This window comes from Demequina sp. TMPB413 (assembly GCF_020447105.2).
In the GTDB taxonomy this organism is placed as follows: domain Bacteria; phylum Actinomycetota; class Actinomycetes; order Actinomycetales; family Demequinaceae; genus Demequina.
Genome location: NZ_CP096184.1, coordinates 453912 through 509653 on the forward strand (window position 1 = coordinate 453912; position 55742 = coordinate 509653).

A 55742-nucleotide genomic window follows, 5' to 3' on the forward strand; every position below is an offset into this window, starting at 1 on the left:
GCTGCGAAGGGTTGACCTCGACCCCGACAACGTCATTGACCGGGAGCCGGCCGCGCCGTCACCGAAGAAGGCCGACGCCCTCGCCTGACATCTTGGAGAACGACGCCGGGTCCCGCAGCAGCGGGAGGAAGGCGAGTTCTGCGGCGCCAACGAGGTGCACGCGGCCGCCCAGTTGGGCCCGCTCGATCCGAGTTCCCGCCCAGATCTGCGCGAAGGAGTCCTTGGCCACGGCGTTGTCGAGCAGCGTCGGAGCCGTCGCGTAGAGGGAGCCAAGGAAGCCAGCTAGCACCACGAGCTCTGGGTTGAAGATCGAGATGACGTTTCCGATGGTGCCGGCAAGCACGCCGAGCTGACGCTGGATCTCTGCGCGGATCGTGGGGTCGGCGCCAGCCCTCGCCAGCTCGTCATCGAGGTCGACGAGGTCGACACTGTCGCGCCCGAGCGCGGCGAGAAGCCGTGCGAGGCTGACCTCTGTCTCGAGGCATCCCTTCCGTCCGCAGTGGCACTGCTCGCGGCCGCCTGCGACGGTGGTGTGGCCCATCTCGCCGCCAAAGCCGGCGTGGCCCCTCAGGGTGATGCCATCGACCACCGCTCCGCCACCGATACCGGAGGGCGAGCCGTTGATGTAGACCACGTCTCGCACTCCGCGGCCGGCGCCGAACACCGATTCGGCGATCGTGGCCACCCTTGCGTCGTTGCGAATCACCACCGGCACTCGAAGCGCTTCTGCGAACAGATCCCCGAGTGGCACATCGGTCCAATCGAGGTGAGGCGCACGCACCACGAACGAGCCTTCTGAGCGGATGAGGCCAGGGACGGCCACCCCGGCTCCGAGGACGACAGTGTTGGGGTCCGCCTCTGCTAACAACTCGCGGAACGTGCGTGAGACCACCTCGACGGTGTCATCGACGGTAGGGGCGTGCTTCCATTCGTGGCGCACGCGACGATGCAGAGTGCCACCCAAGCCGACGAGCCCGATGGTCACGGCGTCGAGGTCGGGGTTGACCGCAAGGACCGTGACCTCGGTGCGTGGGTAGACGTGTGGGCTGGGCCGTCCCCGCGAGGAGTGCTCTGCGGGGGCGACCTCCCTGACGAGGCCAAGGTCGGCCAGTTCGGCAACCAGCACGCCGACGGTCGACCGGTTGAGCCCCGTCTGCCGCGTCAACTCCGCCCTGGACATCCCAGGGTGGTGGTGCACGGCGGTAAGGATGGTCGACAGGTTGTGGCGCCGCGTCGCGTCGACGCGGCTACCACGACCTGCCGAAAGGGTGCGCGAGATCGTCGTTGATGATGCTCCCGAGCCCGCGAGGGGGTCGGCTTCCGTGACGATGTCGTGCCTCCAGATTGCTTTAGGCGGTGCCGGAGCGGCGACGGTTCATGACGTCGAACGCGACAGCAGCGAGCAACACGAGGCCCTTGATGACCTGCTGCCATGCGGAGTCGACGCCCATGATGGACAGGCCCTGGTTGAGCACGCCCATGACAAGGGCACCAATCACAGCACCGGAGATCTTGCCAACACCACCCTGGACGGCGGCGCCACCGATGAATACGGAGGCAATGGCATCCAACTCGTAGAAGTTACCGGCGCCTGACTGAGCGGCACCCGCGCGGGACGTCGTCACGATCGCCGCAACGGCGGCAAGCGTGCCGATGTTCACGAAGATGAAGAAGTCGACCCACTTGGTCTTCACACCGGACATCATCGCCGCGAAGCGGTTGCCACCCATGGCGTAGATGTGACGGCCGAACACGGTGCGGTTCAGCACGAACGAGTAGGTGAGCACCAGCACGCCCAGCAGGATCAGCACGTACGGCGTGCCGTTGTGGCTCGCAAGCAGGTACGCGAAGTACAGCATGGCAGCAGAGACCAGGATCATCTTGCCGAAGAACACCGGCTGCGACTCCGTGGGCAGATCGCGTGCGTTGAGCTTGGCGCGCGAAACAAACTGCGAGACCACGTAGCCGACGGCGCCGAGGATACCGATGAGCATCGTGAAGACGTCGAGATCGTTCACGGTGCCGAACCAGTCAGGAACCCAGCGGCCACCGATGGAGACGTAGCTGTTGGGCAGACCGCCGATGGTGCCGCCAGTCAGGAAGATGATGGCGAGACCGCGGTAGATGAGCATGCCTGCCAGCGTCACGATAAACGCTGGGACTCTCACAAACGCTACCCAGAACCCTTGCCACGCACCCACAACCGCGCCCACCAGGAGCGAGATGAGGATCGCAACCCAGACGGGCTGGTCCCACTCCATGATGGCCAGCGCCGAGACCGCGCCGATCATGGCTACGAGCGACCCGACCGAGAGGTCGATGTGGCCGGCGATGATGACCATCACCATGCCGATGGCGAGGATCACCACGTAAGCGTTCTGGCTGATCAGGTTGTTGAAGTTGGCTGGCAAGAGCAGTTTGCCGTCCGTGAACCAGAATTGGAACAGGGCGACGATCACAGCGAGAGCGGCCAACAGGCCGTAATCGCGTGCGTTGATGTTGAGCGACGGCTTGCGCTTCGTCGTCTCGTTCGTTGTCGATGCCTCTGACATCTCTATTTCTCTCCCGCCGTCATAAGTTGCATAAGTCGTTCTTGTGTTGCCTCTTCGCGAGGCACATCCCCTGTGATGCGTCCCTCTGAGATCGTGTAGATGCGATCAGAGAGACCCAAGAGCTCTGGAAGCTCCGACGAGATCACCACGATCGCCTTGCCCTCTGAGGCGAGCTTGTTGATGATTCCGTAGATCTCGTACTTCGCGCCCACGTCAACGCCGCGAGTCGGCTCGTCGAGAATCAGCACCTCCGGCGTGGTGTTCAGCCACTTGGACAGCACCACCTTCTGCTGATTGCCGCCCGACAGCGTGCCGACGGCCTTGGTGACGGTGTCCGTCTTGATGCTGAGCGAGTCGCGGTACTTCTCTGCGACCGCGATCTCGTCGTGGAGGTCGATGACGCCGTAATTCGATACGCCAGCCATGTTCGCGCCCGTGATGTTGGCGGCGATGGTGGCGATGAGGTTGAGACCGAATCGCTTGCGGTCCTCGGTCACGTATGCGACGCCGTTGGCGATCGCGTCGTTCACCGAGCGCGTGGAGATCTCCTTGCCCCGGCGCAGCACCTTGCCTGAGACCTTGGTGCCGTACTGGCGACCAAAGAGACTCATCGCGAGTTCAGTGCGCCCGGCACCCATGAGTCCTGCAAAGCCGACCACTTCGCCTGCGCGCACGTAGAACGACGCGTCCTTGACAACCTTGCGGCTCGTGTCGACGGGGTGATAGGCGTTCCAGTTCTCAACCCTGAAGACTTCTTCGCCGATGTTGGGCGTGCGCGGCGGGAACAGGTTGTCGAGCGGGCGTCCCACCATGGACTTGATCAGGCGAGACTCCGAGTTGTCCTTGTCGGACATGCTGAAGTTGTCGACCGTCTCGCCGTCGCGGATGACGGTAATCGTGTCGGCGATCGCGCGGATCTCCGCAAGCTTGTGGGAAATGATGATGCAGGTGATGCCTTCGTCCCTGAGGCCCCTAATGAGGTCCAGCAGGTGGGCAGAGTCGTCATCGTTCAGCGCGGCGGTCGGCTCATCAAGGATGAGGAGCTTGACGTCTTTCGACAGCGCCTTGGCGATCTCCACGAGCTGCTGCTTGCCCACCCCGAGGTGCAGCACCTGGGTGGTGACTTCTTCCTTGAGGCCGACGCGCTCGAGGAGTTGCGTTGCTTGCGCGTTGGTCTCGTGCCAGTCGACGATGCCGCGCGAGGCGCGCTCGTTGCCGAGGAAGATGTTCTCTGCGATCGACAAGTAGGGGGAGAGCGCCAGCTCCTGGTGGATGATGACGATTCCAGAGTGCTCGGAGTCATTAATCGAGCGGAACTCCACGGGCTTGCCGTCGAACTCGATGTGACCCTCGTAGGTGCCGTGCGGGTACACACCCGAGAGCACCTTCATCAGCGTCGACTTTCCGGCGCCGTTTTCGCCGCAGATGCCATGCACCTCGCCGCGTTGGACATCGAGAGATACGCCGTCGAGCGCGCGTACTCCGGAGAACTCCTTAACGATGTCCTTCATCTTCAAGATGAGATCCGACACAGTGGTCCTTCCAATAGTGCCAATCGTGGGGAAGCGGTGGCGATCGCCGCGAACGACGACCGCCACCGCCAGTGGTGACTTACAGGCCCACGTCTTCGGCCTTGAGGAAGCCGGAGTCGATCAGCTTCGACTGAACGGTGTCAGCCGTGACGACCTCGGGGGTGATGAGGTACGAAGGAACAACCTTGACGCCGTTGTCGTACGTCTCGGTGTCGTTCACCTCAGGCTCTTCGCCGGCGAGGATGGACTTGACCATCATCTCGACGCGCTCGCCGAGCAGACGGGTGTCCTTCCAGACCGTCATGGACTGAACACCGTTGAGGATGTTCGCCACGGAGGCCTTGTCGCCGTCTTGACCGGTCAGGAGCGGGAAGTCATCTGCGGTGTAACCAGCGAGCTGGAGCGACTGCGAGATGCCCTGTGCGAGCGAGTCGTTGGGCGACAGCACGACGTCGACCTTCTCACCGCCTGCGTAGAACGACGACAGACGGTTGTCCATCTCGGCCTGAGCGTCGTCGGAACCCCAACCGAGGATTCCGATGGACTGCCAGTCGTCAACCGTCGCGGGAGCCTTGCCGGAAGGAACGACCAGTTGGCCGCTCTCAACGTAGGGGCTCAGGACGTCCCACGCACCGGCGAAGAAGAACCGGGCGTTGTTGTCGTCGGGGCTACCAGCGAAAGGCTCGAAGTTGTACGGGCCCTCACCGTCGGCCAGGCCGAGCTCCGACTCGATGAACTGACCCTGGAGGGTACCCACCGAGTAGTTGTCGAACGTGGCGTAGTAGTCGACGTTCTCCGACTCGAGGATGAGGCGGTCGTAAGCGATGACGGTTGCGCCGGCCTCGCCAGCGGTCTCGAGCACCGGTCCGAGCGTGGTGCCGTCGATGGCAGCGATCACCAGGATGTTGGATCCGTTGGCGATCATGTTCTGCAGCTGCGAGATCTGCTGGTCGGTCTCGTTGTCTGCGTACTGCAGGTCGACGGTGCAGCCGTCGGCCTCCAGGCGGGACTTGAGGCCCTCACCGTCGTTGATCCAGCGCTCGAGTGAGCGCGTGGGCATCGCAATGCCGACGTTGCAGTCCTCGCTGGCCACTGCAGTGTCGTCGCCACCAGTGTTCGTCGCCGGAGTCTCCTCGTCGGACGAACATGCGGCGAGCGACAGCGCCATGGCGCTGATTCCCGCGACAAGCGCGAGCTTGTTCCTTCTCTTCATGCGCAGATTTCCCTTCCTTGCGTGCCGTTTGGCACTGTGCGGTTGCGCTAGCTCATCCCTGAGGGCACCCTGGAAGGGTTCCCGTGGGGAGTGAACGAGTTGCTGATGCCGCCGTTCAAGGAGCGGGGAGATACGGACGAAGCACGCGTCAGGGCAGGGTATTCACCCTGGCCACTGAAAAGGTCGTCCACGCCTCACTCCTTTGTCAGGCTCTTGCATCGGTGTTGTCACACTAAGTTGACCTCGCAAACATATAGCCGCTGTGGGGGTCATACAAACCGCTACGGCACGAGCGTTACACGATCGTAACTACTCTGTGACCTTGCGAACGGGCGGGAGGTGATCCGGTTCACAACTCGAAACGGTTCGATGTGTTGACAAGCCATCGATCCGCCAATAAGTTTGCACTGACAACTATTGATCGATGATGATCGGAGCCCGCACCATGGCGCCTACCCCCACGCGCGAAGACAAGTTCACCTTTGGTCTGTGGACCATCGGATGGAACGCCCAAGATCCTTTCGGTTCTGCCACCCGCGGGCCGCTCGACGCCGTCACGGCCATCCACACGCTGTCGGAACTCGGCGCGTATGGAATGACCTTCCACGACGACGACCTTTTCCCGTTCGGCAGCTCCGACGCTGACCGTCGTGCCGCGATCGACGCCCTCAAGAAGGCTTGCGACGAGACCGGCATGGTGATCCCGATGATCACCACCAACACGTTCTCGCACCCCGTGTTCAAGGACGGCGGTGTCACCTCGAACGACCGTGACGTGCGTCGCTTCACGCTGCGCAAGATCCTGCGCAACATCGACCTTGCTGCAGAGCTTGGCGCGAAGACGTTTGTCATGTGGGGCGGCCGCGAAGGCGCCGAGTACGACTTCTCGAAGGACACCCGCGTCGCGCTCGAGCGTTACCGCGAGGCAGCCAACCTGTTCGGCGAGTACGTGCTGGACAAGGGCTACGACATCAAGTTCGCGATCGAGCCCAAGCCGAACGAGCCACGCGGCGACATCCTGTTGCCCACCGTCGGCCACGCCATGGCGTTCATCAACACGCTCGACCACCCTGAGCTCGTCGGCCTCAACCCCGAGGTCGGCCACGAGCAGATGGCAGGACTCAACTTCACCGCAGGTATCGCTCAGGCGCTCGACCACGGCAAGTTGTTCCACATCGACCTCAACGGCCAGCGTGGCATCAAGTACGACCAGGACCTCGTGTTTGGTCACGGCGACCTCTACAACGCGTTCTCCTTGGTCGACCTGCTCGAAAACGGTGGCCCGAACGGCGGCAAGGCCTACACCGGCCCCCGTCACTTCGACTACAAGCCGTCACGTACTGAAGACATTGACGGTGTGTGGGCCTCCGCCAAGGCCAACATGCGCATGTACCTTCTCCTCAAGGAGCGCGCGCAGGCCTTCCGGGCCGACCCAGAGGTCCAGGAAGCCATCAAGGCGACCAAGCAGGACCAGCTCGCCCAGACCACTCTTGGTGAGGGCGAAACCGTCGCCGACCTGCTGGCCGACACGAGCGTCTACGAGACGTTCGACGCCGACTCCTACTACGACGGCAAGGGCTTCGGCTTCGTGCAGTTGCAGCAGCTGGCGGCAGAGCACCTGATGGGCGCTCGCGGCTAACACCTGACACTCCGGCCCGCCGACCAAGGCTTCACGCGTTGGCGGCGGGCCGGACTCACGTCACCACCCAAACGGAACCCCAAGGAGACAGCAATGACGCTCGTCGCAGGAGTCGACTCGTCCACGCAAAGCTGCAAGGTCGTCATGCGCGACCTCGCGACAGGCGAGGTGGTCCGCACGGGCCGCGCCTCGCACCCTGACGGCACGGCCGTCCACCCCGACCACTGGTGGACAGCGCTGCTCGCGGCGATCGACGAGGCCGGAGGGCTGGGCGACGTCGCCGCCATCAGCGTCGGCGGTCAACAGCACGGCATGGTCGCGCTGGACATCAATGGCGAGGTGGTGCGCGAGGCGCTGTTGTGGAACGACACGCGTTCCGCGCAGGCGGCCAAAGACCTTATTGCTGAGTTTGGCGCCGACGAACTGGTGCGCCGCACCGGACTGGTGCCCGTGGCGTCGTTCACGTCCACGAAGCTGCGCTGGCTGCGCGACGCAGAACCAGAGAATGCCGCAAAGGTGGCGGCCGTCGCTCTTCCTCACGACTGGTTGACGTGGCGCCTCATGGGATTTGGGCCGGAGGGCTCCTCGCCGTTGGGGCCGCGTCTTGAGGCGCTGACGACCGACCGCTCGGACGCCTCGGGTACGGGCTACTGGAGCCCTGCCACAGGGGAGTACGACCGCGACCTCCTCATCGCGGCGCTCGGTCACGACGCCATCGTCCCCACCGTGATCGCTCCCGATGGCAAGGCGGGCACCGTCGGATACAACGGGCCTACTGACATCGTCGTCGGCCCTGGAGCTGGAGACAACGCAGGCGCTGGTCTTGGTCTTGGTGCGGGAGAGGGCGACGTCGTCGTCTCGCTTGGCACGTCTGGAACGGTTTTCGCGGTCACTCCCGCGCCGGTCACCGACGCGACGGGCACCATTGCAGGCTTTGCCGACGCCGCGGGGCAGTACCTCCCGCTGGTGGCGACGCTCAACGCGGCCAGAGTGCTCGATTCCGCTACTCGCGTTCTCGACGTGGACTTCGATGGTCTGGCCGAGCTCGCACTGTCGGCAGAGCCGGGCGCCGGCGGCGTCGTCTTGGTGCCCTATTTCGAGGGTGAACGCACCCCGAACCGCCCGGATGCCACCGCGAGCCTGCTTGGCATGACGCTCGCCTCCTCAACGCGAGCCAACATTGCGAGGGCCCACGTCGAAGGCATGTTGTGTGGACTTGCCGACGGTGTCGACGCTGTGCGCGCGCATGGACTCGACGCCAAGCGCGTACTGCTGGTGGGCGGCGCTGCCTTCAATCCGGCCGTGGGTCGCGCTGCGGCGCAGGTCTTCGGGCTGCCGATCGACATCCCCAAGCCGGGGGAGTACGTCGCAATGGGCGCCACGGTGCAGGCCGCATGGTCGCTCACGGGTGAGCGTCCTGCGTGGTCTGTCAAGATGGACACCCACATCGACCCAGACCCGCAACCGCAGGTGCGGGAACAGTACGCGGCCGCCACGGGTCAGTTGTACTCATAGGCGCTCGCTGATATCTCGCAGACGGCGGCTCTACTCCTTGACGGAGTGGGGCCGCCGTTGTTGCGCATGGGCGTGCACGGCACGTACCGAGCGCCCCCGGACGTAGCGCTTAAGAGGCGCGCGGGGGAGCGGTACTTGCGCGCACGATGAACTCGGTGTCCATCCGAATGTGCTGCTCGTGTTCGCGTCCATCGAGGATGGCGAGCAGCATCGTCATGGCCGCCTCGCCCATGGCTTGGAGCGGCTGCCGGACGGTCGTCAGGGGCGGATCGCACAGGGAGGCGTCAGGGATGTCGTCAAAGCCAACTATCGAGACGTCCTCAGGCACGCGGAGGCCCCTTGCCCTGGCGGCGGCCATGGCACTCATCGCCGTGACGTCGTTTGCCGCGATGATGGCGGTCGGCGGCTCGGGGAGGGCGAGGAAGGCGTCGGCAACGTCTTGAGCGATGTCGGGGTCATAACGGGAGTAGCGGACCAACTCGTCGACGATGGGCACTCCGGCGAGGCGCATCGCCTCCCTGAATCCCGACTCGCGCAGCTGGGAAGAGTCCAGCTCTTGGCGCCCGCCAAGGAAGGCGATACGACGGTGGCCCAACTCGAGCAAGTGGTTTGCGGCCGATTTGGCACCGCCAAAGCCGTCGCTATCGATCGTCGGAAGCCAGTTCGGTCCGTAATGGGGGTCGACGGCCACGACTGGCACGGAAATCGCCGAATCGAGCGACGTGGGGGTCACCACCACGGCACCGTCCATGAGCGTGCCGCCAAGGCGCGCGAGCGAGCGACGTTCCCATGCGGGAGCCTCTCCGCCGGCGTAGGAGAGCACGTCGTACTGGGTGTTGCGGGTGGCCTTTGCCGCTCCCTTGATCAGTTCGGCGGAGTACGGCTCGAAATCGGCGACCAAGATCCCCACCACATTGGTGCGCGAACTTCGGAGCCCTGAAGCGCCAAGGTTGCCCACGTAGCCGAGATCGTCAATAACCCCCTGTACCAGGGCAATCGTGTCCTTGGCGACGCCATATCGGCCGTTGACGACCTTCGAAACCGTCGCTACCGACACTCCTGCTTGCGCGGCAACATCCGCGAGCTTGACCCGTCCAACGGCTTCCATGCTGGGAATGCTACACCGCAGATGACTTTGTTGCGAAAACGTTATCGATAAGGTTTGACATCGCCGAAGCCGTCCTGCCAGAGTGATGACGTTCGGCATGGTCAAAGACGACTGAAAGGAATCAGAATGGCGAACATGCGACGCTCAGGCGTCATCGCGGCATTGGCCGCTTCGTCCGCACTCCTCCTCGCTGCGTGCAGCAGCGGAGGTGACGACCCGGCACCAACCAACTCAGGCACGGCAAACGGTTCAGACGAGCCAGTGACCATCACGTGGTGGCACAACGCCACCGCTGACCCGGCACTGACCTTCTGGCAGACCGTCGCTGACGAGTTTGAGGCAGCAAACCCCAACGTCACCGTTGAGGTTGAAGGCATTCAGAACGAGGACCTGCAGCGCACGCGCATTCCTGTGGCCCTCCAGTCCGGCGAGGCTCCCGACCTGTTCCAGCAGTGGGGCGGCGGCGAGATGGTTGCTCAGGTCAACGACGGCTACCTCAAGGACATCTCGGCCATGGTGGCAGACGACGTCGAGCGCTTGGGTGGCTCTGTTGCTCCCTGGCAGGTAGACGGCAAGACCTACGGTCTGCCTTACCAGTTCGGCCCAGAAGGCATCTGGTACCGCCCGTCGCTTTTCGAGGCGGCAGGCATTGACGAGGTTCCCTCCACGCTCGACGAGCTCAGTGACGCCGTGCAGAAGCTCAAGGACGCCGGCATTGAGCCGATCGCCGTGGGTGCTGCCGACGGCTGGCCCGCCGCTCACTGGTGGTACAACTTCGCACTCCAGAGCTGCCCGTCAGACGTGCTGCAGGCGGCGAACTCCACGCTCGACTTCTCCGACGAGTGCTTTGTCACTGCCGGTGAGAAGCTGCAGGAGTTCATCGACACGGAGCCCTTCAACTCGGGCTACGCCGCAACCTCGGCTCAGCAGGGCGCTACGTCGTCCGCTGGTCTCGTGGCTAACGGCAACGCTGCGATGGAACTCATGGGTCAGTGGAACGTGTCGGTCATGACCGGTCTGGTCGACGACACCGAGGCGCTTGTCGCTGACCTGTCGTGGTTCCCCTTCCCCTCGATCGAGGGCTCTCAGGGTGACCCGACCGCGATGCTCGGTGGTGGCGACGGTTACTCGTGCTACGTGGATGCTCCCGACGCTTGCGTCGATCTGCTGAAGTACATCACGAGCGACGACGTTCTGACGCGCTTCGCGTCCGAGGTCGGCGGTATCCCAGCAGCTCCTGCTGCACACTCCGGCATCACCGACCCGAACCTTCAGGTTCAGGCCGAATACATGGCCGAGTCCGACTACCTCCAGTTGTGGCTCGACACCTCTTACGGTCCTACCGTTGGAGCAGCCATGAACGACGCCATCATCCAGCTCTTCGCTGGCAACGCAGCTCCTGCTGACATCCCTGCCGCCATGACGGCTGCAGCAGGTCAGTAGTCCATCCACTAGCCCCTTATCCGAAAGGAAGGCATCCCCGTGACTGTTAGTCGGGAAGCCTCGGGCGGGGACACCGACCTCGTCGGCGGCGCGCAAGCGCCGTCGGCGGGGTCGCGGCCTGCCAGCGCAAAGACCTCTCAGAAGCGTCGGCCCCGTCACTGGGGCGAGATCGCAATCTTCGTGGGTCCAGCACTGCTGGTGTTCTCCGCCTTCGTCATCTTGCCGGTCGTGCTTGCCGGCTACGTCAGCTTCTTCAATTGGGACGGAGGCGGTGACCTAGGGAATTTTGTCGGCTTCGACAACTACACCAGGGTCCTTGACGACGGTGTCTTCATCAGTTCGATGAAGAACAACGCCTTCATCGTCGTGATGTCCCTCGTGATTCAGGGCCCGTTCGCCCTTGGAATCGCCTTGCTGATGAACCGTAAACTGCGGTTCCGTGCGGGATTCCGCACCATGATCTTCGTGCCGTACGTCCTGTCAGAGGTCGTCGCTGGTGCCATGTGGCGCCTGATCCTCGACCAACGCGGCATCCTCAACTCGCTGATGATCCAGTGGGGCATTTTCGATACGCCTGCCGACGCTATCGGCTGGCTCTCCGACCAGAAGCTCGTCATGTGGGTCATGATCTTCGTGCTGACGTGGAAGTACGTCGGCCTCGCGATCATCCTCTTCCTCGCAGGCCTTCAAGGCGTGCCGGAAGACCTGCTCGAGGCAGCGCAGATTGACGGCGCCTCGTGGTGGCAGGTCCAGCGACGCATCACGATCCCGCTGCTAGGCCCCACCATTAGGGTCTGGATGTTCTTGTCGATCATCGGCTCGATCCAGCTCTTCGATATGGCCAGGCTCTTGACGAACAACGGAGCCCCGTTTGATACCACCTTCACGATGGCGATGTTCGTGATCGACAGAGCCGTCACCGGCCGGCAGTACGGCTACGCCACCGCTGCCGCCGTGATCCTGTTCGCCATCTCGCTGACCGCCGCACTGTTGTTCATGCGGTTTGTGATGCGACGCGATAACGAGACAGCAGAGAAGGGCGCAGTATGACCGCCATCGACACGCGCACGGAGTCGGGATCCGCTCCAGGGCGCAAGAAGAAGCTCAGTGACGTCGGTGCGGCCGCCTACTTTGTGGCGATCCTTGCCGCAGGGTTCTCGATCGTCCCCGTGCTGTACATCATGTACTCCGCCTTCAGGACGAACGGCCAGCTGTCCGCTTCACCCGCAGGCCTGCCTGACCCGTTCGTGTGGTCCAACTACAGCCAGGTCTTGGGAGACAGCGCGTTCTGGCAGATGATGTTCGCCTCGACGATCATCGCGCTCGCGACCACCATTGGCGTCGTGTTCCTAGGAGTCATGGCTGCCTACCCGTTGGCCAGGTACAAGTTCCCTGGCAGGGAGGGTCTCTACACGTACTTCACCGCGGGGCTCCTGTTCCCGATCACGGTGGCGGCGTTGCCTTTGTACCTGATCCTCTTGGAACTGAAGCTCCCTGGCACGCCATGGGGCCTCGTGCTTCCACAGGTTGCCTTCCAGCTGCCTGTCACCATCGTCATCTTGCGACCGTTCGTGCAGGCTATCCCGCGCGAGCTCGAAGAGGCCGCCGCGATCGACGGCGCCGGGCGGGTGCAATTCTTCTTCAAGATCCTGCTGAGGCTCACCACCCCGGCTCTCGTGACAGTGGGCGTCTTGGCGTTCGTGGGTAGCTGGAACGCATACCTGTTGCCGTTGCTCGTGGTGCAGGGTTCTGACTGGACCACCTTGCCGTTGGGTGTGGCGCGCTTCCAGTCGGACCACTCTCAAGACACGGCGCTGATTCTGGCGTTCCTGTCGCTCGCGATGCTCCCAGCCATCCTGTTCTTCACCATGATGGAGCGCAAGATCGTCTCGGGCCTCTCAGGCGCGGTCAAGGGCTAGCGGCATGGCGGCACCGGAGCCCGCGCCAACGAGCGCGCGGGTCACTGACCTCATTGCTCGGATGACTCTTGACGAGAAGCTGGCGCAAATCGTCGGCTTCTGGGAGGGAGAAGAGGGCGACTCTGTTGCTCCTATGCAGGGCGAGTTGGCCTCCATGGGCAAGCTAGACCAGGCGATGGAGTCTGGCCTTGGACACTTGACTCGCGTGTATGGCACCAACCCTGTCGACCTCAACGAGCGCGCCGAGTATCTGTGGTCTCGCCAGCGTCAGTTGGTGAACAACACCAGGCTCGGCATTCCCGCCTTGGTCCACGAGGAGATCCTCACGGGCCTATCGGTCTGGAAGTCAGCGACGTTCCCCACGCCTCTCGCGTGGGGCGCCGCTGGCGATCCCGAGTTGGTGGAGCGCATGGGCACCCTCATCGGCACCTCGATGCGCGAACTCGGCATCCACCAAGGGCTCGCTCCGGTGCTCGACGTTGTCAAGGACCCGCGTTGGGGCCGTGTCGAGGAGTGCATCAGCGAGGACCCGTACCTGGTGGGTGCGATCGGCACCGCTTACGTTCAAGGCGTCCAGTCCGCTGGCGTGCACGCGACCCTCAAGCACTTTGTGGGTTACTCGGCCTCCAAGGCCGGCCGCAACTTTGCGCCGGTCTCTGCGGGACCTCGTGAGCTCGCTGACCAGCTGTTGATCCCGTTTGAGATGGCGATCCTTGACGGCAATGCGCGGTCGGTCATGCACTCGTACGCGGAGATCGACGGTGTGCCGGTGGCCGCCAACCCCGAGTTGCTCACCGGAGTGCTCCGGGACCAGTGGGGCTTTGATGGCGTGGTGGTCGCCGACTACTTTGGCGTCGCATTCTTGACGCACCTTCATCACGTGGCGCCAGACATGGCCGACGCCGCGCGGCAGGCACTCATTGCAGGCGTTGACGTCGAACTCCCGACAGGGGATGCCTACATGGCGCCCCTCAAGGCAGCGATCGAGGCTGGCGACGTCGACATCGCGCTCGTGGACCGAGCGCTGTACCGTGCGCTCGCTCAGAAGGAAGAACTCGGCCTGCTTGACGAGGACTTCTCCGGCGAGCCGCCCCGCGACGTGGTGCTCGACGGCCCCGAGCACCGTGAGGTGGCTCGAACCTTGGCCGAAGAGTCGATCGTGCTTGTGTCGAACGATGGCACCTTGCCGATCGCCCCAGAGTCGAGGATCGCCGTGATCGGCCCCAACGCGGACCGTTTCCAGGCGCTCTTCGGTTGCTACTCCTTTGCCAACCACGTGCTCGCGCTGCGTCCAGGGGTGGATCTCGGTTTCGTTGCCGAGCCCGCCGTGGTCGGCCTGAAGCAAGAGTTCCGCGACGTCGAATTCGTTCAAGGTTGCGCTATCGATGATGACGACACGTCCGGCTTCGAAGCGGCGGTGGGCGCAGCCACCGATGCCGAGATTGCCGTGCTGGTCGTTGGCGACAACGCTGGACTCTTTGGCAGGGGCACAGTGGGCGAGGGTTGTGATCGCGATGACCTCGAGCTTCCTGGTGTGCAGCGCCAGTTGGTCGAGGCCGTCATCGCGACCGGCACCCCTGTGGTGCTGGTGCTCATGACCGGGCGCCCGTACGCGGTGGCGTGGGCGACGGAGAAGTGCGCCGCAGTGGTACAGGCGTTCTTCCCCGGCGAGGAGGGGGCCTCCGCCATCGCGGGCGTGCTGTCAGGGCGGGTCAACCCGTCAGGGCGCCTGCCCGTGAGCCTGCCGCGGTCCTCAGGTACTCAGCCGTACACCTACCTACACCCCAAGTTGGGAAGCGGCACAGAGGTCACCAACCTTGATCCCAGCCCCGCGGCCGTCTTCGGGCATGGCCTGTCGTACTCGACGTTCGCTTACGAAGCGTTCGAGGCCGCAGCGCACGTGCCCACGAGCGGAACCATGACGGCTTCCGTCACGGTCAAGAACACCGGTGAGAGCGCGGGCGGGCACATCGTCCAGCTGTATGCACACGATGTGGTGGGGTCCGTGACTCGTCCGGTCGCGCAACTGGTGGGCTTCAAGCGGGTCTATCTGGAGCCGGGGGCCAGCGCGAAGGTCGCCTTCGAGGTGCCAACTACTCGCGTCGCCTTCACGGATCGCACCATGACTCGCGTGGTAGAGCCTGGGGAGGTGACTCTCTGGGTCGGGGATTCCGCTCACAGGGAGGCCGAGGCATCGGTCGAACTGACAGGGGACAGCTTCCCGATCACGAACGAGTCCCCGCGCCTCACCAAGGCGACAACTCAGTCGTAGTGGCAGCGGCGGCCGGTGTGCGTCATTCAGGCGGCGACGACGCACCGGCCGCCACTGTCGCTCGCGGGGGCGTGCGGCGGGTCCGGGCCTGACGGCCCTGATGGGCGCGCTGAGGGTCGGCCTTGCCGCATCGCTATCGATCGATGAAAGACTGGCGGAATGATCACCGTCTCCGTTCCCGAACAGGCCATCGCCGACGCCCTTGGGCCAGTAGGCGACGACGCCAGGATCGTCGTGTGGGACCCCGCGGCCTCCGATCCGCCGGAGGATGAGCGCGATCGCATCACGATCGCGTGCCTGGCCCACGACACCGGCGGGCGCACCGTCTACGGTCGCCTCGCGACGTGCGGCCACTTGAAGGTGATCCAGATACCCTCGGCGGGTTTCGAGCACGCTTTGCCTTTTGTTCCTGACGGTGTCTCGCTCGCGAACGCGCGAGGAGTGCATGACTCTCGGGTTGCCGAGATGACCCTCGCTCTCGCTCTGGCCAGCAGGCGACTACTGCCACGGTTCCTCGACGCCCAACGCCGCGAGACGTGGGAGCCAGAGTTCGACTCTCGCAGCCTCGCGGACTCGCGGGCACTCGTGGTCGGCTACGGCAGCATCGGTGAGGCGATCGGCGTCCGATTGCGGGCGAGCGAAGTTCATGTCGAAGGCGTGGCACGCTCGGCGCGCACGGCGCGAGACGGGACCGCCGTCCACGCGGTGGAGGACCTGCCTGAGTTGCTTCCTCACTTCGACATCGTCGTCATCGTGACTCCACATACGGACCAGACGGACCAGCTTGTCGATGCCGAGTTCCTGGCCGCCATGCCCGACGGCGCGCTTCTGATCAACGTGGGAAGGGGCAAGGTGGTGGACACCGACGCCCTCCTCGAGGAACTGCGTTCGCGCCGGCTCTTCGCGGCGCTTGACGTGACGGACCCCGAGCCGTTGCCGACCGGGCACCCCTTGTGGTCGGCACCTCAGTGCATCGTGGTGCCGCACGTGGCCGGGGTCGAGGTGCTCACCAACCGGCGTTTCACCGACTTGGTCAGGCTCCAGATCGACGCACGCAGGCGAGGAGACGATCCCGTGAACTTCGTCGCGATGGGTTCGTTTCCCGCCTAGCCGCTCGCTTTGCCGCGCTGAAAGTCTGCCAACGCGACTTCGCGTTCCACTTTGTGGTCGACGATGCGTGAGGGGTACGCGGGGGTGTCGAGATCCGGCAGCCAGCGACGAGCGTACTCACCAGCGGGGTCGAACTTCGCGAGCTGAGAGTCGGGGTTGAATACCCTGAAGTAGGGCGCGGCGTCCCGCCCTGTTCCGGCGACCCACTGCCAGTTGAGCTGGTTTTGCGCGTGGTCGTAATCGAGAAGCATGCGCCTGAAGTGCTCGGTACCGCGCTGCCACGGCACGTGCAGATCCTTGATGAGGAAGCTGGCGACCACCATGCGCACCCGGTTGTGCATCGTGCCGGTGGCGGCGAGTTCGCGCATCCCTGCGTCGACCAGGGGAAAGCCCGTCTCGCCTCGTGTCCATGCGGCGAAGGCGGCGTTTGCCTCCTGTCCGGTAGCCCACGCGTCGTCGGGGATCACCGGCTTCAGAGCCGAACGCAAGGCCTGCGGGTGGTGGAACAAGACGTCGGCGTGGAACTCGCGCCACGCGACCTCTGAGGCGAAGACCGCGGCTCCTTTGGCAAACGAACCATCGGCGGCACCCGCGTCGGCCGCTGCCGCAAGGAGGGTGCGCGGATGGATCTGCCCATACGCGAGCGGGATGCTCATGCGGGAGGTGGCGTCCACGGCTGGCAGGTCGCGGGCCTCGGCGTAGTCGGCGAGAGCGTCGCCAACGAAGGCGTCGAGCCTGTCGCGCCACGCGGACTCCGTGAAGGGCGGCGGAAGGCCGAGCGGGTCCTGGATGTCGCCCAAAGCCGCGTCCTGATCGAGGTCGATGTCAGAGGGGAGGTGAGCGAAGCCGCGAGCGTCGGCCGCTGTGGCAGGGCGCGGCCACCCATGCTCCCTCCACGCCCTCGAGAACGGTGTGAACACCTGGTACGGCGTTCCATCGGCCTTCCGCACGCGCCCTGGCGCGACGGCGTAAGGCGAGCCTTCGAGGCGAAGTTCCCTGTCGTCGGCCGCGAGCGCGCGGCTGACCTCGTCTTGCTCGCGCAACCCGCTGGGCGAGTGCTCGCGTTGTGCCCAGACGACGCTCGCCCCAGCTTCCCGCGCGGCGGCGAGGACGACGTCGGCCGGGTTGCCGTAGCGAACGGCGACGGCGCCGTAGGTGTCCTGCCGCAGGCTCCACAACGACCGGGCGAGGTACGCGCGGCGCCTGCCCGACCACAGCCGCAGCCTAGGGGACCACGGGAAGACAGCGGCGGCCGGGCCGTCGGCCTGCGCCTCGAGAAGGGCGGGGTTGTCGGCGAGCCGCGCATCGCGCCTGATCCACCACAGAGAGGCCATTGACTCTTAAGTCTGCTTTCGCGCCGGATTCGCGACGGTCGTCAAGGCTCCACCCGACACGGATGACGTCGACAGTGAGGACGTCGCGCCAGTCAACACGCGCAACTCGTGGGCGAAGAATCCCAAAGTGGCGCCCGTGAACTCGGCGACCTCGTCGGCAAGGGTCACGTTTGTGATGACGTGGTGGTCGTTGAACGCGTCGTCCGTCACTTCAAAGAAGTACTCCGGCTGTCGCATCACGAGCGACCCGAGAGCGGCGAGTGCGGACTTCACCTGCTGAACGGCGGCGAACGTCGATGAACGGTCGGTGGCGATTCCAGCGACCACCACAGGCGTGGACTCGATCGCGCTCGTCCCGCATCCCAACCAGTCGAGTGCGTTCTTGAGCGAGCCCGTGACGCCGTTCAGGTGCTGGGCAGCGAGAATGACGATCGCGTCGCATTCAGCGGCCCGTGAGCGAAAATCCTTGACGTCCGTTGTCAATGGGGCGCTCGGCGCATAGGGCGGCAACGACCCAATACGCAGATGGTCGACCAGCGCGTCGTCCCCAAAATGCCGCCGTAAGGCACCCAGCATGTGGCCGTTGAGGTCGGCACCACCAAGCGCACCCATCATCAATCCCACCCGCATAGACCCTCCTCGTTCAGGCATGTCAGTGATCACATCACCTGAACCGCGAGGAGGGGCCGTGCGATTCCCGAGCCTAGGCAGTAACCGCTGCGTAGCGCTCGACGTGTGCGATGGCTGCGGCGAGGAATCCCTGCAGCATCGCGGCGGTCTGCTCGTCGATGAGGGCGCCCTCTGCGTCCCAGGCGTCTGCGCGGTACTGCAAGAACACCTCAGGCTGGCCGAGCGTGGGCGCGTTGAGGTGGCCGAGCACTGCGCGCAGGTGCTGCTGCGCGGCGGCGGTGCCGATGGAGCCGATGGAAGCGCCGGCGATGGCCACAGGCTTGCCGTTGAAGGAGTTGGTGCCCCAGGGGCGTGAGGCCCAGTCGATCGCGTTCTTCAGGGCGCCGGGGACGGAGCGCAAGTACTCGGGCGTCACGATGATGATGCCGTCGACGCCTTCGATGGAGGACTTCCAGTCGAGGGCGGCCTGGGGGTAGTCGCTGTCGGCGTCGGGGCTGTAGACCGGCAACTCGGTGTAGTCGAGTTCGACGAGTTCGACGCCTTCTGGCGCGAAGGCGACGAGCGCGTTGGCGACCTTGCGGTTGATGGACGTGCTGGACAGTGATCCGACGATGTAGCCGAGACGCATGAGTGCTCCTTGGTAGCGGAATGGGTGATGGGGCCGACGTCGTTGGCGGTACGCCTTGACAACAACGGGTGACACGTCACCTATTCCATGGAGCGGTGATTGCTTGCGTCCCGCAGCGGGATCGCCGCTTGCTCGTTGCCTACAACTGGGCGCGCGCGTACTGATCCGCCGCGTCCCTCAAGAGTTCCGCGGCGCCCGGCGCGACCTCGTCGTAGTGGGCCTTGAAGCGCTCGTCGTCGACGTACATCTGGGTGAGCGATCGGTAGGCCTCCGCGTCTGGCGTCCAGATCTGGCTCACCCAGGCATGGTGCTTGGCCGCGATCTCTTGAACCTCCGCGCTATCAGCAGCGAAACCCACGCGCACCGCGGCGCCCAGGGCCTCCACGATCTCGCGGTCGATGCGCATGTGCTCCTTCTTGCCCGCGTCACCGAGTCGCTGCCACATCGCGTTCGAGCGATCAACGGCGTCGTCTCCCCACCGCTCGCGAGCCTCCGGTTCGTACTGTTCGTGATCGAAGCCGTCGAAAATGTGCTCGGTCGTCATGGTCTTTCCCTTCTCAAGTGAGTCGATGGTGCGCGCGACGGTGGCTGCCAGCCTCGCGTAGCGCTCGCGCTCGGCGGTGAGGCCAGCAAGGTGATCTCTCAGGAGCGCGATGGTGGTCGAGGGGTCGTCGGAATCGACGATGCGCGCGATGCGATCCAGGCTGGTGCCGAGCTCGCGCAGTACCAGGATGTGTTGAAGCCGTAGCAGTTCCGCCTGGCCGTAACGCCTGCGCCCATCGCTTCCCGTCCACGCAGGCGTGAGCAGGCCGATGTCGTCGTAGTGGCGCAGCGTGCGGCTCGTGACGCCGCTCATCTTGGCGACGCGGCCGATGTCGTAATCCGATTCCATGGTCACCACTGTAGAAGTTGACGCAGCGTCAACGTCAAGGGCCCTTTTGGGGCGTCTCTCCGCTGCGTGCGTGCGCCCGTCCTACACTCCGAGGTATGACAAAGACGCCAGACATCAAGCCCCGTTCCCGGCAGGTCACCGACGGTCTCGAAGCGACCGCCGCGCGCGGAATGCTCCGTGCCGTTGGTATGGGTGACGACGACTTCGCGAAGCCCCAAATTGGCATCGCGAGCTCGTGGAACGAGATCACTCCGTGCAACCTCTCCCTCCAGCGACTCGCGCAGGCCTCGAAAGAGGGTGTGCACGCAGGCGGCGGCTACCCGCTTGAGTTCGGCACCATCTCCGTGAGTGACGGCATCTCGATGGGCCACGAGGGCATGCACTTCTCGCTCGTGTCTCGCGACCTCATCGCTGACTCTGTGGAGGTCGTGATGCAGGCGGAGCGGCTCGACGGCTCCGTGCTGCTCGCCGGCTGCGACAAGTCGCTGCCTGGAATGTTGATGGCCGCTGCGCGGCTCGACCTGGCCTCAGTGTTCCTCTACGCGGGCTCGATCATGCCTGGACACGTCAAGCTCGAAGACGGCACCGAGAAGGACGTCACGATCATCGACGCCTTCGAGGCGGTGGGCGCGTGCTCGGCAGGGTTGATGTCCGAAGCGGACAGGCTCGCCATCGAGAAGGCCATCTGCCCAGGCGAGGGCGCTTGTGGCGGCATGTACACCGCCAACACCATGGCGTCGGTGGGTGAGGCGCTCGGCATGTCACTTCCAGGCTCCGCGTCTCCGCCCAGCGCCGACCGCCGCCGCGACATGTACGCCCACAAGTCTGGAGAGGCCGTCGTCAACATGCTGCGCCAAGGCATCACGGCACGGGACATCATGACCAAGGAGGCCTTCGAGAACGCGATCGCCGTTGTCATGGCCTTTGGCGGCTCCACCAACGCGGTGCTGCACTTGCTGGCCATCGCCAACGAGGCCGACGTCGACCTCACTCTCGACGACTTCTCCCGCGTCGCCGCGAAGGTGCCCCACCTGGGCGACCTCAAGCCCTTCGGCCAGTTCGTCATGAACGACGTTGACCGCGTCGGCGGCGTTCCGGCCGTGATGAACACGCTGCTGAACGCAGGTCTCATGCACGGTGACGCGCTCACCGTCACTGGCAAGACGCTCGCGGAGAACATGGAAGACCTGAAGCCAGAGAAGATCGACGGCCGGGTAGTGCGCGCCCTCAACAACCCGATCCACAAGACGGGCGGCATCACCATCCTGAAGGGCTCGCTCGCGCCAGGCGGCGCCGTGGTGAAGTCAGCAGGCTTTGACGCGAGCGTGTTCGAGGGCACCGCGCGCGTGTTTGATGGCGAGCGCGCCGCGCTCGATGCACTGGAGGCGGGCGTTATCACCGCTGGCGACGTGGTCGTTATTCGCTACGAGGGCCCCAAGGGTGGACCCGGCATGCGCGAGATGCTCGCCATCACCGCCGCGATCAAGGGTGCTGGCCTTGGCAAGGACGTGTTGCTAGTGACCGATGGCCGATTCTCTGGTGGCACGACCGGGCTGTGCGTTGGCCACATGGCGCCAGAGGCGGTCGACGCCGGCCCGATCGCTTTTGTGAAGGACGGCGACAAGATCACGCTGGACGTGGCCAACGCAACCCTCGACTTGCACGTGAGCGAGCAGGAACTCGCTGAGCGCGCCGTCGGCTTCGAACCCCCTGCCCCCAAGTACACGCGGGGAGTGCTGGCGAAGTACCGCAAGCTGGTGGGTTCGGCGTCGACGGGCGCCGTCGTCGGCTGAGTGCCAGACGCCACCGCGTAGAAAGGCCCCCGAGCGCGATGCTCGGGGGCCTTCCTACGTCCGGGCGCTGACCGCCCGTGCGTCGGGCTAGACGGCCACTGGCTCCTTGCGCGCCTCCTCGACCCTGGGCGACCCAGGAATCGTCTCGACGACGCGGCGGTAGGCGTCGGTGTCGTCGTAGATCTCTTCCTTGAGCGGGTTCTTGCGGCGCTTGACCATCTTGGTGATCTGCAGAGCGGCGAGAGCCACGTTGGCGGCGAGCGCGATCGCGGAGACCGTGAACAGCGCGGCGGGGTTGTGCGACGCCTCCACCGAGAACTGCGAGTCCCCTACGAAGGCCGGCACCGCCATCGTGAACATCATCCACAGCGCGAGTGTGTGCGCCCTGTGCTGAAGCCAGGCTCCCTTGCGGATGAAGAATGCGGGGATGGTGCAGCTGATCAGCAGGGCGGCTCCCGCGTAGAAGGCGTGGTCGCCCACTGCGTTGTAGACGTAGGCGAAGTTCCACAGGTCGTATGCGATGATCCAGGGCCAAATCATGTCCGGCCACATCATGTCTTTTGACTTGTCCTTGGAGATGTAGATGCCCATCCAACCGGTGATCGCCACCAGGTTGATCAGGCCCGCGATGCCGTTCATGTAGTTCCAAGACCCGGACACCATGTAGACGCCGTCGACGATGCCGTCGGCGTTCATTGCGCCTACCTGGAAGTCGCGGACGCACGCCTCGAAGATGTTGATCGCCAGGATGGCAGGCGGGAAGATGAGCGCCCACTTGTTGGCGGACACGCGCGGGTAGTAGCGGATCGCCATGAAGCCGAGGCAACCCGCCAGGGCCGAGTACACCTTGACCCAGTGGAACCATGTGCCCGTCGAGGAGTCCCCGCCCGCCGTCTCGGGCCACACGAAGATCGTGAGCACGATCGGCAGTGCGACGAACAGGAATAGCCCCGCCCACTTGCCGCGCCGCGAAACCTCGTTGAGGCCTATCAGCGCCCCGAGCACGACGAACCACATGAGGCCCGCCTGCCAACTGATGTCGCCGAACAGGAACATGTCTACTCTCCTTTGAGTGGTGTGGTGGGGTCTTGGCCCGCGTCGTGCGCGCCAGGGGAGTCGGGGGCATTGGGCGCCAAGCGCAGCGTCTGACGCACGAGAACCGCGAGGACGTCATCGCCGACGTCTGGCTGGGATCGGACAAGAGCAATGAGCCCGTGGATGAGCGCGATGAATGTCGCGCGCACGTGCACGATCTCGATCGGGTGCTTCGCTGCGTACGCCGGGATGGTGGTCTCTTCGAGCACATCGACGAGCGCGTCTACCGCGCGGTCGAGGAACCGGAGCGACAGGGCGGCATCGTCGATGCGCGGTAGCGGGGGCGCTGGCTGCGCGCGGTGGTCGCCACGCGCTGGCACATAGCGACGGAACAGGCCGATGCACTCCATCACCGCCGCGTCGATGTTGCCGGGGGTGCGCCTCGCATCCCACTCGCGAACGTCGGCCGTGAACTGCTCGATGTAGCTGTCGAGCACCTGGGTGATGAGGCTGTCCATGTCGCCTACGTAGTGGTAGATCAGCCCGCGGGTGACGCCGACGTGGCGCGCGAGGTCTTGAACCGTCGTCGCGCGCACTCCCTGAGTGGCATACAGCTCTCTTGCGGCGGCGAGAATCTCGTCTCGTCTGGTGCCGGGGCTCTTCACGATGCGCGCCATGAGACGATCGCTACGACCTATTGACACACCGTCAATAGGACCTTGGTGCCTGTCCGCACACGGCCGGTCGCTGCCCGTCGGCCGTTTGCGAGCCTGCTACCTCCGGCTTATGCTCAAAGTGGGCATGGTGCCTCACCATGGGCACGGGCCCTCAGAATGGGCGCAGTCCCGTTGCAGAACCACTCGAGCGCGCCAGTCGCCTTCGCGGGGACTGGCGGATGGGAGATGATCCGTGAATACGCCAGGAGATGCATCGCAGGAGTCCCGCGGCCAAGGCCACGACGACCACGGTTCGGAAAACGAGCACAAGGGCCGCCTGAACCACGAGCAGAAGATGTACTTGCGCTTCGCCGCCATGATCCTGACGGGCATGGTGGTGATGTATTGGACGATGTTCGTCGGCTCCTGGGAGTGGAGCCACGTGCGGTGGAGCGAGAGCCGGTTCTTCATGGCCTTGACCATGGGCGGAGTCATGGGTCTTGTCATGATCGGCTGGATGCTCAACATGTACAAGAACGCCAAGGTGAACGCGGGCATCGTGGTCGCCAGCCTGGTGCTTCTCGCAAGCGGGGTCACCCTGGACCGCAGTCAGGCGACGGTCGACGACACCGCGTTTATGAGCGCGATGATCCCGCACCACTCTCTTGCCATCACGCGGTCCGAGCGCTCGAATCTTCAAGACGTGCGGGTCTGTCAGCTCGCGCAGGAGATTAGCGCCGCGCAGCGCAGGGAGATCGGCGAGATGGACTGGCTGATCGAGGACATCGCCGAAAACGGCGTCGCGAGCACGGCGGCCGAGGCGGACGCCCGGCCTGTACCCGACTTCTCCGAGCCCGCCAAGAGGGACTGCCTGGGCGAGTGATTTGGCAGGATAGAGCCATGTCCCACGAAATCGGCCCACTCGACCACACGTTCACCGCGACGATCGGAGTGGAGGTGAAGGGAGAGACCTGGTCCTGCGTCGAGATGCCGGACTCCGCTGAGTTCTTTGGCACCGGCAAGGCCGTGAAGGTCGACGCCACGGTGGACGACGTCGAGCTGAAGAACGTGGGGCTCATGGTCACCGGCAGGGGAAGCCACATGCTGTCGCTCAACGCCAAGGTCCGCAAGCAGTTGGGCAAGGACGTGGGGGACGATGTCGCGGTGCGGCTCACCCGCCGCCTGACGTAGTCCGCGGTCGGGTGAAGCCGATTGTCGGCGACCTTCTCGGCGTCTCAACATGTAAGACGGTAAACCAAAATATGAGATTGGCGTGCAAAAAGTGGACATGCGCTCGTGCGCGGGCGTACAGTCAACGCATGCGACACCAGCTTGTACGAGTTACCGGGCGCGCGGACTCCTAAGGTCCCGTACCACGGCATCGTCCGCGCGCTTCCCCGAGGTCCACTAGGTCCGAGGGGTTTTTTCATGCGAGGCGGCGTCACGTGGCTTCGCGAAGTTCAGAGATATCGGGAGTGACATGACTCAGGCGCAGGCCAAGCCCCAGGCGCCCCAGCGGGCCACGGCGACCACCTCACCTCGGCCAGTAGACCCGCAAGCGGTCACCGGCGCAGGGGAGATGATGACGGGCGCCCAGGCGCTCGTACGCTCCCTCGAGTTGGCGGGCGTCACCGACATCTTTGGCATCCCAGGCGGCGCGATCCTGCCGGCCTACGACCCCCTGATGGACTCGACCACGCTGCGGCACATTCTCACGCGCCACGAGCAGGGGGCCGGCCACGCCGCCCAGGGCTACGCCCACGCGACCGGGCGCACTGGCGCGTGCATCGTCACATCAGGGCCCGGCGCCACCAACCTGGTCACGCCCATTGCCGACGCCAACATGGACTCGATTCCGATGGTGGCGATCACCGGCCAGGTGGGCGCATCCCTCATCGGTACCGACGCCTTCCAAGAGGCCGACATCGTGGGCATCACGGCGCCCATCACCAAGCACAACATGCTCATCAAGGACCCGGCAGATATCGGCCCCGCCATCGCCCAGGCCTTCTACATCGCGAGCCACGGCAGGCCAGGACCAGTGCTGGTCGACATCGCAAAGTCCGCACTGCAGTCGAGCGCCCCCTTGTCGTGGCCGGAGCGCATCGAGTTGCCCGGCTTCAACTCAGGCGCGAAGCCGCACGCCAAGACGGTTCAAGAGGCGGCGCGCTTGCTCGCGACCGCTCGCAGGCCGGTGCTTTACGTGGGCGGCGGCGTCATTCGCTCGGGAGCGTCGGAGGGCCTACGCAAGCTGGTCGACCTCTCCGGCGCGGCAGTGGTGACGACGCTGATGGCTCGTGGTGCTCTGCCCGACAGCCACCCGCAGCACTTGGGCATGCCGGGAATGCACGGCACCGTGCCGGCGGTGGCGGCGCTGCAGAAGGCCGACCTCGTGGTCTCGCTGGGTGCTCGCTTTGACGACCGCGTGACGGGAAAGCTGGACAGCTTCGCCCAGCACGCCACCATCGTTCACGCCGATATCGACCCCGCCGAAATTGGCAAGAACCGCGCTGTTGACGTGCCCATCGTCGGCGATCTCAAGGAAACCTTGCGTGACCTGGTGCCCGCCCTGCAAAAAGAGCAGCGCAAGCACGGCAAGCCCGATCTCGAGGCGTGGTGGCAGCAGATCAACGACTGGCGTGCCACCTACCCACTCGGGTACACGGCCACCCAGGACGGCCTGTCGAGTCCGCAGCACGTGATCCAGCGGTTGGGGGCACTCAACGACCCGCAGTCGACGATCTTCACCTCTGGCGTTGGCCAGCACCAGATGTGGGCCAGCCAGTTCATCAAGTACGAGCGGCCCAACACCTGGATCAACTCGGGCGGCCTCGGCACCATGGGCTTCTCGGTGCCTGCCGCCATGGGAGCCAAGGTGGGCCAGCCAGACCAGACGGTGTGGGCCATCGACGGCGACGGCTGCTTCCAGATGACCAATCAGGAATTGGTGACGTGCGCCCTGAATGAGATCCCCATCAAGGTGGCTGTCATCAACAACAGCTCGCTCGGCATGGTGCGCCAGTGGCAAACCCTGTTCTACGAGGGCCGCTACTCCAACACGGACTTGCATACCGGCCACGGCACGCGGCGAGTGCCCGACTTTGTGAAGCTGGCCGACGCCATGGGTTGCGTGGGGCTCCGCTGCGAGTCCGATGCGGACGTTGACGCGACCATCAAGCGGGCCAACGAGATCAACGACCAGCCAGTGGTGGTCGACTTCACCGTGTCCAAGGATGCGATGGTGTGGCCGATGGTCAACGCCGGCGTGAGCAATGACGAGATTCAGTACGCGCGGGGCGTCGCCCCCGAGTGGGACCGCGAGGAGGCGTGACCGTGAGCAACAAGCACACTCTGTCCGTACTGGTCGAGAACAAGCCAGGCGTGCTCGCGCGCGTCGCTGGCCTGTTCTCGCGCAGGGCGTTCAACATTCACTCGCTCGCGGTGGGCCCCACCGAGCACCCTGAAATTTCCCGCATCACCGTCGTGGTCGACGTCGACGAACTCCCTCTCGAGCAGGTCACCAAGCAGCTCAACAAGCTGGTGCACGTGCTCAAGATCGTTGAGCTTGACGCAGCCAAGTCCGTGCAGCGCGAGTTGCTGCTGGTCAAGGTGCGTTGCGATTCGCGCCAGCGTGCTGAGGTGCTCCAGGTGGTGGACCTGTTCAGGGCCCACGTGGTGGACGTCGCCCCCGATTCGCTCGTGATCGAGGCCATCGGCAATCCCGACAAGCTCGAGGCGCTGCTTGCGGCCCTCGCTCCGCACGACCTGCGCGAGATCGTTCAGTCGGGCACCGTGGCCATCGGCCGTGGCGCGCGCTCCATTACCGAGAGGGCGCTTGACCGCGTCATCGCCTAAGTTTCGCTCATTTCTAGTCACCCAAACCAAGGAGAAGACACACCACCATGGCTGAGTTGTTCTATGAGAAGGACGCCGACCTCGCGATCATCCAGGGCAAGAAGGTCGCCATCGTCGGCTACGGGTCCCAAGGACACGCCCACGCGCAGAACCTGCGCGACTCCGGCGTTGACGTGCGCGTGGCGCTACGGCTTGGTTCCCCTTCGAGCGACAAGGCCGAGGCCGCTGGCTTCACCGTCATGACCGTCGCCGACGCTGCCGAGTGGGCAGACCTCGTCATGATTCTGGCGCCTGACCAGTACCAGCGCACCATCTACAACGACGACATCAAGCCCCACATGGCGCCTGGCAAGACGCTCGCCTTCGCTCACGGCTTCAACATCCGCTTCGGCTACATCGAGGTGCCGGAGGGCGTCGACGTCATCCTCGTCGCCCCCAAGGCGCCAGGCCACACGGTGCGTCGCGAGTTCGTCGCCGGCCGCGGCATCCCCGACATCATCGCGGTGGAGCAAGACGCCTCCGGCCAGGCGTGGGAAACCGCAAAGTCGTACGCCAAGGGCATCGGCGGTACTCGCGCTGGCGTCATCAAGACCACCTTCACCGAAGAGACTGAGACCGACCTGTTCGGCGAGCAGTCCGTGCTGTGCGGCGGCACGTCCCAGCTGATCCAGTACGGCTTTGAGGTGCTCACCGAGGCCGGCTACCAGCCCGAGATCGCGTACTTCGAGGTGCTGCACGAGCTCAAGCTCATCGTTGACCTCATCCACGAGGGCGGCATCACCAAGCAGCGCTGGTCCGTGTCCGACACCGCTGAGTACGGCGACTACGTCTCCGGCCCCCGCGTCATCACGCCAGAGGTCAAGGCGAACATGCAGGCAGTGCTGGCCGACATTCAGTCGGGCGCGTTTGCCAAGCGCTTCATCGATGACCAGGACAACGGCGGGCTCGAGTTCAAGGAGCTGCGTGCCAAGGGCGAGGGTCACCCGATCGAGACCACCGGTCGCGAACTGCGCAAGCTGTTCGCATGGTCCACCGCGGCCGCCGACGCTGATTACGTCGACGGTCAGACGGCTCGGTAGTGGGCGGCGCGGGATTGGGTAACGACGTGACGACCTATCGCCTTGCCGTGGTCGCTGGTGACGGCATCGGGCCAGAAGTGATGGCTGAGGGGCTCAAGTGCCTCGCCGCCGCAACTGCGGACGCGAACATTGCCTTCGAAACCACCGAGTTCGATCTGGGTGCCAAGCGCTGGCACGCGACGGGGGAGACCCTGACGGACGAGGATCTCGCCGCCATCAAGGGTCACGACGTGATCCTGCTGGGCGCTATCGGCGACCCGACCGTGCCATCGGGCGTGCTCGAGCGGGGCCTGCTGCTCAGGCTGCGTTTCGAGCTCGACCAGTACGTCAACCTGCGACCCTCTCGCCTCTACCCCGGCGAGGTGTCGCCCCTGGCAGACCCCGGCGAGATCGACTTTGTGGTGGTCCGCGAGGGAACCGAAGGCCCCTACGTGGGCAATGGCGGCGCCCTGCGCGTCGACACTCCTCACGAGATCGCCACCGAGGTCTCGGTCAACACCCGTCACGGCGTGGAGCGCGTGGTGCGCTACGCGTTCGACGTCGCGGCGGGACGTGCCCGCAAGCACGTGACGCTGGTGCACAAGCACAACGTGCTGGTGCATGCCGGTCACTTGTGGCGCCGCACTGTCGAGGCCGTCGCGCCCGAGTTCCCCGACGTTTCGTGGGACTACCTGCACGTCGACGCCGCGACCATCAAGTTGGTCACGGACCCCGCTTCGTTCGATGTGATCGTCACCGACAACCTGTTCGGCGACATCCTGACGGACGAAGCGGCGGCCATCAGCGGCGGCATCGGCCTCGCGGCTTCCGGCAACGTCAACCCCGACAAGACCGGTCCGTCGATGTTCGAGCCGGTCCACGGCTCGGCGCCCGACATTGCGGGCAAAGGCATTGCGGATCCGTCGGCGACGGTGTTGTCGGTGGCCATGATGCTGGAGTTCCTCGGCTATCCAGAGCTCGCGAAGCGAGTCGAGGACGCCGTCGCGGCCGACGCCGCAGCAAAGGGCAACGCTTCGCGCACCACTTCGCAGGTGGGCGACGCGATCGCCGCACGCATCAAGGGTTAGGCACCACCGCCATGCGTCCTGGAGGGACATGAGGGCCGGATTTCGGCTCCACATTGCACTCATGTCCCTCTGGGACGCGGCCAGTTCGACCTCGTGGAAGTGAAAGGCAGTCTCGTGACAGGTATCACCACATCGGCCGTTGAGTCCCAGGCTGGGGCCTTCCGCGTTGTCGCGAACCCTTCGCCCACGTCGGACGAGGGCAGGGAAGCCGCGCTCGCTGATCTCAAGTTCGGCACGCAATTCACCGACCACATGGCTCACATCACGTGGACCAGGGATGACGGTTGGGGCGACAGGAGGGTCGAGCCTTACGGTCCGCTCACTCTCGACCCCGCCGCAGCCGTGTTGCACTACGCGCAAGAAATTTTCGAGGGGCTCAAGGCGTACCGCTGGGCGGACGGCTCCGTGTGGCTCTTCCGGCCCGACGCCAACGCAGAGCGCTTCAACCGTTCGGCGCGGCGCATGGCACTGCCAGAGCTGCCGGTTGAGGACTTCCTTGGCTCGGTGTCGTCGTTGCTGGCAGTCGACAATGCGTGGGTCCCTGGAGTGGAGGAAAGCAGCCTGTACTTGCGGCCCTTCATGTTCGCGTCTGAGGCCTTCCTTGGGGTTCGCCCGGCGAACGTGATCGAGTACTTGCTCATCGCCTCGCCCGTCGGCCCGTACTTCGCCGGCGGCGTCAAGCCGGTGTCCATCTGGGTGGCTCAAGGATTTCACCGCGCTGGGCCCGGAGGCACGGGTGCCGCCAAGTGCGGCGGCAACTACGCGGCCTCGCTGCTGCCTCAACAGCAGGCCTACGACAACGGCTGCCAGCAAGTGCTGTTCCTCGACGCGCGCGAGGGCCGCTACCTGGAAGAACTCGGCGGCATGAACGTGTTCGCGGTGCGCCGCGACGGCACGATCGAGACGCCGCGCCTTACCGGCACCATCCTCGAGGGGATCACCAGGGCCTCCGTCATCCAGTTGCTGGAGGACGAGAACTTCAAGGTGATCGAGAAGGACATCACGGCCGACGAGGTGGTGTCAGGAGTCGAGTCAGGTGACATTGCCGAGGTGTTCGCTTGCGGTACCGCCGCGGTGGTCACGCCTGTCGGTCGGCTCGCGTCTCCCGACTTTGACGTGACGATCAACGGGGGCGAGGCGGGCGACGTGACGATGCGCATTCGCAAGCGCCTCACCGACATTCAGTACGGTCGCGCCGAGGACACCTACGGTTGGATGCGGCGGGTCGTCTAGGCGGGGGGTCTCGGCCCCGCGTCGGTAGTTGGGCGGGGCGGACTCGCGTCTGCCGTCACGGTGGCGCATGATGGGAACAGGCAGGTTTCACCCCACCAGAGGAGTCGCGTCCATGTTCTCTTTGGACTTCGTCCTGAGCAGCCCCGACATCGCCGACGGCGAGCGGATCGATGACCGCTTCGCGGGCCAGCAAGGTGCGCAGACGCCGCGACTGAGCGTGGCAGGCGTGCCGGAGGGGGCCGTCGAACTGGCGGTCGTCTGTCACGATCCCGACGCGCCGCTGCCGGACGGCTTCACCCACTGGACGCTGTACGGCCTGCCGGCGGAAGACGGCGACGTCGACGTCTCGGCAGGGCGTGCCGGTCCGCATGACGACGACGGCGTGGGTTACGTCGGGCCCTTTCCCCCTCCGGGACACGGCCTCCACCACTACTACTTCTGGGTGTACGCCCTGAAGTCGCCCGTCGCTGGCACGCCGACGCGCGGTGAGTTCCTTCGCGAGTATCGAAGCGAGATCGTGGGGCAGGCAAGGCTCGTTGCTACCTACTCCCGATGATGGCCCTCGGGTGTGCGCGTCATGAACCGGCGCGCTAGGCGCGCCGAGGAGAGCTATCGCGCGGCTGAGCGCGCGATGTGGAACCACCACGGTTTGGAGCCGCAGGAGCGGTGGGTCGAGGTGGATTCGCTGGGGATCCGCGTGCGCGCGCTCGAGCACGGCGAGGGCAGGCCGGTGCTCTTCATTCACGGGACGCCCACGGCGGGCGGGGTGTTCGTGCCGCTCGTCGCGCAGTTGCCAGGGGTGCGGTCCATCGTGGTTGATCGGCCAGGCTGCGGCCTCAGCGAACCGTTGAACCTCGCCGGCACCACCGCCGAACGCATGCGCGATCAGATCGTGAAGTGGATGGCACCGCTCATCGCGGCGGTGGCGGACGGACCGGTCGACGTGGTGGCGAGTTCGGCCGGCGGGATGGCGGCGCTCGTGCTCGCCGCACGACGGCCCGACCTGGTGCGGACGGTGGCGCTGCTGGGGGCACCAGCCATCGAGGGCATGAACCTGCCCGCGTGGATGCGAGCGGCGACCATCCCGCCGCTCGCTCGTGCAGTCGCCCGCCACAACGTCAACCGACGCGACTTGGAGCGCTCCTTCAAGTCCATGGGACATGGGCCGCTGGTGCGCAATGGGGGACTGTCGCAAGAGGACCTCGAGTGGCGCTACGCCCTGTCACGTGACACGCACACCTATGACCACGAACTGCGCCTGATGCGTCTTGCGGCGACCTGGCGCGGGCCCCGTTCGCAGTGGTTGGCGAGTCTCACCGAAGTGGAGTCGCTCAAGGGGCCCTCGCTATGGGTGGCGGGGGAGCGGGACCCCTTCGCCACGCCGGAGCGCATCCGGTCGTGGGCCGCCCACGCTCAAGACGCCACCCTCCGGGTCATGCCGGGCGCTGGCCACCAGCCGTGGATCGATCGTCCCGGCGAACATGCGCGACTCCTTGAGCAATGGTGGAAGAACCTCGGCGCCGGTGCGTTGAACTATCGAGGGAACGAACACACGAGGAGGTACGCATGAAGGCATCACTGAACGGAACCGTCCTTGCGCAAGCGGACAAGGATGACCTGATCCGCATCGAAGGCAACTGGTACTTCCCACCGGAAAGCGTGCACGACGACCTCATGGTCGGTAGCCCCACGGAGTACCACTGCGCGTGGAAGGGCGACGCCCAGTACTTCAGCGCGCGCCTCGACGACGGCGAGCACGTTGACGTCGCGTGGAGCTATCCCGAGCCGATGGAGGGGTCCGTCGACCGCGTCGGCAAGGACTTCGCTGGTTACGTCGCGTTCGACCCGTCGATCGACATCTCCGAATAGTCGGACGGGCCCCGGGAGTCCAGAAACTGGACAGCTCCCGGGGCCCATTAGCGCGCACAACACGCCCAGTCGGTCGACTCGCGGAACTGCACGCGCGGAACTACGCGTCGGCGCGTGAGGGCTGACTGAGCGCCTGGACCGGTGCCATCTCGACGAGCCCTTCTGCGAACGCTGCGACGTCGGGATCCGTGGTGACGAGCGCATCAGCCTGAAGCCTCGCTACAGCGACATACTCGGCCGCCGTCGGCGAAAGGGCGTCGCGGCTCAGCGCGAGTTTCCACGCCGTCGCGCGCGAGACCCGGTCGTTGAGCAGGCGGATCCTCACGCCCGTGAGCGCCTCGAGAATGCTGCGGGCCTCATCGCGAGTGAGCGCTCCGGTCGCGACGCCGTCGTACAACGCCGCCATGGCGTCCGACCGCAAGCGGCCTGGTCCCACGAGCGTGTGGGACTCGTGCACTGCGATGCCCCCGCGAGCGATCTCAAGTGCCACGAGCGCATCGATGCCGTACCTCATACGTGTGCCCTCACTCCCGCGATCGCCCGGTCGACGACGTGTTCTCCCAGGGCTGACAGTACGTCGGGTGGCTGATGCTTGAGAGGTCCACGCGCGGCCAAGTCAGCGAAGCCGTGCACCGCTGACCAGCATGGCCATTCAGCGTGGACGCGCTCTTCGACGGTCAGCGCCCCCACAGCCACCATGTGGTCGAGCGCGTCGAGGAGCAGTTGGAACGGGGGTGGGACCTCGTTGCCGACGGTGACGGTGGGGTCTCCGCCGGAACGCGGGTCAAAGGTGAGTAGGGCGAGTTCGAACCAACCAGGTTCGGCGATCGCGAAGTGAATGTAGCCAAGGCCGACCCCTCGTAGGCGAGCAATCGCGCTGTCGGCGGCCCCTGCGTCGGCCGTGCCCGCCGCAGTGTCCCTGGCCCCAGCGTCGGCTGTGCCCCCGGCGTCGTCAAGCAAGGCGCCGATCTGCTCCCGCATGGCGGCGGCGAGGCGGTCCTGCGCCACCTGTGCCGCAGCCAGCACCAGCGCGTCCAGATCGGGAAAGTGGCGGTACGCCGCGTTGGGGGAGACGCCGGCGGCACGGGTGATCTCGCGCAGCCTGAGCGCGCCCGGTCCGCCTGAACGCGCGAGGTCGAGCGCCGCGTCGATCAGCGCGGGGCGCAGGTCCCCGTGGTGGTACCGCGTCACTTGCGGACTCATGTGTTGCCTCACACCCCCAGCGTGTGTACATTGTGAATCTGGCTAATGTGGACAGTGTATACACTGCTCGTGCCGACCATGAAAGTCCCCACAGAAGGCGACCCCCATGACAGAACTTGCCATCGAGACGCACGGTCTGGTGAAGGTGTTTGGCAAGGAACGCGCCGTCGACGGCGTCGACCTCGCGATCGAGCGCGGTGGGATCCACGGCTTCCTTGGGCCCAACGGTGCGGGCAAGACCACGTGCATTCGCATGCTCGCGACCCTGCTGAGGCCGGACTCAGGCACGGCCAAGGTGCTGGGGCATGACGTCGTTCATGCGGCCGACGAGGTGCGCTCGCTCGTGAGCCTCACCGGGCAGTTCGCCTCCGTCGATGGAGATCTCACCGGGCGCGAGAACCTGCGCCTGATCGGCAAGCTCTTCGGCTACTCGGGTCCGCAAGCGCTCAAGCGTGCGGACGAGCTACTCGGCGCCTTCGGGCTCGAGGACGCCGCCGACCGGCAGGTCAAGAAGTACTCGGGCGGCATGCGCAGGCGCATCGACATCGCCGCGAGCATCGTCGTCACGCCTGAGCTGCTGTTCCTCGACGAGCCGACCACGGGCCTGGACCCGCGCAGCCGCAACGAGGTGTGGGACATCATCCGCGCCATGGTGGGCAGTGGCACCACGGTCATGCTCACCACCCAGTACCTGGACGAGGCCGACCAGCTCGCCGACCGCATCTCGGTGATCGACCGCGGCAAGATCATCGCGGAGGGGACCTCGAGCGAACTCAAGGCCTCCGTGGGGAGCGGGTCGCTACACGTGCGCGTGATGCACCGGGCGGATCGCGCCGCCGCGAAGGCGATCCTTGAGCGAGAACTCGGCGTCGAGGTGGTGGAGATGGTAGATCCGCAGGCGCTCAACGCTGCTGTCGAGGCCTCTGGCCCCGTCACCCGCGCGCTGACCGCGCTCGAGGGGTCGAGCATCGAGTTGGCTCAGTTCGCCTTGGGGCAGCCGACGCTCGACGAGGTGTTCTTGGCCCTCACCGGCCATCCGGCCGAGGATTCCACCGACGAGGAGGTCGCGGCATGAGCACGCCTACCGACACTGCGGCCGCTCCCGCGAAGGAGGGGAAGGCGCCTCAAGCGTCGGCGATTGTGTCCGCCTTGGCCAGTACTGAGAGGCCGCAACGCCCTGGCCCCTTGTCCACCTCGCTCACGTTCGGGTGGCGAGCGTTGCTCAAGATCAAGCACGTGCCGGAGCAACTGTTCGACGTGACCGCGTTCCCCATCATCATGACGTCGATGTTCAGCGTGCTGTTTGGCGGGGCGCTCGCGGGCAGCACCGAGGACTACGTGCAGTTCTTCCTGCCGGGCATCATGGTCCAGTCGCTCATCATGATCACGATGTACACGGGACACACGCTGCGGACGGACATCGAGAAGGGCGTGTTTGACCGCTTCAGGTCCTTGCCGATCTGGCGGCCATCCGCCCTAGTAGGGATGCTGTTGGGCGACACGGTGCGCTTTACCATCGCCGCGATCGTCACGTCCGTGGTGGGGTTGCTGCTGGGATGGCGACCTGGAGGCGGCTTGGTGGGCGTGGTCCTTGGCGTGGTGCTGATCCTGGTGTTCGCGTTCTCGCTGGGCTGGATCTGGACGTTCCTCAGCCTGTTGCTGCGTTCCGCCAACTCGATCATGGGCGTGTCGATGATGATCATTACGCCCATCACGTTTGGCTCGAACATCTTTGTGGACCCCTCCACCATGCCAGGGTGGCTGCAAGCGTGGGTCGAGGTGAACCCTGTCTCACACCTGGTCACCAGCGTGCGCGACCTCATGGGAGGGACGCCGGTGGGGTCGAGCCTGCTTCTGGCGCTGCTGTGGTCGGCGGGGTTGGTCGCCGTGTTTGGGTCGCTGACGATGTGGAAGTACCGCGACCCGAGGTAGCCGCCTTCCGGTGGGGCCTTTCGTACGACTTGCGCGCCCAGGGGGCGATGGTGGCAGGCTGGAAGCATGAGGTCATTCGGTGCTGCACTTGTGTTCTTTGCTGAGATGGGCATGCTGATCGGCTTTGTGGTGCTTGGCTTGTGGTCAGGCGACGGGCCGATGAGCGTGGTCCTGGCGATCGCGCTGCCGGCGGCGGTCGCGGTGGTGTGGGGCGTGTTCCTGGCGCCGCGAGCCCCGCGCGTGCTTCCGTCGCGCATCGGACTGGTGTTTCGGCTCGCGCTGATTCTGGCCGGTGCGGTGGCGGCGTGGATAGCCGGGGTAGCGTGGCTTGCGGTGGTCACCGTGGTGCTCGCCGTGGTGGGCATGGTGATGGCTCGCGGGGCAGAGCGGGAGATTCCCGGCGCGCGTGCGCCTCGGTAGCCTGCTGGTGAATGCTCACTGGCGTCGGCCAGCGTGGCGCATTGCCCTCTCAGATCGGAGCCAGCCATGAGCGTCGGGGACGCCTTCAACCAGGTATGGGATGACGTCACGACGCAGGTGGTGGCTTCGACCGCGGCGGCGCTGTGGCCCTTGGCTGCCGTGGTGGTGTGCCTCTTGGTGCCGCAGGTGTGGCACATCGTGCGCCACGTGGTCACCATCGCGCACGAGGCGGGGCACGCTGGGGTGGCCGTCTTGCTGGGCCGGAGCGTGAGTGGGATCCGGCTGCATGCGGATACCTCTGGCCTGACAACGCATTCAGGGTCCACCAAGCGCTTGCCGCTCGCGCTGACGGCTTTTGCTGGCTACCCGGCACCCGCTGTGCTTGGCCTGGGCGCCGCGGTGCTGTTGGGCGCAGGCTATGCGTTCGCGCTGCTGTGGATCGCGGTGCTGCTGTTGGTGGTGGTCTTGGTCCAGATCCGCAACGTGTACGGGTTCTTGGTGATGGTGCTCGCGGTGGCTGGCGTTGGTTGGCTGGCGTGGGCCGGGGCTGACCCGTGGCGTGTGGGTGTGGCGTACGCGGTGGCGTGGCTCTTGCTGCTTGGGGCCGTGCGCGCCGTGGTGGAGTTGCACGGCTCGCGGCGGACGGCAGAGGGCCGCACGTCCGACGCCGACGCTTTGGCTCGCTCTACGCGCGTGCCCGGCGTGATCTGGGTGGGGGTGTTCTGGCTGGTCACTGTGGCGTGCGCTGCTGGCGGGGCTTGGTTGATGTTGGGGGATGTGGTCGGCGGTTAGGACGCGGTGGCTGTCGGCAATTTGGATGAAGAAGGGGCGCGCCTTCTAGAAAGAGCCAATCAATCTCCCCAAGAAGGGCTCGGTCTTCGTCCTGCTGTGGGCGCAGGCAGGTCGAGCGACGAGCCCTGGACGTGGGCAATGCGCTACTTCTCGAACGACGCGATCCATTCCTCAGCTAGTTTGCGGTCAAACTTCCCTTGATCGTCTATCCCTATGCAGTTGTCTGACAGGAACGTAGCAAGCCGGACGCCGTTCATCGGGATCACGCCACTGCGGTCGATCAGTAGGAGGCTGTCCCTTGTGAAGTCTCCGGTCGTGAAAAAAAGGACGAACACTGGATCCGAAAACCTGGGCCGGAATCCGTCGAGCGTCTGGTGACCGGGCGCATACACCTGAGCTCGAGCGAGCGCCACGCTGCCCACGATGGAACGGACTTCGTCGCTTGAGACCCGGCCCGAGGGGTAGTGCTTCGCCTGCCCCGCGAGCCATACGGACATGGTCGAGTCGATCGATGGGAGGACGCTCGCGTTGTCAAGCCTCGTACCTAGGCTGAGATGTCCGTAGAAGTCGATGCCTTGGTCCCGGGAAGTGCTCGTGACTGTAGCGTCGGTACATCCAAGCAAGGCGAGAACGCCGCGACCGAGGCATTCGAAGGCGCGCGGTTCGAGTACCTTGAGAACCTCTATCCACGCCGGTGCGGCGCTTCGGGCTCTCCTTGCCTTAACGACTGCGACGTCCGCTCCTGGATCCAAGAAGCCGGACCCTTGGATGAGGTGGGAGCCGGCAGAACTGAAAGTGAAGGAGCAGTAGTCGCTCGAGTTAAGCCGGTCTTGTTCGATTTCTTCGAGGATTGCTTCCACCTGCGAGTAAACCTCCTCGGCGACTTCGCCGGCGGTGTCGCGGCCAATATCCAAAACCTCGACGACCGCCGCAACTACGACTTGCCGGAGTTCGCTAGGTTCGGCGAGCGGGTGAACCATCGTTTCGATTTGTGTAGCGACACGCTCCGCTCGTGTGGCCACTATTCTGGCGAGCTTCCATTGCGTTCACTAAGGCGAGCCTGCTGCACGATTGCGGCGAGGTTGGACTGAAGCTTCTCGATCATGTCAATGTCCTCGTGCCCCATCGTCATGAAGTCGGAGAGCGGGATGTTGTTGATCGACTCGATAGCGGATTCGACTCGCTTGCGCCAAGCATGCCGTTCCTTCACCTGGAGCACTATTGCCTGCGCGGTTGCTAGGGTCTGACTCGGATCCTCTAGGGAGGTGCGCGCATCCTCGTTGCTAAGTAGTTCTCGGAGAGACCGAACCTCAGTGTACGAGTCGATCTTGGCGGGTCTCTTTGCGCCCTCGCCGTCGGTCCATGGGCACAGAAGACTGTAGAGGTCACGCGCCTTCTGCTCATCCGCGAACGAGTTCTCCTCGTTGTCCCAGCCGTAGTGGTCCCTCACCTTAGGGATCGCGACCGCCTCGTGCAGGAGAGCGTAGTGGTCGGGCGTCACATGGTGTCCGTACTCTTCGTCGGACCTCATCTGGTCGACCGCCTTGATCGCGCGGTATCGCCGGTTCACCTCTTGCGAGGGGAGGCCCAGGCGGGCCGCGACCTCCGGAGTGTCCAACCCCTCTTCATCTTTCAGGATGGCTACGATCTTTGCACCCTGGTATCCGCCCCACTCCTTGATGCCACCAACGTGGCGCACGCCCATGATCGCGAGTTCGGTGGCACGGTCGCTATCGTTGAGTCTCACGCACGGTACTGCGGCCATCACCTGAACCACAGCGGCGGGCACGTGCGCTCCAGCGAGGTGGTCTTGTTGCAGCCTCTTCAGGGTCGCGACACGCCGGTTGCCTTCGATCACGAGGTACTTGCCCGTGTCCTCCCCTGCGAGTTGATGCGGCTTGACCACGATCCGGTCCACTTCGAGGTAGCCGTTCTCCACGACCGATGCCCGGAGGTCACTCAGGCCGTCCTTGTCATGTCTGCGCAGAGCCGCGTCCTGGACAGACGGTTCGGCCACTCGGCGTTCGGCGATCTCTGGCGCGTCAGAGTTTCCGTGGAACCTGAAGTTATTCGGATCGAGTAGGAGGTCGTCGATTGCTGCAGTCATCGGTTCCATAGTCGCCATGATTCACCCTAGGTTCGTGTGGTTGCTGGAGGACCTTCACAAGCCGCCAGACGTTCTCGTGGCCAATAGAACCACCAACGTAGGGTGCGGCGCCAGGGACATTGCTCGCGGCGGCCCATCGGCAAGGCTGCCCCTCAATGTCCGAGTCCGGGTCTAGCCTCTAGTCATGGACACCGCAACGCTCACATCTATCGACCTGTTCGCCGGGGCAGGTGGGCTCTCTCAGGGGCTGAAGGAAGCCGGGTTTCGCGGCGTATACGCCAACGAACTGGTTCCGAGGTACGCGGAGACCTACAAACTCAATCACCCCGAAGTGTGGGTTGACAGCAGAGACATCCGGTCTGTCGATGCACATGCCGTGCGCACTGAGCTGGGGTTGGCAGAAGGCGAACTGGACCTCATCGCGGGCGGGCCGCCGTGTCAAGGCTTCTCGATCAACGCACCAGTGAGATCTGGCGATGACGATCGGAACCACCTGTTCCGTCAGTACCTGCGTTTTGTCGAGGAATTCCGACCGAGGGCAGTTGTGATCGAGAATGTTCCCGGACTTGTCTCCTTTGAGGGAGGGGCTACGCTCGACGCGATCTTGGCCTCTCTGCGAGATCTTGGCTACGGGGCTGACGTCCAGATTCTTTATGCGCCGCACCATGGCGTGCCGCAGACGCGGTGGCGCACTGTAGTAGTCGGTCTCCGAGGATCGACCGATGACGCTGTTGTCTTCCCGGACCCTACACGCGACGCTCCTATTCGGGTCAATTTCACCTCCAACCACGGCGGCAGGAAGCTTGTGCGCCTACCCACGAGCGTAGAGCTGCCCGCGCACGTTTCGGTCCGCGATGCGATCGGGGATCTTCCGCCGTTGGCCAATGGCGAGAGTTGGCGTGAGGGAGGGGACTACTCGACGCTGCCACAAAACGACTATCAGCGCGTACTGCGCGCTGGATCGCTCGGTGTCTATAACCATGGCGCGCCAAGGCTTGGGAACGTCAATCTATCCAGACTCCAGCACATTCCGGCCGGTGGAAACTGGACAAGCATCCCCGTGGAACTGCTGCCCAAGGGTATGAAGCGCGCGCGGCGCTCGGACCACACGAAGCGCTATGGCAGAGTGGATCCAAATGGCCTTGCTTCCACGATTCTCACGAAATGTGACCCCCACTGGGGCGCGTATTTTCACTATGATCAGGACAGGTCCTTTACAGTACGCGAAGCGGCTCGGATCCAGTCTTTCCCCGACTCTTATCGATTTGTGGGATCTAGGGTTGAACAGTACGAACAGGTAGGAAACGCGGTTCCGCCTCTGTTGGGTGCGGCCATTGGCCGCACTGTCGCCAAGAGCCTCGGCGATGCGTCAGGCGAGATTCTGATGGCGGTCTAGTTGTGTCAGGAACCATTCACGAGATCTTCGGGTATCGGGCCGACGACAAATCCGAGGTGGCGCGACGAGCCGCGGAGCAGTATCGCTGCCCGATCCTAGATAGTCGCTGCGAGAAGCAGCTACACACCACTGGCGATGGTCCCGCAGGTGTCTGTTCGATAAAGCCAATGACGAGTTCACCGGTCGTGTGCTGTCCGATTCGGCTCTACGCCGACGAATATCGGGTCCTTCGAGACGTGGCCGACATAGCCTTCGGACCGGGGCCGAAGCTCGTACCGGGCGGCAGCGCAGTGCCTGTCGCCATGCGTGATGGCAGACCGGTCGTCGCGGTCTTTGGCAAACGCTGGGGCGGCGAACTTCGCGTACCGAAGAAGTCCGGTACCGGCGGCTACTGGGTTGACTGGGTCCTAGCCTTGGTGAATGAGCGCGGCGACCTTGAAGAGTTTGTTGCTGTAGAAGTCCAAACCATCGACACGACCGGCAACTACAAGAACGGTCGTCGTGCGCTCCTTGATACTCGGGAGGTGGTTAAGACCACCGTTGGACTGAACTGGGAGAACGTCAATAAGCGCATTTTGCCGCAACTCGTGTATAAGGGCCAGTTGTTGCAACGAGAGAGTCTCTGCAGAAAGGGTCTCTTTTTTGTTGCGCCGCGAGCGGTCTACAACGAAGTGATCAAACGCGTTGGGGGTGTCGAGAAGCTGCCGACGTATGCGCTCCAGCCCGCGTCCGTGACATTCCTTGCGTACGACTACCTTCAGCGTGAGCCGGTCGACGGCGACGTCGCACCACTCGAGCGCGCAGTCCAGCATTCCACGACGGTCTACAAGCTGCAGGAGGCCTTCAACAACGTGCAGCTAACTGATGCGGACGTGTACACGCACGCGATACTCGACGGCCTCGGGCTGGCCTAGCGGCACGGCCACAACCTCCGCCGCGACCGATCCCAACTCGGCGACCTCCTCTACCGGAGCCTTCCTCCTTACACAGGTGAGGGCCACCATGCTCTACCGGCGGGTTGGCCAGCTGTTCGCCAGACTGTCGGCCCCGGCCCCGGCGCCGGGGCCGTGGCCTCCTCGCGCACCACGCTCTAGCGGCGCCGGTGCCTGCGTTCGCCCGTGGCTGGTGCTAGAGCGTCGCGGCAGGTTACGCCGGTCCGTTCAATTTGCGTCCCACCTCCTTGGTGCTATGCCCTGCGGTCCCCTGGATTTCCAGGCATAGGAGGGCGACCGAGCCTGTGAGTCTGGGCGCTGCAGGGAGTGACGGCTCGTGACAGAGAATGCGATCAGGCTGATTGCAGATGATGCTCGTGCCGGTCGATCGTCGTCTAGTTCGAGGTCAACCGCGCAGTGACCGTCACGACGCGGTCGACGGGCCGGGCGTTCATGCCCGCCCCGACCGGTGTGGCGTGGTGGCGGCTGCCGACGCGGAAGTTGTGTTCGTTGCCCACAATCGAACCCTCGAAGCGAAAGAGCGCGCGTTCGTCGTCGGCCCGAACGTACTGAGGGTGCATTGGCCGACCCACATGTGGTGGTGCAGGCCCCCGAGCAATGGGCCGCCAATGCGCACAGAGTCACCCCCCTGCTTGGCACGCGCCCGTCGGGGGCGCCTCGGCCATGTCTTCTACTATCAACTCTCGGCAGGCACGGGCTGGTGCACCCGACACGGGATGACTGAACCAACCCGGGATACGGTGGACGTCTTTGCCGGCCGTGGAGCCAGGTCCCCCGAGCCGCGTTGTACATGGCCGCCGGTTCGAGGTGCCAATCACTGCACCAGCCCCCCGGTGTAGGACTACTTCCATCCCGTCGTCACTCTCTAGGTCGCTCTCACCACGTGTGTGTGATACCACAGTGATACCATCGACCTCATGGCTATGACACTGCGCACCGATCCCGAGTTCGAGGCCGCGCTGGCGTTCCTTGCGCAGCACGACGAGGGCTCCAAGCAAGAGGCCGTTCGCCGCGCCGTTCTCGAACGTGCCGCGCGGCTCGGCCACCACGACCGCGTTGCCGCGCTTTCCGCGGAGTCCAAGGACCGCTGGGCCGACACGCTCCACCGCCTCGGCACCGTCTAGTTCATGACTGAATGGCTGACCCTCGAGGACCTGTTATTTCTCGCGGAGGACATCGGCGTGGGGCCGGTTCGCGATATGGGTCTGTTGGAATCGGCTGCGGCGCGCCCTGCGACCACGTACATGGGCACCGACTCGTACTCAAACCTTGAGCTCAAGGCTGCGGCGCTCTTCCATTCGCTCGTGTGCAATCACGCGCTCATCGACGGCAACAAGCGGATCGGATGGCACGCGACGGTTGTGTTCCTTGCGCTCAACGGCTACGAGCCCGACCTCACTCAAGATGAGGCCTTTGAGCTCACGATGGCGGTTGCTTCGGGGGAGTTGCGAGACGTCGAGGCTATTGCGCCGAGACTGAAGGTCATCGAGCGCTGACACCGGGCCACGAGGCGCTACACCCCCGCGACCACCTTCCCCAGCCCCGCCATCTCCGAAGCGCACGCGTTCCCGCCCGTCACGGCAAACCCCACCACGCCGGGCCGGTCAGGGTCAGCCAACGCACCGGCCAAGCCAGCAGCGCCGGCACCTTCGCACAAGGTGTGCGCCGCAGTCGCCATGAGTGACATGCCGTGGCGCAGATCGTCATCCGACACCAACAGGAAGTCGTCCAGCCGGTCGCGCATCACGGACTGAGGCAGTTCAAAGCCGGAGCCGGTCGCGAGCCCGCCCGCGAAGGTATGAGCCTCGACGGTCTGGATGGTGCCGGTCCGCCACGATTGATACGCAGCAGAAGCCCCCGACGCTTGAACGCCCACCACTCGCGTCGACGGGGCAATGGCGTCGCGCACCAGCAGCGCGCCCGCCAAGCCGGAGCCTGACCCCACGGGCACGTACAGCGTCTCGATCTCGGGATGAGCCTGCAGCAGCTCCAAATACACCGTGCCGTGGCCGTAGATGATCGCGGGAGTGTTGCCGGGGTTGACAAAGTGCAGGCCCTCGCGCGCGGCGAGCCCCTCTGCGAACTCGGCGGCCTGCGCCATGTCGGCGCCCTCGATCACGGCTCGGGCACCCCAAGCACGTACGGCGTCGACCTTGCCGGCCGGCGTGCTGCGCGGCATGACGATCGTGGCGGGCACGCCGGACCGCGCGGCGGCATACGCCAAGGACTGGGCGTGGTTTCCCGTGGAGACGGTGATGAGCCCGGCCGCGCGTGCCTCGGGGGAGAGCGTCGCCAACAGGTTGAGCCCGCCGCGCACCTTGAAGGCTCCGGTGGGCTGCACGTTCTCGTGCTTGACGATCGTGCGTGACCCCACTGCCGCGTCCAGCACCGGGTACGACCACGCGGGCGTCGGGGGCAGCAGATCGCGCAGGCGTTCGGCCGCCGCGTAGATGCCGTCAACGGTGAGCTTCTCCATGACTTGAGCATCGCTCACGCGCCACCCAGAGGTCCAATGAATGTTATCGACTAAAACCATAGACAAACTACATAGAATGAAGGAATGATCGACGTCTCCAGGCTCCAAGTCCTCGTTGCCCTCGCCAAGCACGGCACGGCGTCGGCCGCCGCGGAGGCCCTCCACTACTCCCAGCCCACCGTCTCCCACCACCTCAAGCGACTCGAAGCCGAGACGGGTGCGGTGCTGATGCGACGCGTCGGCCGGGGCCTGGTCCTCACGGACGAGGGCAAGCGCTTGGCCGCCAGGGGAGAGGAGATCCTCGGCCTCATGTCCCGCGCCTCGACCGAACTGGCGTCGGCGGTGTCCCTCCACAGCGGCCACGTGCGGCTCGCGATCTTCCCGTCAGGGATGGCGACCTTGGCCCCGCGCATCGTCACCGAGATGGCCGACCGCCACCCCGGGCTGCAACTCGACATTGCGGAGGCCGAGCCGCCAGAGGCCGAGCGCCTGCTCATCGAAGGCAAGGTCGACCTCGCCGTCACCTTCACCTACCCCCAGCAGCAGTGCAGCGACGCGGTCACCTCAGAGGTGCTGGGCGAGGACCCTCTGTACCTGATCACTCCGCCCACGCGGCATGTCGACGGCACCGTGGCCGTCGCGGGCCTGGCCGAATTCCACGCCGACGACTGGCTGGCCGGTTGCGAACGATGCCGCGGCTACCTGGTTAGCGCCTGCGCCCAGGCGGGTTTTGAGCCGAACATCCGCTTCGCGTCGGACGACTACGTGGCCACCCAGGCACTCATCGCCGTGGGCCACGGCGTGACGATGCTTCCTGGCCTGGCGCTCGCGGCGCACAGGCATCCCGATGTGGAAGTCACGCGTGTCGAGGGCGCGGCGCGGTCGCTGCGGCTCCTCTCGCTCGGGCGCCCGCCACTGCCGCCGGCGCTCGATGCAGCAAGCCACGTGGTGAGGGAAATCGTGGCCGCCGTGGCGGGCTCACCCCAGGCCGTCACAGGGTCCCCGTAGACTCGCGACGTGATTGTTCACGATCTTGAGACAGAGCAAGGCGTCATTCGTTGGCGCGAACAAGGTGATGCCGACGCACCCCTCACGGCCATCTGGCACCACGGCACCCCTGGTATCGGGGCGCCTCCCGCGCCCCTGTTGGACGCGTCGGAAGAGCGCGGGATTCGCTGGCTGAGCTTCGACCGCCCGGGCTACGGAGGCTCCACTCCGACTGACGCGTGGAGCATCATCGACGCCGCCGCCACGACGGCTCGCGTGGCCAGCGCCGCTGGCGCCGAGACCTTCGTAGTGGTGGGCCACTCCGGAGGGGGCCCCAACGCGCTCGCTTGCGCCGCCGTGCTCGGTGAACGCGTCAAGGCCGCAGTGTCGATCGCGGGGCTAGCGCCGTACGACGCCGCCGGCCTCGAGTGGTTCGCGGGCATGTACGACGGCGGGGAGGCCGAGTTGCGCTCTGCGGTAACGGGCGCCGACGCACTCCGCGCCTTCGTGGAGGACCTCGAGTACGACCCCCTCATGTTCACCGCAGCAGATCTTGAGGCGCTCGAAGGCCGGTGGTCGTCCTTCAATGGGCTTGCCGCGGCAGGAGTTGCCGAGGGCATGGGTGGCGTCGTGGCCGACAACCTCTCGTACGTGAGGCCGTGGGGCTTCGACGTCGCGGGCGTCGCCGCGCCCACGCTCCTGCTTCACGGCACGGATGACCGCGTGGTCCCCGTGGCGCACTCGCGGTGGCTCGCGGAGCACATCCCTGGTGTCGAATTCTGGGAGCGGTCGGGCGACGGCCACGTGTCGGTCATGAACGGAGTGTTCGACGCTCTCGATTGGCTGGGCGCGCGCCCGTAGCGTCGCTCCGATTGCGGGCGTCACACCGCCACGGGATGATTCCTGAATGATGGATCTGAGTTCCCTGAGCGACGCCCAGAAGGTCGCCCTTGCCGACACGATCGCGCGCCGCATCGGCGGGCACGCCTTCGGATCGGTGCCCAAGCGCGAGATCGACGTCGCTCTGTTCGCAGGTCTCATCGCCGCCGGCTACATCGATGCCGACGAGCCACAATTCTCGCTGTCGCGAAAGCTCGGCATCACCCCTGGCCGGGTGAGGGGCCTCATGTACGCGTATCGGCTTTCCACGGCCGACGGCGGGGGAGACATCGCGGCGATCGTTGACCACGTGCGGGTGGTCCAGATCGAAGCCGACGGAGACGCCGTGTTCAACGTCGAGGACGCGTTCGCGCGTGATGCCTTCGAGGCGCGACTCAAGCAAGTCGACGTGTTCACCGACGGCTCGTTCAACCGCGAGCGCATCATCGTGCCCACCGAGGTGTTCCTGGCGGCGCTCGACGATGCTTTGGGGAGGGATGGCGAACGGCTCCGCGAACGCATCGAGGACCTGCTGGCCCAGCGCGCTCGCGACCGTCGTTTGCGAGTGGTTGGCGACGTTGCCAAGAAGCTCGTGGGCGACACTGCGGGCGTGACGTTGCGCGCACTCCTTGAGGCGTCCTTGTAGTGGTCTTTGCCGGGAGTAAGGTGTCCGAATGGAGGACATTCAATGACCCACTCCTTCACGGTGACGCGGCACACAGCTCCCGCTTCTGACGCCGATCGCGCCAGCCTCATGGACGCTCCGGCCTTCGGCACGGTGTTCACCGACCACATCGCGAAGGCCACCTGGACTCTCGACGGAGGCTGGGGCGAGCACAGGATCGAGCCCTTTGGCGATCTCACCTTGCACCCGGCCGCGCTCGTGTTGCACTACGGCCAGCAGGTGTTCGAGGGTCTCAAGGCGTACCGCTGGGCCGATGGTTCGGTCCATTTGTTTAGGCCGGAGGCGAATGCGCTCAGGCTCTCGGTGTCGGCGCGCAGGCTCGCATTGCCTGAACTTCCTGAGGAGGACTTCTTGGCCTCCATCGAGGCTCTGCTCAGCGTCGACGCGCCGTGGGTGCCCGGCGAGCCGGAGACCAGCCTCTACTTGCGGCCTACCCTCATCGGCACCGAGGCGTGCCTGGGGGTGAGGCCCTCGCTGACCGTCGAGTACATGCTGCTCGCCTCGCCAGTGGGCGCCTACTTCACGGGCGGCGTCAAGCCCGTCTCCATCTGGGTCGCCCAGGGCTTTCATCGCGCCGGTGCCGGGGGAACGGGGCAGGCGAAGACCGCCGGCAATTACGCGGCGTCGATGCTGCCGCAGCAGCAGGCTCAAGACAACGGTTGCGGTCAGGTGCTGTTCCTGGACGCACGCGAGGACAAGTACGTCGAAGAGTTGGGCGGCATGAATGTGTTCGCCGTGATGGCCGATGGCTCGGTCATCACCCCGCGCCTGACGGGAACCATTCTTGAAGGAGTGACACGCGACTCTGTGATCGCGTTGTTGTGCGACGCCGGGCACGACGTGGTGGAGCGGGACCTCGAACTCGAGGAGTTGCGCTCAGGGATTGCGAGTGGTGCCGTGGCCGAAGTGTTCGCGTGCGGCACGGCGGCGGTGGTCACGCCGGTCGCGAGACTCGTCTCGCCCGACTTCGATCTGACGGTAGGTAAGGGCGAGCCCGGCACGGTCACCATGGAAGTGCGCGAGCGGCTCACCGGCATCCAGTACGGGCGAGTCGAAGACGTGTTCAACTGGATGCGGGCGGTCGCTTAAGCCGCCTTCGCGGGAGGGCGACGGCGCCACTCGCAAGCGGCCACTTCTTCGCTAACCTACGCCCCCGTAGGTTATGATGGTGCGATGACTCAGACAGTGCTGTCGTCACCAGGACTCGCCTCCATCCCCGCGAGTATGCACCTCACCGATTTGCTCAACGAACGTGCTGATGCCGAGCCGGATCGGGTATTCGCCGAGGTCAAGAACGACCAGGGCGAATGGTCTCCCGTGACGCTGGCCGAGTACCGCTCGCGCGTCCGGGCCGTGGCCAAGGGACTGGTCGCGGCGGGCGTGAAGCCCGGCGATCGCGTGGGTCTCGTGGGCGAGACTCGCATCGAATGGTCGATCGTCGACTTTGCGATCTTTGCCGCCGGCGGGGTCACGGTGCCGATCTACCCCTCGTCCTCAGACTCGCAATTCGCGTGGATCATCGCCGACGCCGGCATCAAGGTGGTCGCCGCCGAGCGTGCCGAGTCTCGCGAGACTCTCGCTGCTCTTGATGGCGCACCGAGAGTGTTCGGGCTCGACCAGGCCGCGATGGACGAGCTCACGGAACTGGGCAAGGGCGTCTCGGACGCCGAACTCGACGCGTGCACCGCCGACGTGGTGGGGGCCGACCTCGCCACCATCATCTACACGTCGGGCACCACCGGCCGGCCCAAGGGCGCAATGCTCACGCATCGCAACTTTGTGGAGCACGCGAAGAACGTGGAGCTTGACCCGAACTTTGGTGGCTTTGTGCGCGGCGAGACGAGGGGACTGCTGTTCCTCCCGCTCGCGCACGTCTTCGCACGCTTGGTGATGGTGCTTGCCCTCAGTTCCGGGGCCGTGCTGGGCTACGCGCCTACGCACAAGACGCTCGCCGCAGACCTCGCATCGTTCAAGCCCACCTGGATGCCGCTGGTGCCGAGGGTTCTCGAGACCATCTACAACCGCGCGGACACGTCCATGAAGGGCGTGCGCAAAGTGCTCTTCCGATGGTCCGCCCGAGTGGCACGCCAGAAGTCCCTCGCGCGTGAGACCGGAGGCGCCGGGGCGTGGCTCAACCTGAAGTTTGCCATTGCTGACCGCCTGGTGCTCGGCAAGATTCGCCACCTGCTCGGCGGTCAGCTGGCCTACGTGCTCGCGGGCGGCGCACGCCTCACGCCGGAGATCGGACACTTCTTCCGCGGGGTGGGCGTGGAGGTGCTGCAGGGCTACGGCCTCACGGAGACCACGGCCGCTCACGCGGGCTCTCCCGACAAGATCGGCGTCATGGGCACCGTGGGACAGCCCATCGCGGGCGGCGAGTTCACGCTGGCAGAAGACGGCGAGATCCTGACGCGCGGTATCAACACCTTCGCTGGCTACTGGAATGCACCGGAGCTCACCGCCGAAGTGATGCGCGACGGCTGGTTCGCCACCGGCGACCTCGGCGAGATTCACGACGGAACCCTCACCGTCGTCGGCCGCAAGAAGGAACTGCTCGTGCTTTCCTCAGGAAAGAACGTCCAGCCAGCCATCTTGGAAGACGCGATGCGCTCGCACCCGGCCATCCAAGACACCGTGGTGGTGGGGGAGGGCAGGCACTTCGTCTCCGCGCTGGTCGCGCTCGATGAGGTCTTGCTGCCCGCCTGGCTCGTCGCCCACAAGCTCCCGGAGATGAACGTCGAGGAGGCCTCGATGAACGAGCGGGTCCGTGAACTCGTCGGCCGCGCGATCGCCGCCGCGAATGAACACGTGTCCCGCGCGGAGGCGATCAAGGAGTACCGCATTCTGCCTCGCGGCCTGTCGGAGACGCGCGAGGAGCTCACCGCTTCGCTCAAGATCCGCCGCGACGTGGTCCTCACGCACTTCGCCGACGTTGTCGAAGACATCTACTCGCGCGCCTTTCCCAAGGCCGGGGGCGAGGCTTAACCGCCCCCTAGCCCTGGGAAGACGTTCTCTACTGCGGCTGAATCTCTTCGAGATTGGCCAGGTGCTCCTCGAAGGTGGTCGCAAAGCGCGTCTCACTATCGACGACGACGAAGTACAACCAGTCGCCTTCTGCTGGGTGGAGCGCCGCATCGATCGCGGCGTCGGAAGGCGAGTTGATCGCTGATGGCGGCAGGCCCTCGTACATGTACGTGTTGTAGGGGCTGTCGATCAGGAAGCCATCGTCGGACACGACGTTGATATCGGGCCGCACCACGTAGAAGATCGGTGAGTCGACCTGCAGCATGAGCCCTTGATTGAGGCGGTTCTGGAGGACGCGGGCCGCCGTGGGCATGTCCGCCTCGAGTGGGATCTCCGCCTGAAGAATCGAGGCCGTCGTGAGCACGGCCTGACGCTGGTCCTCTGGCACCCCGAGGGCCTCAAACTGCGCGATCCTCGGCGCGATGAGCGCCTCGGCGATGTCTACCGCGCTCGAGTCTGGCGCGATGGTGTACGAGCCGGCCTTGATCCAGCCCTCGGGGTTAGCGTCGCCAGGAGCGGCAGCCGCGAGGGCCGTCAGCAGTGCCTCCTCGTCGACGCCGAGCGTGGCGGCGTTCGCCGCGACCCAGTCATCCAGACGTTCCCCGACAGGGAACGAGACTTCTTCAAACGTGACGGCCGACGCTGTGGGCGTCTCGCTGGGCACCGCCGTCGGGCTCGCCAGTGTCGCGCTTCCTGGCGCCGCCATGTCTGCGGAGCCATCTAGGAGCGACAGGGCGCCCCAGGTTCCAGCCCCGACGACGCCGACGCTGGCGACGGCGCCCGCGGAGGCCCGCACCGTGCGCTGCACCCGCACCTTGTGCGTCACCGCGCGGTGGCTGGTGGCCAGGCCAGTGCTCGCAAACTGCGCGGCACCGAGCCGTTCAATGGAACTGAGGTGTTCGTGTGCGTTGATCATCGTGATCCTCCTGCATCGTGGTGAGTGAGTACTGTGACGCCGGGTTCCTCAGGAAACTCCACGTCGGCGAGCGCTACGCGCAGCTTCGCGGTCGCGTCGGCGAGATAGCGCTTCACGGTGCCGGTGGCGAGGTTGAGCTCTGCGGCGACGCCCGCTACCGGCCTGTCCTCGAGGTATCTCAACACCACGCAGGCGCGCTCGCGGGGCGGCAAGGTGAGCAACGCCGCATGAAAGTCGAGTGATGCCGCCACGGAGTCCGAGGGGTCGCTGGTGGGCGCGACGTGTTCAGCGCCACCAAGGTCGCCAGCGTCGCCATGCTGACGCTGGGGTCTCGCCTTGGCGCGCCTGCCTCCGTCCACGAACGCCGACGCGATGGCCCGCTTCACGTACGCATGCGTCGTATCAATACCGCGGGTGGCCTTGCCGCTACGGAACGTGCGCACGAGGGCCGACTGCACCAGGTCTTCGGCGTCGGCGGCGTTCCCTGTCAGCACGTAGGCATAGCCGAAAAGCGCGGCGCCCCGTTCCCTGACCAGCTCATCGAGCGCTCGTGACCATGAACTCATGAATCCATCCTTACGTGTGTCATGCCGGTAGTACGCAGTCCGCCTCGCTGGGGTTGGGGCGGGAATCAGAAGAGGTCGCCTGAGGTTGACGCGTCACATGACAACTCTTGGATTCATTGGCGCAGGAAACATCGGTACGAACGTCGCGCGAGCCGCCATTGCGGCGGGCCACGATGTGGTCGTGTCCAACTCGAGGGGCCCCGAAACGCTCGCCAATCTGGTGCGCGAACTGGGGCCGCAAGCAAGGGCGGCCACCACGGAGGAAGCCGCTGCCGCAGGCGAGATGGTGCTGGTTGCGATCCCTTTGAAGAGCATCGGCGACATCCCAGCGGCGCCGCTGGCCGGCAAGGTCGTGCTGGACGCGAACAACTACTACCCGGAGCGCGACGGCCGCATTGAGCGCCTCGATGCCAACGAGGCGACCACGTCGGAGTTGCTCCAAGAGCACTTGGCGGACAGTCACGTGGTCAAGGTGTTCAACAACATTTACGCCGCGCAGATCCCCACCGACGGGAGCCCTGCCGGCACGCCTAACAGGCGTGCGCTTCCCATCGCTGGCGACGACGAGGGAGCCAAGGCGGACGTGGTCGCTTTCCTGGATGGCCTGGGTTATGACGCGGTCGACCTGGGGCCCTTGAGCGAGTCCTGGCGCGTGGAGCGCGACACGCTCGCCTACGGCAAGCGGACCACGGCAGACGAATTGCGGGATTTGGTGGCGCGCACCGAAAGGGTGCAGCAGGTTTAGTCCGCGACGGCGGGGGTGACGCTGACGCTGGGTGACTCCGTGAGGTCCACCTCCACGCGGAGCGCCTCACCCGCGCGGTCGCCGCTGACCACGTATGTGAGTCGCTCGTTCTCGAGGTGCTCCACGGTCACTGTCGCAGTCGCGAGCCACGGGCGCGCGCGCCGCAGCGCGATCGCCTCCCGGTGCGCGTCAAGAACTTCGGCGGCGGCTTCGTCCGGCGGCCACGTCGACGGGGGAGGGGGCGGGTACTCCGGCCTGACGGCGTCGTCCCCGCCCGCGCGTTCCTCTTTGACGCCCTCGGCGCCGATCTCGTCTCCGTAGTAGATGAACGGCGTGCCCGGCAGCGTCATGAGAATCCGCATGGCCGCGACCGCGCCTTCGCGCCCCACCCGCGAGGCGATGCGCGTGACGTCGTGGTTGCCCACGAAGGTCGCGGGCGTGAAGTCCTCGCAGAACTCTCCGTGTCGCGTGAGCGTCCAGTCGAGTTCGAAGAGATTGTGTTCCACCAGGGAGCTCCAGATCGCCTTCCACAACTCGTATTGCGTGACCGTGTCCACGCCGGAATCTCTCACAAATCCCTGGTAATCGCCGTGAATGACCTCGCCAAGGAACCATGAGTCTGGATGCGACTCCTTGACCGTACTGATCGCGGCCGCCCAGAAGTCGGTGGGTGCCGCGTAGGCGGCGTCAAGGCGCCACCCCGACGCTCCGCGGTCGAGCCACAGGCTCATGATGTCGGCGACCTCGGCAACGACGCGCGGCGAGCCATGGTTGAGCGTGACCAGGGCGTCGTGCCCCTCGAAGGTGCCTAGCTGGGGTTCTCCCGTCGACCAATCCACGGCGACCGTGGCGTCGGCGTCCGGCCCTGCCGCGAGCGCCTCGCCTACCCACCTGTGTTCCGAACCCACATGGTTGAACACGCCGTCCAGCACCAGCGCGATATCGCGCTCGCGGCATGCGGCGGCGAGCTTGATGAAGTCGTCGAGTGTGCCCAGGCGGGGATCGATGTGGCGGTGGTCGAGGGTGTCGTAGCCGTGGGTGGACGAGGCGAAGATGGGCCCGAGCAGCAGGCCGGTGAAGCCGAGGCCGGCGGCGTAGTCGAGCCACGCGGTGATGCGGTTGAGGCCGTCGCCGACGGGTGCTTCGGTTGCGTGCGCTGGGGCGGCCGACGCGTGCGGGGCGGGGGAGGGCGTGATGGGGGCGCCCGCAAAGCCGAGCGGGTAGACGTGCCACCAGACGCGATCGCTCAATGACATGCGGTGCTCCCTTGTGACGAGGTTGGTTCGTTGCTGAGTCTAACTCAATAAGGATATGATCTGCGACATGACGTCAGAGACTCCCACCCCGCGCCGCAGGCTTGATCCCGCCGCCAGGCGAGAGGAACTGCTCGAAGCGGCGAGGCTGGTCTTCAGCGAGAAGTCGTACGCAGAGGCCACGATGAGCGAGATTGCGGACGCGGCGGGTGCGTCGGAGGCGCTCGTCTTCCGGTATTTCCCCACGAAGGCGGAGCTGTACGCGGAACTCATGGAGCGGGCCCTTGCGGCGCTTGCTGCCGAGCAGGAGCGAGTCGTTGCCGCCGCGGGCCCTGGGCAGCCTGTCATGGCTCAGTTGCGGCTGACCACGCGCGCCTACGCGGATTTCATCAAGGCGAACTCCCAACATGCGCGCCCTGACGCCATCGCGGGAGAGCCACGAGAGGCCGCGCGGGTGCGGGCGCAGGCACGGTCCCGCTACGTAGAAGGCTTGCGCTCGATGCTTGCCCCGCGCGAAGACGTGCGCCACGAGTACGCCCTGTGGGGATTCATGGGCTTCGTGGACGCGGCATGCGTCGCATGGATCGATAGAGGCTGCCCCGACTCCGAGCGGGACGCGCTCGTGGAGACCTGCCTCGGTGCGCTCGAAGGCGCGTTGGGGGACTGGGACGCCTGACACGGCGGCGTACGCTAAATCCACCATGCCAGCGGACATCCCCGACTACACGCTACGTCGCAAGCGCATCAAGAACCTGCGCCTGACGGTGAAGGCCCCTCACGGCGAGGTCGTGGTGAGCGCGCCCCGCCACGTACCCGAGTCCGCCATCGTCGCCTTCGTGTCCGGCAAGGCGGCGTGGATCGCGAAGCACCAGGAGCGGCTCGCTGGCCAGCCGCTGCCCCTGCAGCCTGGGCCCCAGACCGAACTACTGCGCCAGCGTCTCAAGGCGTCCGCTCCACCGATGGTGGAGCACTGGGCGGAGATCATGGGACTCGCTATGCCCGAGGTCACGATCCGGCGCATGACGTCTCGATGGGGGACGTGCAATACGCAGACGCGCCGCATCACCCTCAACCTGGAGCTCGCACAACGCGACGTCGCCCTGCTGGAGTACGTGATCGTGCATGAACTGGCCCACCTGATCGAGCGCGGCCACAACGCGAAGTTCTACGCGGTCATGGACGCCTTCCTGCCCGACTGGCGACTGCGCAGGAGGGTTCTCAACGGCAACTAGGGCTTCTGCTCCTGCGTGGCGAGCCACTGCTCCAGTTCGTGCTCGTCCATGGGATAGCCGATGTGATAGCCCTGGGCGAAGTCGCAATCCATCTCGCTCAGCACGGCAAGCGCGGCTGCCGTCTCGACTCCCTCGGCCGTTGACTCCAGTCCCAAACCGCGGCTCAGTTGCAGCATCGACCGCACCATGACATCTGCTGGCAGTGATTGGCCAAGATTACGCACAAACGATCGGTCGATCTTGACTTCGCTGAACGGGAGGTTGGAGAGCTGGATCATGGACGAGTAGCCGGTGCCGAAGTCGTCGATCGACAACTGGAAGCCGTCGAGGCGAAGGCGAGTGAGCACCTCGAGGGAGTCGGCGACGTCAGCAACCGCACTGGTCTCGGTGACCTCCAGGACGATCCGCTCGGGAGCGATGCCAGCCTGGGAGCAGGCGGCGAGCAGTCTCTTGCCCAGACCTGGTCCCGACAACTCGGAGGCCGAGATATTGATCGCGAGTCTTTCGGCGGTGTGTGCCCGCGAGCGACCGAACCATGACAGCGCCCGCGCAATGACGGCGTCGGTCACGATACTGACAAGATGCATGCTCTCGGCGCGGGGAATGAAACTCACGGGAGGGATCAGCCCGACGGTGGGGTGATACCAGCGCACGAGCGCCTCGAAACCCGTCACCGTCCCTTGGGCACACGACACCTTGGGTTGAAAGACCACCCGCAGATGGTCGTTGGCCGCTGCGGCGCGAAGTTCGCGCTCAAAGGTGGCCGCGTCCCACGACTCGAGCACGTCGAGCGCTGGGTCAAGGCGTTCGGGGGCATGAGCGCCGGCCGCGAGAACGGCGGCCACGTCGGCCCGTCTGAACGGCTTGTGGAGCACGCCGCCATAGGCGAGCCCACTCGCCGCGGCGAACTGCCGTGCCGAGTCGAGGATTTTGCTGCCCATTCCACTGGTGATGATCACGGCCGCATCCGACTTCAGTTCGGCGAGTCGTTTGAGTACCGCGAGCCCGTCCACGGCGCCCATGACCAGGTCGACCACCACGAACGTCGGCTTCCATGCGGTCGCGAGCGCGTAGAACTCCTCCGGACTGTCTGTGACCTTGGCGTCGAAGCCTGCGGCCTTCGCGTGAGCGGCGAGCATGGCGCCCACGAGGTGATCGTCGTCAATCGCGAGCACTCGACCGCGCGCGTTTGGGTCGTTCATTCGGCCTCCATCGCGGGCGGGTTCAGTAATTCGCCGACGCGTCCGATCAGGTGGTGCGCCGAGTAGGGTTTGGCAAGCAATTGGACCCCTCGATCCAGTCTGCCATTGTGGACGATCACGTTCTCCGTGTAGCCGGACGCGTAGAGCACCGGCAGGCCAGGGCGCTGGGCAAGCACCGCCTCTGCGAGGTCCCTGCCGGTCATTCCGCCGGGCATGATGACATCGGTGAAGAGCAAGTCGAGGCGCTCCATGGTGTGTAGTCGATCCAACGCTTCGGGTCCCGATGACGCTTCGACTACCTCATAGCCCCGTGCCCGCAAGCGGTCGGTAGCGAACTGCCGCACGAGGTCGTCGTCTTCTGCGATCAGGATGACGCCGGAAACCGCTTCCGTGTGAGGCGCGCGGAGGGCGTCTTCTGCGGGGTCAGGTAGTACGTCTGTGGCCGGGAGATACATCTTGAAGGAGGTGCCGTAGCCCTGCTCGGAGTACACGGTCAAGTGGCCGTTGCTCTGCTTGACAAACCCCCACACCATCGCGAGACCAAGACCGGAGCCCTTTCCGGTCTCTTTCGTGGTGAAGAACGGCTCAAAGAGGCGATCG

General features: G+C 65.2%; 57 protein-coding genes (2 of these 57 cut by a window edge). 35 read left to right on the top strand and 22 right to left on the bottom strand.

Annotated features, from left to right (window positions below; genetic code table 11):
- Nucleotides 1-88: the 3' end of a heavy metal translocating P-type ATPase gene (locus tag LGT36_RS02100; protein WP_226094874.1), read on the top strand. Its footprint begins 2087 nt before the window's first position; the window shows 88 of its 2175 coding nt (coding positions 2088-2175); its start codon lies off the left edge, out of view; it ends in the stop codon at nt 86-88.
- Here LGT36_RS02100 and LGT36_RS02105 read toward each other — a convergent pair.
- From LGT36_RS02105 to chvE, 4 genes are all read right to left on the bottom strand, one after another.
- Entirely contained in the window at nt 59-1345 is a 1287-nt protein-coding gene (locus tag LGT36_RS02105) for an ROK family protein (RefSeq protein ID WP_370634320.1), read from the bottom strand. The two genes, LGT36_RS02100 and LGT36_RS02105, sit on opposite strands and share 30 nt — an antisense overlap.
- 4 nt (nt 1346-1349) lie before the next feature.
- Entirely contained in the window at nt 1350-2552 is a 1203-nt protein-coding gene (gene mmsB, locus LGT36_RS02110) for a multiple monosaccharide ABC transporter permease (protein ID WP_226095263.1), read from the bottom strand.
- Between the two features lie 2 nt (nt 2553-2554).
- Nucleotides 2555-4084, bottom strand: coding sequence for a multiple monosaccharide ABC transporter ATP-binding protein (gene mmsA / locus LGT36_RS02115; protein ID WP_226095262.1), 1530 nt, complete (start codon nt 4082-4084; stop codon nt 2555-2557).
- A 79-nt stretch (nt 4085-4163) separates the two neighbouring features.
- Nucleotides 4164-5297 carry a multiple monosaccharide ABC transporter substrate-binding protein gene (gene chvE / locus LGT36_RS02120; RefSeq protein ID WP_226095261.1) on the bottom strand — a complete coding sequence of 378 codons (1134 nt, stop codon included), beginning with the start codon at nt 5295-5297 and terminating at the stop codon, nt 4164-4166.
- Between the two features lie 445 nt (nt 5298-5742).
- Here chvE and xylA point away from each other — a divergent pair, with 445 nt between their 5' ends.
- Entirely contained in the window at nt 5743-6936 is a 1194-nt protein-coding gene (xylA, locus tag LGT36_RS02125; RefSeq protein ID WP_226095265.1) for a xylose isomerase, read from the top strand.
- Between the two features lie 93 nt (nt 6937-7029).
- Complete coding sequence (gene xylB, locus LGT36_RS02130; protein ID WP_226095260.1) at nt 7030-8451, top strand: xylulokinase; 1422 nt, start codon at nt 7030-7032, stop codon at nt 8449-8451.
- A 109-nt stretch (nt 8452-8560) separates the two neighbouring features.
- Here xylB and LGT36_RS02135 read toward each other — a convergent pair whose 3' ends face one another.
- Nucleotides 8561-9559 carry a LacI family DNA-binding transcriptional regulator gene (locus LGT36_RS02135; RefSeq protein ID WP_226095516.1) on the bottom strand — a complete coding sequence of 333 codons (999 nt, stop codon included), beginning with the start codon at nt 9557-9559 and terminating at the stop codon, nt 8561-8563.
- A 126-nt stretch (nt 9560-9685) separates the two neighbouring features.
- Here LGT36_RS02135 and LGT36_RS02140 point away from each other — a divergent pair, with 126 nt between their 5' ends.
- The 5 genes from LGT36_RS02140 (at nt 9686) to LGT36_RS02160 (ending at nt 16303) form a co-directional block, all read left to right on the top strand.
- Entirely contained in the window at nt 9686-11002 is a 1317-nt protein-coding gene (locus LGT36_RS02140; RefSeq protein WP_226095515.1) for an ABC transporter substrate-binding protein, read from the top strand.
- A 39-nt stretch (nt 11003-11041) separates the two neighbouring features.
- A complete protein-coding gene (locus LGT36_RS02145) occupies nt 11042-12052 on the top strand; it encodes a carbohydrate ABC transporter permease (protein ID WP_226095514.1) in 1011 nt (336 codons plus the stop codon).
- Nucleotides 12049-12921 carry a carbohydrate ABC transporter permease gene (locus tag LGT36_RS02150; protein ID WP_226095513.1) on the top strand — a complete coding sequence of 291 codons (873 nt, stop codon included), beginning with the start codon at nt 12049-12051 and terminating at the stop codon, nt 12919-12921. The genes LGT36_RS02145 and LGT36_RS02150 overlap by 4 nt, the downstream gene beginning before the upstream one ends.
- Before the next feature lie 4 nt (nt 12922-12925).
- Entirely contained in the window at nt 12926-15193 is a 2268-nt protein-coding gene (locus tag LGT36_RS02155; RefSeq protein WP_226095512.1) for a glycoside hydrolase family 3 N-terminal domain-containing protein, read from the top strand.
- A gap of 159 nt (nt 15194-15352) precedes the next feature.
- On the top strand, nt 15353-16303 hold the full coding sequence (locus LGT36_RS02160; RefSeq protein ID WP_226095511.1) for a 2-hydroxyacid dehydrogenase: 951 nt from the start codon (nt 15353-15355) through the stop codon (nt 16301-16303).
- Here LGT36_RS02160 and LGT36_RS02165 read toward each other — a convergent pair.
- The 4 genes from LGT36_RS02165 to LGT36_RS02180 form a co-directional block, all read right to left on the bottom strand.
- Nucleotides 16300-17637 (bottom strand): deoxyribodipyrimidine photo-lyase, encoded by a 1338-nt coding sequence (locus LGT36_RS02165; protein WP_226095510.1) that lies wholly within the window; start codon nt 17635-17637, stop codon nt 16300-16302. The two genes, LGT36_RS02160 and LGT36_RS02165, sit on opposite strands and share 4 nt — an antisense overlap.
- Nucleotides 17638-17643: 6 nt before the next feature.
- Complete coding sequence (locus tag LGT36_RS02170; RefSeq protein WP_226095509.1) at nt 17644-18267, bottom strand: NAD(P)H-dependent oxidoreductase; 624 nt, start codon at nt 18265-18267, stop codon at nt 17644-17646.
- A gap of 73 nt (nt 18268-18340) precedes the next feature.
- Nucleotides 18341-18895, bottom strand: coding sequence for an NADPH-dependent FMN reductase (locus LGT36_RS02175; protein ID WP_226264649.1), 555 nt, complete (start codon nt 18893-18895; stop codon nt 18341-18343).
- Between the two features lie 139 nt (nt 18896-19034).
- The gene (locus LGT36_RS02180) at nt 19035-19787 is read right to left on the bottom strand and encodes a MerR family transcriptional regulator (protein WP_226097506.1); all 753 of its coding nucleotides are present in this window, start codon (nt 19785-19787) and stop codon (nt 19035-19037) included.
- A gap of 95 nt (nt 19788-19882) precedes the next feature.
- Between LGT36_RS02180 and ilvD the strand changes: the two genes are divergently transcribed.
- Nucleotides 19883-21580 (top strand): dihydroxy-acid dehydratase, encoded by a 1698-nt coding sequence (ilvD, locus tag LGT36_RS02185; RefSeq protein ID WP_226097505.1) that lies wholly within the window; start codon nt 19883-19885, stop codon nt 21578-21580.
- A gap of 87 nt (nt 21581-21667) precedes the next feature.
- Here ilvD and LGT36_RS02190 read toward each other — a convergent pair whose 3' ends face one another.
- Nucleotides 21668-22636: a DUF5692 family protein gene (locus LGT36_RS02190; protein ID WP_226097504.1), complete on the bottom strand. Its 969-nt coding sequence runs from the start codon at nt 22634-22636 to the stop codon at nt 21668-21670.
- Between the two features lie 2 nt (nt 22637-22638).
- Nucleotides 22639-23292, bottom strand: coding sequence for a TetR/AcrR family transcriptional regulator (locus tag LGT36_RS02195; RefSeq protein ID WP_226097503.1), 654 nt, complete (start codon nt 23290-23292; stop codon nt 22639-22641).
- Between the two features lie 232 nt (nt 23293-23524).
- Between LGT36_RS02195 and LGT36_RS02200 the strand changes: the two genes are divergently transcribed.
- The 10 genes from LGT36_RS02200 to LGT36_RS02245 all read left to right on the top strand — a co-directional run bounded on the left by LGT36_RS02200 (nt 23525) and on the right by LGT36_RS02245 (nt 32374).
- A complete protein-coding gene (locus tag LGT36_RS02200) occupies nt 23525-24154 on the top strand; it encodes a DUF305 domain-containing protein (RefSeq protein WP_226097502.1) in 630 nt (209 codons plus the stop codon).
- 17 nt (nt 24155-24171) lie between these two features.
- Nucleotides 24172-24462, top strand: coding sequence for a DUF1905 domain-containing protein (locus tag LGT36_RS02205; RefSeq protein WP_226097501.1), 291 nt, complete (start codon nt 24172-24174; stop codon nt 24460-24462).
- A gap of 289 nt (nt 24463-24751) precedes the next feature.
- Nucleotides 24752-26602, top strand: a complete 1851-nt coding sequence (locus LGT36_RS02210) for an acetolactate synthase large subunit (protein ID WP_226097500.1) — start codon at nt 24752-24754, stop codon at nt 26600-26602.
- A 2-nt stretch (nt 26603-26604) separates the two neighbouring features.
- A complete protein-coding gene (gene ilvN / locus LGT36_RS02215) occupies nt 26605-27126 on the top strand; it encodes an acetolactate synthase small subunit (RefSeq protein WP_226097499.1) in 522 nt (173 codons plus the stop codon).
- Between the two features lie 47 nt (nt 27127-27173).
- Nucleotides 27174-28205, top strand: coding sequence for a ketol-acid reductoisomerase (gene ilvC / locus LGT36_RS02220; RefSeq protein WP_226097498.1), 1032 nt, complete (start codon nt 27174-27176; stop codon nt 28203-28205).
- 26 nt (nt 28206-28231) lie between these two features.
- A complete protein-coding gene (locus LGT36_RS02225) occupies nt 28232-29272 on the top strand; it encodes a 3-isopropylmalate dehydrogenase (protein ID WP_226097497.1) in 1041 nt (346 codons plus the stop codon).
- Nucleotides 29273-29395: 123 nt separating this feature from the next.
- Nucleotides 29396-30505 carry a branched-chain amino acid aminotransferase gene (locus tag LGT36_RS02230; protein WP_226097509.1) on the top strand — a complete coding sequence of 370 codons (1110 nt, stop codon included), beginning with the start codon at nt 29396-29398 and terminating at the stop codon, nt 30503-30505.
- 112 nt (nt 30506-30617) lie between these two features.
- Nucleotides 30618-31061 (top strand): YbhB/YbcL family Raf kinase inhibitor-like protein, encoded by a 444-nt coding sequence (locus tag LGT36_RS02235; protein ID WP_226097496.1) that lies wholly within the window; start codon nt 30618-30620, stop codon nt 31059-31061.
- A 21-nt stretch (nt 31062-31082) separates the two neighbouring features.
- Nucleotides 31083-32075 carry an alpha/beta fold hydrolase gene (locus LGT36_RS02240; protein WP_226097495.1) on the top strand — a complete coding sequence of 331 codons (993 nt, stop codon included), beginning with the start codon at nt 31083-31085 and terminating at the stop codon, nt 32073-32075.
- Nucleotides 32072-32374: a DUF427 domain-containing protein gene (locus tag LGT36_RS02245; RefSeq protein ID WP_226097494.1), complete on the top strand. Its 303-nt coding sequence runs from the start codon at nt 32072-32074 to the stop codon at nt 32372-32374. Before LGT36_RS02240 ends, LGT36_RS02245 begins: the two co-directional genes overlap by 4 nt.
- Before the next feature lie 100 nt (nt 32375-32474).
- On the opposite strand, the gene LGT36_RS02250 is transcribed toward LGT36_RS02245, so the two are convergent.
- Both LGT36_RS02250 and LGT36_RS02255 read right to left on the bottom strand, forming a co-directional pair.
- Nucleotides 32475-32888 (bottom strand): hypothetical protein, encoded by a 414-nt coding sequence (locus tag LGT36_RS02250; protein WP_226097493.1) that lies wholly within the window; start codon nt 32886-32888, stop codon nt 32475-32477.
- The gene (locus LGT36_RS02255; protein ID WP_226097492.1) at nt 32885-33577 is read right to left on the bottom strand and encodes a TetR-like C-terminal domain-containing protein; all 693 of its coding nucleotides are present in this window, start codon (nt 33575-33577) and stop codon (nt 32885-32887) included. Before LGT36_RS02255 ends, LGT36_RS02250 begins: the two co-directional genes overlap by 4 nt.
- A gap of 106 nt (nt 33578-33683) precedes the next feature.
- On the opposite strand from LGT36_RS02255, the gene LGT36_RS02260 reads away from it, so the two are divergent.
- The 4 genes from LGT36_RS02260 to LGT36_RS02275 all read left to right on the top strand — a co-directional run bounded on the left by LGT36_RS02260 (nt 33684) and on the right by LGT36_RS02275 (nt 36721).
- Nucleotides 33684-34652: an ATP-binding cassette domain-containing protein gene (locus tag LGT36_RS02260; RefSeq protein WP_226097491.1), complete on the top strand. Its 969-nt coding sequence runs from the start codon at nt 33684-33686 to the stop codon at nt 34650-34652.
- Nucleotides 34649-35509, top strand: a complete 861-nt coding sequence (locus tag LGT36_RS02265) for an ABC transporter permease (protein WP_226097490.1) — start codon at nt 34649-34651, stop codon at nt 35507-35509. The genes LGT36_RS02260 and LGT36_RS02265 overlap by 4 nt, the downstream gene beginning before the upstream one ends.
- Before the next feature lie 66 nt (nt 35510-35575).
- On the top strand, nt 35576-35929 hold the full coding sequence (locus tag LGT36_RS02270) for a YrdB family protein (protein ID WP_226097489.1): 354 nt from the start codon (nt 35576-35578) through the stop codon (nt 35927-35929).
- Between the two features lie 66 nt (nt 35930-35995).
- Nucleotides 35996-36721: a M50 family metallopeptidase gene (locus LGT36_RS02275; RefSeq protein WP_226097488.1), complete on the top strand. Its 726-nt coding sequence runs from the start codon at nt 35996-35998 to the stop codon at nt 36719-36721.
- Between the two features lie 143 nt (nt 36722-36864).
- Here LGT36_RS02275 and LGT36_RS02280 read toward each other — a convergent pair whose 3' ends face one another.
- Nucleotides 36865-37701, bottom strand: coding sequence for a restriction endonuclease (locus LGT36_RS02280; RefSeq protein WP_226097487.1), 837 nt, complete (start codon nt 37699-37701; stop codon nt 36865-36867).
- Nucleotides 37702-37742: 41 nt separating this feature from the next.
- On the bottom strand, nt 37743-38846 hold the full coding sequence (locus tag LGT36_RS02285; RefSeq protein WP_226264650.1) for a ParB N-terminal domain-containing protein: 1104 nt from the start codon (nt 38844-38846) through the stop codon (nt 37743-37745).
- A 166-nt stretch (nt 38847-39012) separates the two neighbouring features.
- On the opposite strand from LGT36_RS02285, the gene LGT36_RS02290 reads away from it, so the two are divergent.
- Both LGT36_RS02290 and LGT36_RS02295 read left to right on the top strand, forming a co-directional pair.
- On the top strand, nt 39013-40224 hold the full coding sequence (locus LGT36_RS02290; RefSeq protein ID WP_226097485.1) for a DNA cytosine methyltransferase: 1212 nt from the start codon (nt 39013-39015) through the stop codon (nt 40222-40224).
- Between the two features lie 56 nt (nt 40225-40280).
- Nucleotides 40281-41138, top strand: a complete 858-nt coding sequence (locus LGT36_RS02295; protein ID WP_248642198.1) for a NotI family restriction endonuclease — start codon at nt 40281-40283, stop codon at nt 41136-41138.
- Between the two features lie 413 nt (nt 41139-41551).
- On the opposite strand, the gene LGT36_RS02300 is transcribed toward LGT36_RS02295, so the two are convergent.
- Nucleotides 41552-41737 carry a hypothetical protein gene (locus LGT36_RS02300; RefSeq protein ID WP_226097483.1) on the bottom strand — a complete coding sequence of 62 codons (186 nt, stop codon included), beginning with the start codon at nt 41735-41737 and terminating at the stop codon, nt 41552-41554.
- A gap of 357 nt (nt 41738-42094) precedes the next feature.
- On the opposite strand from LGT36_RS02300, the gene LGT36_RS02305 reads away from it, so the two are divergent.
- Nucleotides 42095-42301 carry a CopG family transcriptional regulator gene (locus LGT36_RS02305; protein ID WP_226097482.1) on the top strand — a complete coding sequence of 69 codons (207 nt, stop codon included), beginning with the start codon at nt 42095-42097 and terminating at the stop codon, nt 42299-42301.
- A gap of 3 nt (nt 42302-42304) precedes the next feature.
- Nucleotides 42305-42673: a type II toxin-antitoxin system death-on-curing family toxin gene (locus LGT36_RS02310; protein ID WP_226097481.1), complete on the top strand. Its 369-nt coding sequence runs from the start codon at nt 42305-42307 to the stop codon at nt 42671-42673.
- Nucleotides 42674-42690: 17 nt separating this feature from the next.
- Here LGT36_RS02310 and LGT36_RS02315 read toward each other — a convergent pair whose 3' ends face one another.
- Nucleotides 42691-43671: a threonine/serine dehydratase gene (locus tag LGT36_RS02315; protein WP_226097480.1), complete on the bottom strand. Its 981-nt coding sequence runs from the start codon at nt 43669-43671 to the stop codon at nt 42691-42693.
- A gap of 66 nt (nt 43672-43737) precedes the next feature.
- On the opposite strand from LGT36_RS02315, the gene LGT36_RS02320 reads away from it, so the two are divergent.
- From LGT36_RS02320 to LGT36_RS02340, 5 genes are all read left to right on the top strand, one after another.
- Nucleotides 43738-44661, top strand: a complete 924-nt coding sequence (locus LGT36_RS02320) for a LysR family transcriptional regulator (protein ID WP_226097479.1) — start codon at nt 43738-43740, stop codon at nt 44659-44661.
- A gap of 9 nt (nt 44662-44670) precedes the next feature.
- Nucleotides 44671-45501: an alpha/beta fold hydrolase gene (locus LGT36_RS02325; RefSeq protein ID WP_226097478.1), complete on the top strand. Its 831-nt coding sequence runs from the start codon at nt 44671-44673 to the stop codon at nt 45499-45501.
- Between the two features lie 46 nt (nt 45502-45547).
- Complete coding sequence (locus LGT36_RS02330) at nt 45548-46165, top strand: hypothetical protein (RefSeq protein ID WP_226097477.1); 618 nt, start codon at nt 45548-45550, stop codon at nt 46163-46165.
- Between the two features lie 42 nt (nt 46166-46207).
- A complete protein-coding gene (locus LGT36_RS02335; protein WP_226097476.1) occupies nt 46208-47293 on the top strand; it encodes a branched-chain amino acid aminotransferase in 1086 nt (361 codons plus the stop codon).
- An 84-nt stretch (nt 47294-47377) separates the two neighbouring features.
- Nucleotides 47378-49189 carry a long-chain fatty acid--CoA ligase gene (locus LGT36_RS02340; RefSeq protein WP_226097475.1) on the top strand — a complete coding sequence of 604 codons (1812 nt, stop codon included), beginning with the start codon at nt 47378-47380 and terminating at the stop codon, nt 49187-49189.
- A gap of 28 nt (nt 49190-49217) precedes the next feature.
- Here the strand turns inward: LGT36_RS02340 and LGT36_RS02345 are convergent, their stop codons facing one another.
- Nucleotides 49218-50144, bottom strand: coding sequence for an endolytic transglycosylase MltG (locus LGT36_RS02345; RefSeq protein ID WP_226097474.1), 927 nt, complete (start codon nt 50142-50144; stop codon nt 49218-49220).
- Nucleotides 50141-50710 carry an RNA polymerase sigma factor gene (locus LGT36_RS02350; RefSeq protein ID WP_226097473.1) on the bottom strand — a complete coding sequence of 190 codons (570 nt, stop codon included), beginning with the start codon at nt 50708-50710 and terminating at the stop codon, nt 50141-50143. Before LGT36_RS02350 ends, LGT36_RS02345 begins: the two co-directional genes overlap by 4 nt.
- A gap of 97 nt (nt 50711-50807) precedes the next feature.
- On the opposite strand from LGT36_RS02350, the gene LGT36_RS02355 reads away from it, so the two are divergent.
- Complete coding sequence (locus tag LGT36_RS02355; protein WP_226097472.1) at nt 50808-51455, top strand: NADPH-dependent F420 reductase; 648 nt, start codon at nt 50808-50810, stop codon at nt 51453-51455.
- On the opposite strand, the gene LGT36_RS02360 is transcribed toward LGT36_RS02355, so the two are convergent.
- Nucleotides 51452-52711, bottom strand: a complete 1260-nt coding sequence (locus tag LGT36_RS02360; protein WP_305881765.1) for an alpha-amylase family glycosyl hydrolase — start codon at nt 52709-52711, stop codon at nt 51452-51454. The genes LGT36_RS02355 and LGT36_RS02360 overlap by 4 nt on opposite strands.
- A 67-nt stretch (nt 52712-52778) precedes the next feature.
- On the opposite strand from LGT36_RS02360, the gene LGT36_RS02365 reads away from it, so the two are divergent.
- Both LGT36_RS02365 and LGT36_RS02370 read left to right on the top strand, forming a co-directional pair.
- Complete coding sequence (locus LGT36_RS02365) at nt 52779-53384, top strand: TetR/AcrR family transcriptional regulator (RefSeq protein WP_226097471.1); 606 nt, start codon at nt 52779-52781, stop codon at nt 53382-53384.
- A 25-nt stretch (nt 53385-53409) separates the two neighbouring features.
- Nucleotides 53410-53940, top strand: coding sequence for a M48 family metallopeptidase (locus LGT36_RS02370; RefSeq protein WP_226097470.1), 531 nt, complete (start codon nt 53410-53412; stop codon nt 53938-53940).
- Here LGT36_RS02370 and LGT36_RS02375 read toward each other — a convergent pair.
- Nucleotides 53937-55142 carry an EAL domain-containing protein gene (locus LGT36_RS02375; protein ID WP_226097469.1) on the bottom strand — a complete coding sequence of 402 codons (1206 nt, stop codon included), beginning with the start codon at nt 55140-55142 and terminating at the stop codon, nt 53937-53939. The two genes, LGT36_RS02370 and LGT36_RS02375, sit on opposite strands and share 4 nt — an antisense overlap.
- Nucleotides 55139-55742, bottom strand: partial view of a PAS domain-containing sensor histidine kinase gene (locus LGT36_RS02380; RefSeq protein WP_226097468.1) — the 3' end only. The gene runs 1964 nt beyond the window's last position; the window shows 604 of its 2568 coding nt (coding positions 1965-2568); its start codon lies off the right edge, out of view — the gene reads right to left on this strand; its stop codon occupies nt 55139-55141. Before LGT36_RS02380 ends, LGT36_RS02375 begins: the two co-directional genes overlap by 4 nt.

What these genes read in the sequence shown, in the direction of transcription:
- mmsB (WP_226095263.1), bottom strand. Translation starts at nt 2,552, where the DNA reads ATGTCAGAGGCATCGACAACGAACGAGACGACGAAGCGCAAGCCGTCG.
- xylB (WP_226095260.1), top strand. Translation starts at nt 7,030, where the DNA reads ATGACGCTCGTCGCAGGAGTCGACTCGTCCACGCAAAGCTGCAAGGTC.
- LGT36_RS02180 (WP_226097506.1), bottom strand. Translation starts at nt 19,787, where the DNA reads ATGGAATCGGATTACGACATCGGCCGCGTCGCCAAGATGAGCGGCGTC.
- LGT36_RS02320 (WP_226097479.1), top strand. Translation starts at nt 43,738, where the DNA reads ATGATCGACGTCTCCAGGCTCCAAGTCCTCGTTGCCCTCGCCAAGCAC.
- LGT36_RS02175 (WP_226264649.1), bottom strand. Translation starts at nt 18,895, where the DNA reads ATGCGTCTCGGCTACATCGTCGGATCACTGTCCAGCACGTCCATCAAC.
- LGT36_RS02150 (WP_226095513.1), top strand. Translation starts at nt 12,049, where the DNA reads ATGACCGCCATCGACACGCGCACGGAGTCGGGATCCGCTCCAGGGCGC.
- LGT36_RS02305 (WP_226097482.1), top strand. Translation starts at nt 42,095, where the DNA reads ATGGCTATGACACTGCGCACCGATCCCGAGTTCGAGGCCGCGCTGGCG.
- LGT36_RS02345 (WP_226097474.1), bottom strand. Translation starts at nt 50,144, where the DNA reads ATGATCAACGCACACGAACACCTCAGTTCCATTGAACGGCTCGGTGCC.
- LGT36_RS02370 (WP_226097470.1), top strand. Translation starts at nt 53,410, where the DNA reads ATGCCAGCGGACATCCCCGACTACACGCTACGTCGCAAGCGCATCAAG.
- LGT36_RS02170 (WP_226095509.1), bottom strand. Translation starts at nt 18,267, where the DNA reads ATGCGGGTGGGATTGATGATGGGTGCGCTTGGTGGTGCCGACCTCAAC.
- LGT36_RS02165 (WP_226095510.1), bottom strand. Translation starts at nt 17,637, where the DNA reads ATGGCCTCTCTGTGGTGGATCAGGCGCGATGCGCGGCTCGCCGACAAC.
- LGT36_RS02300 (WP_226097483.1), bottom strand. Translation starts at nt 41,737, where the DNA reads ATGCACCCTCAGTACGTTCGGGCCGACGACGAACGCGCGCTCTTTCGC.
- LGT36_RS02355 (WP_226097472.1), top strand. Translation starts at nt 50,808, where the DNA reads ATGACAACTCTTGGATTCATTGGCGCAGGAAACATCGGTACGAACGTC.
- chvE (WP_226095261.1), bottom strand. Translation starts at nt 5,297, where the DNA reads ATGAAGAGAAGGAACAAGCTCGCGCTTGTCGCGGGAATCAGCGCCATG.
- LGT36_RS02270 (WP_226097489.1), top strand. Translation starts at nt 35,576, where the DNA reads ATGAGGTCATTCGGTGCTGCACTTGTGTTCTTTGCTGAGATGGGCATG.
- LGT36_RS02365 (WP_226097471.1), top strand. Translation starts at nt 52,779, where the DNA reads ATGACGTCAGAGACTCCCACCCCGCGCCGCAGGCTTGATCCCGCCGCC.
- LGT36_RS02135 (WP_226095516.1), bottom strand. Translation starts at nt 9,559, where the DNA reads ATGGAAGCCGTTGGACGGGTCAAGCTCGCGGATGTTGCCGCGCAAGCA.
- LGT36_RS02250 (WP_226097493.1), bottom strand. Translation starts at nt 32,888, where the DNA reads ATGAGGTACGGCATCGATGCGCTCGTGGCACTTGAGATCGCTCGCGGG.
- LGT36_RS02260 (WP_226097491.1), top strand. Translation starts at nt 33,684, where the DNA reads ATGACAGAACTTGCCATCGAGACGCACGGTCTGGTGAAGGTGTTTGGC.
- LGT36_RS02275 (WP_226097488.1), top strand. Translation starts at nt 35,996, where the DNA reads ATGAGCGTCGGGGACGCCTTCAACCAGGTATGGGATGACGTCACGACG.
- LGT36_RS02195 (WP_226097503.1), bottom strand. Translation starts at nt 23,292, where the DNA reads ATGGCGCGCATCGTGAAGAGCCCCGGCACCAGACGAGACGAGATTCTC.
- LGT36_RS02310 (WP_226097481.1), top strand. Translation starts at nt 42,305, where the DNA reads ATGACTGAATGGCTGACCCTCGAGGACCTGTTATTTCTCGCGGAGGAC.
- LGT36_RS02140 (WP_226095515.1), top strand. Translation starts at nt 9,686, where the DNA reads ATGGCGAACATGCGACGCTCAGGCGTCATCGCGGCATTGGCCGCTTCG.
- LGT36_RS02285 (WP_226264650.1), bottom strand. Translation starts at nt 38,846, where the DNA reads ATGGCGACTATGGAACCGATGACTGCAGCAATCGACGACCTCCTACTC.
- ilvD (WP_226097505.1), top strand. Translation starts at nt 19,883, where the DNA reads ATGACAAAGACGCCAGACATCAAGCCCCGTTCCCGGCAGGTCACCGAC.
- LGT36_RS02350 (WP_226097473.1), bottom strand. Translation starts at nt 50,710, where the DNA reads ATGAGTTCATGGTCACGAGCGCTCGATGAGCTGGTCAGGGAACGGGGC.
- LGT36_RS02245 (WP_226097494.1), top strand. Translation starts at nt 32,072, where the DNA reads ATGAAGGCATCACTGAACGGAACCGTCCTTGCGCAAGCGGACAAGGAT.
- LGT36_RS02290 (WP_226097485.1), top strand. Translation starts at nt 39,013, where the DNA reads ATGGACACCGCAACGCTCACATCTATCGACCTGTTCGCCGGGGCAGGT.
- LGT36_RS02190 (WP_226097504.1), bottom strand. Translation starts at nt 22,636, where the DNA reads ATGTTCCTGTTCGGCGACATCAGTTGGCAGGCGGGCCTCATGTGGTTC.
- LGT36_RS02280 (WP_226097487.1), bottom strand. Translation starts at nt 37,701, where the DNA reads ATGGTTCACCCGCTCGCCGAACCTAGCGAACTCCGGCAAGTCGTAGTT.
- LGT36_RS02240 (WP_226097495.1), top strand. Translation starts at nt 31,083, where the DNA reads ATGAACCGGCGCGCTAGGCGCGCCGAGGAGAGCTATCGCGCGGCTGAG.
- LGT36_RS02265 (WP_226097490.1), top strand. Translation starts at nt 34,649, where the DNA reads ATGAGCACGCCTACCGACACTGCGGCCGCTCCCGCGAAGGAGGGGAAG.
- LGT36_RS02155 (WP_226095512.1), top strand. Translation starts at nt 12,926, where the DNA reads ATGGCGGCACCGGAGCCCGCGCCAACGAGCGCGCGGGTCACTGACCTC.
- LGT36_RS02335 (WP_226097476.1), top strand. Translation starts at nt 46,208, where the DNA reads ATGACCCACTCCTTCACGGTGACGCGGCACACAGCTCCCGCTTCTGAC.
- xylA (WP_226095265.1), top strand. Translation starts at nt 5,743, where the DNA reads ATGGCGCCTACCCCCACGCGCGAAGACAAGTTCACCTTTGGTCTGTGG.
- LGT36_RS02160 (WP_226095511.1), top strand. Translation starts at nt 15,353, where the DNA reads ATGATCACCGTCTCCGTTCCCGAACAGGCCATCGCCGACGCCCTTGGG.
- LGT36_RS02205 (WP_226097501.1), top strand. Translation starts at nt 24,172, where the DNA reads ATGTCCCACGAAATCGGCCCACTCGACCACACGTTCACCGCGACGATC.
- LGT36_RS02340 (WP_226097475.1), top strand. Translation starts at nt 47,378, where the DNA reads ATGACTCAGACAGTGCTGTCGTCACCAGGACTCGCCTCCATCCCCGCG.
- LGT36_RS02375 (WP_226097469.1), bottom strand. Translation starts at nt 55,142, where the DNA reads ATGAACGACCCAAACGCGCGCGGTCGAGTGCTCGCGATTGACGACGAT.
- LGT36_RS02255 (WP_226097492.1), bottom strand. Translation starts at nt 33,577, where the DNA reads ATGAGTCCGCAAGTGACGCGGTACCACCACGGGGACCTGCGCCCCGCG.
- LGT36_RS02360 (WP_305881765.1), bottom strand. Translation starts at nt 52,711, where the DNA reads ATGTCATTGAGCGATCGCGTCTGGTGGCACGTCTACCCGCTCGGCTTT.
- LGT36_RS02235 (WP_226097496.1), top strand. Translation starts at nt 30,618, where the DNA reads ATGTTCTCTTTGGACTTCGTCCTGAGCAGCCCCGACATCGCCGACGGC.
- LGT36_RS02210 (WP_226097500.1), top strand. Translation starts at nt 24,752, where the DNA reads ATGACTCAGGCGCAGGCCAAGCCCCAGGCGCCCCAGCGGGCCACGGCG.
- LGT36_RS02330 (WP_226097477.1), top strand. Translation starts at nt 45,548, where the DNA reads ATGATGGATCTGAGTTCCCTGAGCGACGCCCAGAAGGTCGCCCTTGCC.
- ilvC (WP_226097498.1), top strand. Translation starts at nt 27,174, where the DNA reads ATGGCTGAGTTGTTCTATGAGAAGGACGCCGACCTCGCGATCATCCAG.